This is a genomic window from Mucilaginibacter sp. GW821-FHT07G05 (assembly GCF_059418565.1).
Map to the genome: position 1 here is coordinate 171,906 of NZ_JBWKQC010000004.1, position 57,671 is coordinate 229,576.

Sequence of the window (57,671 nt, forward strand, 5' to 3'; positions counted from 1 at the left end):
ACTTTCCTTCAACAGACAAACCAGAATATAACATCAATCTCATGAGTAACATATCAGATCTCCTTTATACTGTACTCATATATTCTGTTTTTCCGGGTCAAGATTCCCAATGTTTATGCAATAATCCATTACGTTCAGCGCTTTATCCATTTCATAATTTGCCCGGCAGGCATACTTTTGAAAGCATAAATCCAATTATATAACTCTGAAAATGAAAACCAAATCAACTGCAAAGCAGCTGCTTGCTGTATGTTTATTTTTTGCCTGCGCACTGGTAAGTAACCGGTTGCTTGCGCAGGATAAAAATGGCCATCAGCTACCAACAGCCAAAGGTAAACCAACAAAGGTACCGTACGCCCATATGGCTTTAACTGCAAAATATATTGGCCCGGCAGTAGCCGATTCAAATTGGTATAACTGGTGCGTATCGCCGATACAGGGAAAAGATGGCAAAATTCACATCTTCGGTGCCCGCTGGCCTGCGGCAGAAGGTATGGAAGGCTGGACCGGGCCTAATGCCGAGATAGCACATTTTGTTAGCGACCGCCCGGAGGGGCCTTTTAAATATGTGACCACCGTACTGAAATCGTCTATGTTTACCGACCAAAAAACAATGTGGGGGCCGCATAATCCCCGCCTCGAATATGTAGATGGCAAATACATGCTGCTCTACATTTGTCAAAATCCGTCAAAAGAAACAAAGCAGAGGATCGGGATGATGGTTGCCGATAAGCTGGAAGGCCCCTGGAAATTTGTAGGCGACAAAGGTGGTATTATTATTCAAACTTCCGACGACTCAAAACATTGGACCTATCAAGGCGCTATCGGTGCCGATAACCCGGCATTTGTGAAGATAGGGAAAAGGTATTATGTATATTTCAAATCGGGCACACCGGGACAAATGGAATCGAAATATGGTTACGCGGTGGCCGATAAATTAGAAGGGCCATACATGCTGAGCGACCATCCGATAACTGACAATGTATCATACCTCGAAGACGCGCAGGCATTTAAATGGGGAAACAAATACTATCTGTTAACTACCGATAATCTTGGCGGCAATACGGGCATCTATGGTGATATTACCCTTTGGGAGTCAAAGACTGGGTTAGATTTTAAACTGGCTGATTCAAAAATAGCCATGGGAAATATTTTAGATTATTGGGGAACGGCAGAGGATCATAAAAAGCTGCTTTCCAAACCGGGTGTTTTTAACCGGGACGGATCGGGCAAACTTGAACGCCCCGCGATTTTGATGCTGAATGGCAAGCCAGCCTATTTCTATAGCTCAGCGGATTTGAACGTTAACGGTGAAAAGGTTTCAGAATCATATGTATTTAAAATTGATTGGCATGATGGAAAATAAGTAGACTTCCTGGTGTCAAATATCATATTGGGTTCTTAAGTAATGAGTGCAATTAGTTTGCACTCATTACTTAATTAATATCTCATATAAAGATTAAAACCAATCAGGCATCAGCTTATCATCAAGTATTCCCGGCGGTGTCAATGCCAAAAAGTCCCATCAAAAACTGCAAATTATCTTCTGTGTGGAAATATTCGGTATTTCTTACGCTTTCGTCGGTTATGAGCGCGGAGCGTTTAAACATCTTTTGTTCATAGGAAGCGATGGCTTGCTCTATGGTTTCAGATTGGCTAAGGCATAAGGCCTCGTACAGGTCCAGCGCGTCGGCCAATGCCTGGTTGGCACCCTCACCGGCATAGGGCGGTACACGGTGTGCCGCATCGCCTATCATGGTAAGGTTGGGCAAAGCTTTCCAGTATTGATTTGCCGGGAAATGATACCATACACGGGGTGCAAACGTTATCGCGTCGGTAGCGAATAGCTCGTCCCAGTCACGGCTCCAATCAGCAAATTCATCTTTAAACCAGGCACCTACAGAAATTCTGTCGGTTAAATCAATGCCTGAGTTTGCCAGCCATTCTTCGGGTTTCTTTACCCCGATCATAACGGTTAGCGTACCATCACCTTTGGTTATAAATTTAATGCTTTTACCCTTTTCAAGCGCAAATAGGCTTCCGCTTTTTACTAATTGCCATATCTTTGGCGTATTTGCCGCCGCATTGTAAATAGTCCCTTCAATATCTGTTACGCCCGAATATACTGGCGCTATATCAGTAATATATTTCCTTAGCCTGGAGTTGGCCCCGTCGGCCGCGATAACCAGGTCGGCATAGGCGTTTGTACCATTCTCAAATTCTATGTTCCAGCCTGCGCCCAACGGGCTCATTGCCGTAAAGCGGGCATCCCAAACAATGTTGTCTTCTTTGATGGAGCCTATAAGCATATCGCGCAAGCGAATGCGGTCTATCTCGGGGCGAAAAAGTTCATCGCCGAACCCGCCATCGGGCTTTTGGTTATGCTCATCATATATAATGTCCATTTGGCTGTCAACAATTACGGCCTTATCAGCTCCGGGGCGATACAATGTTTTAAATTCATCCATCAGTCCGGCCGCCTCAATGGCTTTCAAACCGGTATCATAATGCATATCTAATGTAGACCCTTGCTGACGGATATTTCGGTTAGCATCGCGCTCATAAACTTTTACATTTACGCCCTGTTGCTGTAAAAGCCTGCCAAGCATTAAGCCCCCCGGACCACCGCCAATAATGGCTACCTGTTTACCATCTAACAACATATCTTTTATGATCAATTAAATTCCTTTTTTTAACGTTTACAAAATTCTATATACATTTATAATTAAAATAGCCACAAATGCTTTTAAAATAGTCGCGAATGAAAATTTCTGTTTTAGATAAGCACGACACGGGCATAGTAGCAGAGTTTGCGCGGGCCATTGGCGCTGATGTTCGCGGCCGTTATGTGTATATCCCCGAAAGCAAAGGGGCGGGCTATATTACAGGCTTTTCTTGGGGAAATGATCTGCGTATGATGATCAGGAATTATCATTTGAAAGAGGATGTTTCTATAGAATGGACCAATGAGGGGATGGCCGGGCAAGAGAATGTAGTATTCCTGCTGAGTGGGATCTTTCCGCCGCTGGTACAACCTCACGGGCAATTATTACCCGAGCAAGCGAATATATTGATATGCAAACAGGGTGTTTCATCGGTTATTAAAATGCCGTCGAATACAATTTTCGGGAGTGTAACGATTCGGGTATCGCGGCAGTATCTGCACCAGCTTTTCGGGCAAACAGATAACCCCGTTGTGGCAAGTGTTTTAGAGGCAGCTAATAACTTTATTTTTGAAACCGGTGTTTCTGCCGAAATAATAAAGACCGCCGGAGATTTTCTGCATCAGGCTGTACCCGAAAGCATTGAAAGCCATTATTACAGGTTGAAATGCGAAGAGCTGCTCTGCCACATATTTACAATATTAATGCAGCGGGAAGCTATACCGGCAAGCGCTATACATATTGAAGATATAAAAGCAATTTATGCCATTAAGGCACATTTGCAATTGCATATAAATGAACCGCCAAACATAGCCATACTGGCAAAAGAGGCGGGTATGAGCGAGCCCAAACTACGAAAGCTTTTCAGGCAAACCTTTGGGAAAGGCGTTTTTGAATATTACCAAACCGTAAGAATGCAGAAAGCGGCTCAATTACTGCGTGAAAAACGACTGACCGTATCTGAAGTTGGCTATCAGCTGGGTTTTACCAACCTGAGTCATTTCGCCCGGGTTTTTGAGGAACACATCGGCATGAAACCGAAAAAATATTCGGCAAGTATGAAATGACAATACTTATTATAATTAGAAAGGGAGGTGGCTTACGCTCCATCTCCCTTTCTAATTACCAGCCATCTTCAATAATTAAAACAATAGCGGCGTAGTTAAAATCACCTCACGTGCCTCAAGCAGCGGAACAATTTTACCGATAACTATGGTTTGAAAATGTTCCGAGTTACGGTGTCGCTCTACCGCGGCTTCATCTACATATCCTTCAAATAATACCAATATGTTTTCATTTGAATTGTCCTGATGTATTTTGTAGAAGAGGTTGCCTTCTTCTGAAGTGCTCTTCGCGACTACCTCGGGGATTAAGTTTAATACGGTATTTAAATGGCCTTCTTTAACCTGCCATTTGGCAAATACATGAATGGGTTGTTTGTTCATCTTTTTATAATTTTTATGCAGTGCATATGGTGTTCAATATGATGTTATTTAAGCGATACTTAAATCACTTAGGCGTTAGCAGCAGCTAACAGCGCTACTACCTTTTCGCCTACGCCTTTAGCAGAGGCGGGGTTTTGGCCTGTTACCAGGTTACCATCCTGAATGCTATTATCAGACCATGGCGCGGCAACGTGGTATATAGCACCTTGCGCGGCCAAGGCGGTTTGCAGGTCGAAAGGCACATCGGCCCTGGCGTAATTATCTTCCTCTTCGGTAGTAAAAGAAGCTATATTTTTACCATTCACCAGGTAAGTGCCATCGCTCAGCTTTACATTAAGCAACGATACCGGACCATGACAAACAGCGCTTACAACGGCACCGCGTTCGTAAGTTTCTTTGATCACCTGTTTAAGCAGCGGCGCTTCGGGCATATCTACCATAGGCGCAAGTCCGCCGGGTATAAATATAGCATCATAAGCGCTTACATCTACAGTATCTAATTTTACGGCTTTCTGCATATCTGCCCATCCGTTACCTGTTAAAAATTTCAGGTTGGCCGGGTCATCTGCCAGGTTAAGCGCGTCTAAATAAGGGGTATCGCCGGTTAAGCTGGCGAAATCTATTTGATAATCGGCTTTTTCAAACTCATAGTAGGGGTGAGCTACTTCGGGTAAAAAGTTACCTGTTCTTCTGTTGTGCGGGCCAATAACATTAGCGTTTGAAACGATAATTAAAATTTTCTTTTTCATGGTTTTAAGCTTTAATATGATTGTTAATAAATACTGTTTAATTGCTTGATTTACATTACAAATTTGCATTGTTTACTACCCCCGATACAAGGAGGCAAGTCACAGAAAAAGTGTGACCGAAATCACACTGATTGTTTATCGCTAAAAATTTGGAGATATAAATTGCCGGGAGCCGGCCATAGTATTTACAGGGCAAAAGCATTTAAGGCTGCTCTTTTAAGAAAGAAATATGCAGCAAAAGAAGGTATAAGAATGATTACCGGCTTACCGCGAGTAGAGCCTGCTCAACGTTTCGCGGCTAACGCCAAGATATTCGGCGATATACTTTTTGGGGATCTTTTGCATCATACGCGGATACAACTGGCCAAACTCCTCGTAACGTTGCTGGGGCGTGCTCGATAATAATGAAATGATCCTGCGCTGCTGGGCTACATAACCCTTGGTGAGTTTAACCCTAAAAAGGTGTTCCATTTTATGCAGATCGGAAGAAAGGGTTTCCCGGCCGTGAAGCGTTGTGCACAATACCTCGGCATCTTCCATACATACTATATGTAAAGTAGCCTGTTTTTGATTAAAGTAAGCCTGGTAGTCGGCCATCCACCAGTTTTCACCGGCAAATTGTACAATATATTCCTTGCCCTCGCTATCCAGGTAAAACATCCTAAACATGCCCGATAAGATGAGGTACTCATGAGTGGCCTGATCGCCCTCCTGAACTAAATACTGATGCTTTTTAACCCGCTTTAACGTGAAGAAGGCTTTAATATGCTCAAACTCTTCATCGTTTACGGGGGTGATCTCTTCAATATGTTTTCTTAACCTGTCCATCAGTATCGCCCCTGTTTTGCGGGCACTTAAAAGTAGATAAAAGTATATTTACAGAAAACACCGTAACGGTAATAATTAAGCCGACCACTTACATAAAAGTCAACCCTAAACCATTCTCTGATTATCAGCGAAATAAACACTTGTTATCTAACTTAATCCTGTACGGGGAGCACACTGGCAAGATGTTTCTTTTTTATCAAAAAGTGCAAATAATAGCCGTTTTACTACAAGGGTAGTTTAAATTGCACGGGGTAACTTAGTATTATAACCTATATTATAATAACCGGTTCAAATTCCTTCTTTATGGTTTATTTTACACGTGCCTTTGCCTGCCCGAAAGTTTATTTTGTTATCGTTTTTTTTGCATGTTTAACAGGGTACAGCAACTCTACTCACGCGCAATTCAACGGTTATCCGCCGATCTCCGCGAGTAAAAACGGCATTGTCAACAAGCTGTCACCCGATCCTACCATCGGTTACACCTGGGCCAACCCAAAGGCAAACGATGGGTTGGAAAGTTATATCCTTCAGCCCCTTAGGTGGTCGGTTTCAAACGCGCAAAGTTTCAACATGGCCGGTTACAAAAAAGACAAAACTATCGCGGTGAATGGTGAAGGCAGTATCCGCTTTGATTTTGGACAGGAAAATGCCGCCTGGCTCGAATTTGACAGTCCCGACCTGAACGGCAAAGTAGAAATGAGCATAAGTGAATTTAACGAACCACCTGTTAATGCATCCAGTTACCCGGTAAAAACCTTATCACCAAAAAAATACGGAAACACCTACCGCCTTGAGCTCAACCCCGAACTATATGAAGGTGTTCGTTTTGGGTGGATACATGTACGATCGTTCTCTAAAACCTGGCATATTACGGGCGTACGTTTAGTTTGCCAGATAAAACCAACCAATTACAACGGAAGCTTTTCGTGCAGCGATACCATGCTTACGCGCATTTGGTATACCGGGGCTTATACGGTGAAGTTGAACCTGCTTAAAGATTATTTAGGCGCGATACTCATGAACCGGGGCGATAGGTTTTCGTGGACCGGAGACGCGCATCCCGCGCAGGCAGCTTCCATGGTAGCATTCGGTAACTATGATTTTGTAAAGCAAAATATAGCTTATACGTCTACGCAAAGTAACGGCATCCGCAGCTACGCGCTTTATTGGGTTTTGAGCCTTATAGACTATTATAAATATACCGGCGATACCGAGACGTTGAAGACCTATATAGACAATGCCTGCAATAAACTGGATGACGCTTACAAGGTTTACGGCACCAATCCTAACCTTGAATATTATGGCTGGGACGAACGCCTCGGCGCAGGCTTTGAACACCCCAATATCGCCGAACCGCAAAACGCTTACAAAATGCTCTCCATACGGGTATGGAATGAGTTTTCAGCAGCGATGGGCATTTATGGCCGCAAGGACCTTCAGGACAAATACCGCGACTATGCGACAGAAAAGATGAACGCACTGAAAAAGGACGCGGCCTGGTACCGCAATTTTGGCCTGCATGCCGGCACAGATGCCGTTACTACCGGCTTATTGAATAACGGCGAGAAAAAGGCCATTTATGAAAAAAGCTTTACCGATAGGGTAAACCGTGTTTCGTATTCTCCCTTTAACCAGTATTTTGTAATACAGGCATTTGCCTTGTTGAATAAATACGACGATGCCCTAAGTTCCATCCGCGACCTTTGGGGCGGGCAGATAAAATATGGCGGCACTACTTTTTTTGAAGACTACCGCCCATCATGGAACACCGTTACCGGCATTAACGGCGCGGTGCCTAATAATCAATGCGGGTTCACCAGTTTATGCCACCCATGGGGCGCCGGTGTTACCAAATGGCTAAGCGAAGAGGTACTCGGCATAAAACCGACTTCGCCCGGCTTTGCCACATTTGAAATACTACCGCACCTTGGTCGCTCACTTACTAACGTATCCGGAACAACACCAACACCACATGGCAGCATAAGCGCGGGTTTTAATGTCACAACCGGGCTATGTGAGTTTACAATACCACCCGGTACAATTGGCCGCATCGGGATGCCCAGGGTTGAAAAAAACATTAGGAGCATAAAGGTAAATGGCAAACCGGTATGGAATGGCGTTTATCATTCAGTTACAGGCATTAGCGGTGCAAATACCGATGAGCAATTTGTTTATCTTACAGGTGTGCAGCCCGGCAAATATTCGGTAGTTGTTGAATATAGCGGCTCTACGCCCAAATATGTTGAACCACGCGAATCCTATGCCGCTAAATACATCGGAGCAGATTCCCTTACGGGCGGCAATTGGGGCAAGATCTACGGAAAAGATGGCTATGTTTTATGCAATTATAATGGCAACGGGACCGACAAAAAAAACTTACCTGCTTATGTTACCGCTGTTGATTATTACAAGATTAAGGGCAACGGCCAACCCAATAACGTTGTATGGGCGGCAAACACAACTGATAGCAGGGCGCTATCATCAAACACGGCGAACTCCGGCGACCGAACCGCAGCCTGTTTATACGCCATGGATGGCGACCAGGTGGGATATACCTTTACCTCCACCATTACCATAAAAGGCACGCACGATTATAAAGTATCGCTCTATTTTTTAGATTGGGACCGTAAAGGCCGAAAGATAGCGGTTGAAATGTTTGACGCGGAAACATCAAACCTGGTAGCACCGGTAAAAATTGTTGAAGATTCTTCGGGCGGTGCTTACCTCACTTATTCCTATAACAAATCAGCCAAATTCAGGATCAACCTCGTGCGCGGCGACAATGCGGTATTAAGCGGGATTTTTTTTGACCCGGTAAAATAATCTGAGAAGAAAAATAGTTTTGCCTCCTTAGGATATCCTCATTCGTCGATACATTCGCACCATATGACGATTATGCGAAAGATTTGATGCCCTGGTTGTTACCTTTAAACACTGAGTAACCCTTGGTACAGCAAACTGTACACGGGCATTAACTATTAATCACTATGAAAAATCATTCCACATGGTCGCGACGAGAGTTTCTTGCTGCTTTATCTGTTGCAGGGACAGGCACCGCAATCCTGGCGAACCCTTTTACAGCCTGGGCTATTGACGATATAGATCCCCACGTGGCCAAAATAGTAGCCGATACCATCGGCATTGATACCCATAACCACATTGATGTACCCCTTACTACCGCTGACGTTCCGGGGCCGGATATTGACCTGGCAGGTGAGATGAAGCGATCGGGACTGTCGGCCATCTGCATGACATTCGCTGTTGACTATCAGAAACTGCAAAACCCCGGAGATGCCTATGAGCGGTTCAAAAACGGACTGGATTCCATGGACAAGCAACTTGCCCGCAACGATATAAAACGCGCCCTTAATTTGGCCGACCTCCGCGCGGCACATAAAAGGCATAAACCAACCGTAATTCAATCAGTAGAAGGCGGGCACTTTTTAGACGGCCGCCTGGAACGCCTCACGGAAGCTTACGCCCGTGGGCTACGACACTTAACGCTGCTGCATGATAATGATGCATCAGTACCATTAGGTGATGTATTTACAAACCCTGCACGTTTTGGCGGATTAACCCCTTTTGGTGCCGAGGTAATTAAGGAGTGTAACCGTTTGGGAATTCTTGTCGATCTGTCGCACGCCAATACGGAAACAGTAGCTGCCGCGCTTAAGCTGGCGAGCCATCCGGTGATCATTTCACACACCGGCCTCGATACGCAACTGGGCCAAAACGCCAATATGGCCCGCATGATGCGGCCCAGGCTTATCAGTAAAGAGCAAGCTAAAATAGTAGCAGATACCGGCGGCGTGATCGGGGTATGGACACACCTTGCCGACACGCCATTAGCGTATGCCCAAAATATAAGAGCACTGGTAGATGTTGCCGGGATAGACCATGTTTGCATCGGCACCGATACTAAATTAACGCCTGCATACAGGCCTGCCGGTGGCTTCGGCCCTAAACCGGGCGGGCAGGGGCCACCTCCGGGTGCTGAACCGCGTGATCGTAAAGATGCACCACAAGGGAATAGGCCACCGGATGGACCGGGCGACGGTGAGAATCGTGGCCGGGTAGGGGAGCGAACCAATCAGGTTTGGCAAGATCAAAAATCAGGGTTTTATTACGCCGTTATTGATGCGATGCTGAAAACGGGCTTTAATGCTGATGAAATTGGCAAGGTTGGCGGCGGCAACTTCTGCCGTGTTTTTGACGCGGCTACGGCGGGGCATCATTAATGTGAATGACAGTTTACCACTATAAATAAACTAACACTTTTTAAACACGAAGCCCGCTCTATCATGATAAAGCGGGTTTCGTGTTTAATAGTAAGGTAATGTTTAAAAACCTAAACCCACTGTAAATCCGCGGATGTTATTGAGCGGAAAATCACGACCGGCGGTTGTAGCACCGGTGGATAGGTTTACATTATAAAATTTTGTTTTACCATCTGATGTGGTAAATATGCCATAGGCTAAATTACTGGTACCACCTATATCAAAGCCGCCGGTGGCAGTAATGTCAATATTTAACTGACCTACAGGCACAAGCTTACCGTCATTCGGCGGATCTTGCTTGTACAGCATATCGGTTTGGCTGTCAATATCGTACAAGGTAGAGTTTAACGCGCCCGCATAATTGTTATGGTAAGCTATTGATACTATAGAGGGTATGCCGGGGTTTAATGCCGCGTCAACCGAGGTAAGGTCGGCCGTTGTTGGGTTTATACGCAGATTTTGCCCGGTATTGCTCACCACGCGTATCATATCAACCGTCGGGTTAAAATCAAACCCGAAACTTGTACCTGATAATGGGGTAGACAACGCAATGCCGCCATTAACAGCAGTAGCCGCGCCCGATGCCGCATTAAGCGTATATAAACGGCTGGTGCTGCCCAGCGCGTAAATTTGTCCGTTTAACGGGCGCATATCAATGCCTAATATATTTTCGCCGGGCTGCAGGCCAGCTACCGCGAAGGTAGTTGTTGAGCCTGTATTAGGGTTATAAATAACAAACTGGTTATCAGGGCCAATTACATAGCTAACCGGATCTGTCGGGATAGCTATATCTGCCAGTTTTGTACTAAAGCTGCCTATTTTGGTAGTTTTTCCGGTATTGCCATTAATAGTAACAAGGGTTGATTTGCCTGCAATATTTATCGCCGCAAGCGCGGTGCCATCAGGGCCAACATCAAAGCCGCCGCCTTCTTCAGCATCAACACCCAAATCGCCTACTGCAACCAATGTGCCGCTATTAGCGGGTTCCTGACGGTATAGCTTATCAGTAGCGGCATCAATATCATATAATATGGAAGCTACTACTCCCGCTTTGTTATCACTGTATGCGATGGAAGCTATTTTATTAGTCGCGGCTATACTCGGGTCAACACTGGCTACTTCTCCTGTTTCGGGATTTATACGCAGGTTTTGCCCTGTATTGGTTACTACGCGGATACGATCAACCACCGGGTTAAAATCCAAATTTGCCAGGGTGCCGCTAAGTGCAGGTGTAAAAGGCGTGCTGTTAATAGCCCTTGCCACACCTGTATTAAAATTAATAATGTAAATACGGCTGGTGCTGCCTAAGCCATAAAGCTGGCCGGTAGCCGGCCTGAAATCAATACTTAATATTTTTTCACCGGTTTGCAGTCCGGTAATAGCCAATTGCCCATCAACCGGCCCGGTTTGCGCATTAATTAAGGATAGTCTATTATCCTCAGTTAAAGCGAAGAAATTAATATTTGGCCCAACCGTAAAATCGGGGTTGGGTTTATTCTCCTTGGCACAGGATGCCAGGCCTAACACGAAAGCGCCAATAACAGCGTATTTCGTTATCGATAAAAGTTTGTTTGTTCTCATAATTTATATTTAAAAGTAATAATAAATAGCTGATAGCAGCAAATGTAATTTGGTTCAGTATGGCTTATTAAATCGGTAAAGCAAATTGCGCAGGTTTAAACGGGTGGCATCCGCAAAAAAGTATGCCATACCCTTTTTTATATACGTTGATAATATTGAAAACGTAACAATAGCTTGTTGCATTTTATGTATATTGCTATACCCCTAAAAAATAATTAATTTAGCCATGGCTGCAAGTAGCTAAACCTTTTACTATTAACTTGTTAATTCAATTTACGTGAGTAGCCCGAACGCCGATAAGCCGTACAACCTGGATCTTTTTTTTGAACTGTCTGCTGATCTGCTGTGCATTGCCGGATACGATGGCTATTTTAAAAAGATCAACCCTGCGGTTTCAAAATTACTGGGGTATACCCCGGAGGAATTGCTGGCACGCCCTATCCACGAGTTTATTTTTACCGGCGATAAAGATGTTACGGCACGCAACCGCGAATCGCTGCTGAACGATACCCCGTTGCTCAACTTCGAGAACCGCTATGTGACCAAAAGCGGCGAGATAGTCTGGCTATCGTGGACATCGATGCCCGTTGCAGATCAGCAGGTGGTTTTCGCGATAGCGAAGAACATCACCCATAAAAAGAAGCTTGAAGAGGAACGCGACCAATTGATCAACGACCTCGCGCAAACCAATAACGATTTGAAGCATTTGGCCTACATGACATCGCACGATTTGCGTACGCCCGTAAGCAACCTGCTGCTGGGGTTCGATTTGATGGATCTATCTAAAATAAAGGACGACGATACACTGATGTTTATAGACGTATTAAAATCGGCGGCCGAAAGTCTTAAAACCACGCTTAATAATTATGTTGATGTGCTGATACAAAAGAGCACGCAAAACATCATCACCGAAGAACTGAATGTAAACGATTCCCTGGGTATTGTACTGCGATCGTTAAACTCGTTACTGTTCAGCTCCAAGGTAACCATCAATACCGATTTTTCGGCTGCCGAAACAGTGCTGTTCAACAGGGCTTATCTCGAAAGCGTTTTTTTAAACCTCATATCTAACGCCATAAAATATGCCCGGCCCGAGGTTGGTCCGCAGATAAATATTTACACCGAGAGGGAGAACGGTAAAACCAAACTGATAGTGGCCGATAACGGACTCGGTTTCGATATGATAAAGGTGAAGGACCGTCTCTTCGGTTTTAACCAAAAGTTTGGCAATAATGGAGATAGCAAGGGTATAGGATTGTACCTCGTGTATCACCATATTACCAGCCTTGGCGGCGAAATAACGGTAGAAAGTAAACTAAACGCGGGTGCAAGGTTCATAATAACCTTTAAATAGCGTTTTATTTAAGCTTTTTGCCCACTAAACAGATAGAATATATTTCATATCATTATATTTGTATCATAAGGTTACCGTTGATAGTTTCTTAATTATACCAATGGATTTAGAGAGAGGGAGCCTTATTATAACCAATATATGTTATGAGAGAGAGCAAACTTTCGGGGGCGGATTGCCCCATGACCCGTACCATGGCCACTTTAGGTACCAAATGGAAACCCATCATTATTTTCAGCATTAATACCGGCAGGCTGCGTTTTGGTCAGCTGGATACCAACATACCACTCATTACCCGCAAAGTACTTACCGAGCAATTGAAAGAACTGGAAGAAGACGGCCTGGTACTGCGCGAATCTTTTATTGAACTGCCCCCACGTGTAGAATATTCACTAACCGAACAGGGACTGGCGTTGCTACCCATTTTACGCTCGATGTGCGATTGGGTAGTTAATTTTGAACAGTCGCAAGGCATCCAGATTAAAAAGCGGGCACAACCTGTGGTGGCTTAATTTATCGCGCCAAAATAAATGCTGACCTTGTCACGTTTTAGGGCTCATCATATACAGAATTATGCAGATAAGCCTTTTTACTTACCTTTGATGCACAAGCGTAAACAGAAATGAGCAATAACGATATAATGAAGAAGCTGCGGGTAGCTTTAAAGTTTACTGATGATGATATTATAAAGGTGCTGGAACTGGTAAATTTCCGCATTACCAAAACCGAGATCGGCGCGATATTCCGTAATGACGACCACCCTAACTTTAAACCTTGTGGCGACCAGATATTACGCAATTTTTTGAACGGACTGATCATTTACAAACGCGGCCCGAGAGAGAAAGCTCCTGCAAAACCTTCTGATAGCAATTAAGTTATTCGCTGATAGGCTGCTTTACCTGCATAAAATCAATCACCTCATCTTCGGTGCCTACAAACGGGCCCGATGCCGCGATCTTTATACTGGCCATGGCCGCAGCAAATTCACCGGCCTGTTGTATATCGGCACCCTTTGTGCGCTGGTATAAATAGCCGGCCATATAGGTATCGCCGCATCCTGTAGCATCAATAACGGCAGTAGGCTTAAATGCTGGAATGGTGTAAAACACGTTATCAGCATAAATTACCGAGCCCATACTCCCCAAGGTGATCACGACTTCTTTAACGCCCCAACCCGCCAGTATTTTAGCACCTTCGTGGATGTTCTTGCTGCCGGTAAGCACTTCGGTTTCGTGTTCGTTGGCTTTAAGGGTGTGGATATATTGCAATGCCTCCTTTTTAACAGGCCAGTCAATGGCATGTACCTGTTGGTCGCGTACCTCACGCAAATAACCTTGTACATCTAAGCTCACCTTCGCCCTGCCGGCTAATGATCTGATCAGCGTTAAATCCATATCATCTGCCAGTAAAGGGCCTAAGTGAAATACTTTCGCTTCGGTTCCGGTCAACTGTTCGGGGGTAAAAGGATCTGCCTTTTGCGCCACGCGCTGAGTGCGGTGGTCCTGGTTTTCGGAGTAAATGTTTTCAAAATTTACGGTGTGCGTACTTGGCAAGGCATCAACCTTTATACCTTTGGCCCGCAGGTCGTCAACAAAACGCATTTCGGTTTCGGCCAGCGCGGTTATCAGCATGTAGTTTACGCCCATATTGCGTATAGCGTTCGAAAAATAAAAGGACGTGCCCCCGGCCATGTGTTTAACGGCTTGGGTGGTAACTACTTTATCTAAGGTGATATGTCCTACACAGCAAATATCGTACATCGCGATCAATTTTTGAATTAAACCGGCGCTTACATCACCGGCGAACCACAAATGTAAATTTTATAATAATATATGTTTAAAAAAATGTAACGCTTTTAGCTATACCGTGCTGATAATTACCTTACTGTGGCTTTTGCAGTTTACTTACGGGTTGCTACTCACCATAATAATACTCATATTGCATTTGTATGGCAGCACGAAAACAAACGCTTTCATACCGCCTTTTCTGTAATATACAGGTGGGGCATCTGCATAAATGATAAAACAAATTACAATGAGTACTCCTGAAGAAAACTTTAAAGCACTGGGCCTTAACCTGCCGCCCGCGCCTGCGCCATTGGGTGTTTACAAACCTTATTTAATTGATGGTAAATACCTGTATGTATCGGGCCATGGCACGGTGCAGGATGATAAAACGCTGATCATTGGCCGCATTGGCGAAACCATTAATATGGAAGATGGCAAACTTGCCGCTCGTCAGGTTGGTTTGGCCATCCTATCAACCATTAAAACAAACCTGGGCAGTTTAGATAATGTAAAACGGGTGATAAAAGTATTGGGTATGGTGAATTGCGTGCCCGAGTTTGAAAAACATCCTTACATCATCAATGGTTGTAGCGAGCTTTTCGCACAGGTATGGGGACCGGAGAATGGCATTGGCGTGCGCAGCGCCGTAGGCTTTGGTTCACTGCCCGATAATATCCCTGTAGAAATTGAAGCCCTTTTTGAGTTAGTATAATTATCGCTATGGCTGCTGCACAAAACTGGTTTGAGATAGCCGATATAGATAAGCTGGATACCCCGGCATTGGTGATCTACCCAGAACGGGTTAAGCATAACCTTGCCTTGCTCACGGATATGATTGATGACGTAAGCCGGTTACGGCCGCACATCAAATCGCACAAGAACGGGGAGGTACTCAAACTGAATATGGCGGCGGGCATTAGCAAGTTTAAATGTGCCACCATCGCAGAAGCCGAATTAGGCGGAATTTGCAAGGCGCCTGATGTGCTGCTGGCCTATCAGCCCACCGGGCCAAAACTACAGCGGTTTATCAACCTCGTAAAAAACTATTCCGATACCCGGTATTCATGTTTGGTTGATAATATTGATACGGCAAAAGCCTTCGCTGCCGCTGCCGCTGAGAACAGCATCACCATTCCTGTTTACATTGATTTAAATGTGGGGATGAATCGCACCGGGATAATACCCGGCGATGAGGCATTGCAATTATATGCCGAAGTTGACCAGTTTGCAGGGCTTAACCTGATCGGCCTGCACGCTTACGACGGCCATATACACGATGCCGATATAGAAGTCAGGAAAGCCCGTTGTGCCGAAGCCTTTGATCCCGTAAGGGAATTGTTGCAGCAATTAAAAGCTAAAGGCTATTCGCCGAAGGTGATAGCTGGCGGAACACCGACCTTCCCGATACATGCTTTATGGAATGATGTGGAGTGCAGTCCCGGAACATTTATTTACTGGGATGCAAATTACGAAGCACTGTTTGAAGAGCAGCCTTTTTTACCGGCAGCTTTACTGGTAAGCCGCATTGTTTCGCTGCCTGCGGATGGGGTGACTTGTACAGACCTCGGCCATAAATCGGTAGCATCTGAAAGTGAGTTGAGTAAGCGTGTGGTGTTTTTAAATGCTCCCGAACTAAAACCGATAAGTCATAGTGAGGAACACTTAGTATTACAAGCAACTGAAAATCAATGTTATAAAGTTGGCGATGTGTTTTATGGCTTGCCTTTTCACGTATGTCCTTCCGTGGCCCTATATGAGCGAGTTGTTGTTATAGATAAAAACTATATCGCCGGTGAATGGTATAATAACGCCCGCGACCGTAAAATAAATTATTGATATTAAGCCTATGTTTATTGTAGATGCCCACCTCGACCTAAGTATGAACGCGCTGGAATGGAACCGCGACCTTACCCTGCCGGTGGCTCATATCAACGCGAGGGAGAAAGGCCTTACGGATAAACCCGACCGTGAAAAAGCCGTAGTATCACTACCCGAATTGCGCAAAGGGAACATTGGCCTGGTAGTAGCTACCCAGATAGCGCGCTATGTAGCGCCGGATAATGCTTTGCCCGGCTGGCATTCGCCCGAACAGGCCTGGGCACAAACGCAGGGACAGCTGGCCTGGTATAAAGCCATGGAAGAGGCAGGCGAAATGGTGCAGATCAATAACCTGCAAACACTGGAAAATCATTTGGCTTTATGGCATAATGGTGAAGACAATACTCAAAAACCTGTAGGTTATATTTTAAGTTTAGAGGGAGCCGATTCTATTGTTACCGTTGAACATTTAGAACGGGCTTATGCCTATGGCCTCCGTGCTGTAGGACCTGCGCATTATGGCCCGGGCCGGTACGCGCAGGGGACTGATGCCACGGGGCACATGGGGCCCAAAGGTCATGAGCTATTGAAGAAGATGGAACAACTGAACATCATCCTTGATGCTACGCACCTGTGCGACGATAGCTTTTGGGAAGCGCTCGATCATTTCAACGGCCACATTTGGGCCAGTCATAATAATTGCCGTGCATTGGTAAACCACAACCGCCAATACAGCGATGAACAGATAAAAGTATTAATTGAACGGGGCGCTGTAATTGGTGCCGCGCTCGATGCCTGGATGATGGTACCCAACTGGGTGCGCGGACAATCGACACCCGAAGGGATGCACTGTAACCTCGAAGTGATGATAGATCATATCGATCATATCTGCCAGATAGCGGGTAATGCGCTGCACGTAGGTATTGGCTCTGATCTGGATGGCGCGTTCGGCCGAGAGCAGTGCCCTTATGATCTGGTTACCATTGCCGATCTGCAAAAGGTTACCGGCCTGTTAGCAGCACGTGGTTATAATGATAAGGATATTGAAAATATGATGCATGGTAATTGGCTAAGGTTTTTGCGGAAAGCGTGGAGCCCCCCAGCCCCCTGAAGGGGGAGTTTTATATGCGAGGTGGACTTTCTTCCGACTTTTCAAAGTGCACAGGCGTTAGGTAACACCCGAACCTCAAACCCGGAACCTCGCCCCTTCACTCCACTTTCAACTCATCAATCACCGCTTCTACTGTTTTTAATATTTTATCCATCGCTCCAAGGTCGTTGGTTACTCGGGAGATCATTACCGCGCCTTCTATGAGGGCGATGATGGATAGGGCGGTGCGGGGGATCTCGATGTCTTGCTTAAATTCTCCTGCGCTGATACCGCCTTCTATCAGGTCGGTGATGCTTTTCTTCCACTTTATTACGGCTTTGGCGGCGCGGTCTTTCAGCAGGTTATGGGTATCATCGGCTTCAATGGCGGTATTTAGTATCGGGCAACCGCCTTGTGTAATAAACCCTTTAGTTACGTTTTTATACACTTTGGCATAAACCATCAGCTTATCATGGTATGATGCGGCACGGCTAATTTGCTCGCTGATCAGGTTTTTCACCTTTTCGCTGTTGTAATCAAATACCGCCAGGGCAACCTCTTCCTTGTTCTCGAAATTACCGTATATGCTGCCTTTGGTAAGCCCGGTCGCTTCGGTAAGGTCTGACATGGAAGTGCCGGCGTAACCTTTTTTGTTAAAGATCTCGGCAGTACTTTCAATAATGAACTTACGGGTACGTTCGGCTTTTGATAATGACCTGTCCATATACAAATATACCAAAAGGTATTTATGCGACAGGTCATTAACGGTAATATTACACCAGGTTTACTTATAAATGCTCGGGCAGTACCTCGTCTATGCTATCGTAATTTTCGGCAGCAGCTACATTAACTACTTCGCGCTGTTTGTTTTGCACCATTACACTTACACGGTATACAAAGAAGATACAGGCGGTAATTACAACTGCAACCACAATACCTAAAGTGCTGTAATGCTGCAATGGAGCACCCTTGCCTGATTGCGATACTATCAAGCCAGCAATTACAGCACCAATACCACCGGCCACCTGTTGTAACGACGAACTGATACTCATGTAAGCACCGCGATCGGCCATTTCGGGGATACCGGTATTAAGCGTAGTGGCCGGAATCATGCGGCTCATGATGCCCATAAACATGATCATGTTAACCACTACCACCAGCCACAGCGGCACAGGCGGCAGGTTGGTGTAGATCAATATCATAATGATAGCCAGTATTGAACCGCCGGTAAAGAGGTGAAACTTGTTCAGCTTATCGCTCAGCTTACCAATGAGGGGCATAATCACTATAGATGATATACCGGTGCACAAAAACACCATAGGCAGCGAATGTTGCGAAATATGGATATTATTGATCAGGTACGCGCTGCCAAAAGGCATCAGCATAAACCCACCAACCGACAGGAAAGCTGTAGCTAAAAAGCCGGTTTGATAGCGGCTGTTAGATACCGTATGCCCAAGGTGCAAAAACGCGTTCTTTTCCGACTGTAGTGCCAAATGCTTATTAACCGGCTGCATTTTAAACACCATTACCAGCATTAACAATACGGCCAGACCAACTATCATTAAAAACGGCGCGTGCCATCCCCATAAGTTAGCAAAGTACAAACCGATAGGGATACCCAGCACCTGGCTGCCTGCAAAACCCATTTGCAATACGCCCATTACACGGCCGCGCTGGTTAAGTTCAAAAATATCGGTAACTACGGCCATTGATATAGCACCTATAACACCACCGAAAAGGCCGGTAACAACGCGGGCTGCCAGTAACAAATGGTAGCTTGTGGCCATAGCGCAACCGAAGGTGCCTAATATAAAACCGGCATAAAAGAACACCAGCAGTTTCTTCCTGTCGAATTTATCAGCGAAACCGGCGGCAAGCAGGCCGGAGCCACCCGCGCTGAACGCGTATACTGATACCACCCAGCCAAATTGCGCAGGAGTGACGTTTAACGATTTCATGAGGATATCGCTCAATGGCGATAGCACCATAAAATCTAATATTACGGTGAACTGCAACAAGGCCAGTATGCCTATCAGCAGCTTTTGGTATGCGGTAAACGGTGTTGCCGCGGTTGATTGTGGTTGTTTCATTTTGTGGGGATAATTGTTTAGTCAAGTTCTATACACAGATAGCCCTTTTGATTAATTAATTCAATAATGCTTAAGGCATCAAGCGTGGCAGTTACAACGCGCAGTACCCGGTCGCAATCGTCGAGGTCAACGTTCCAATCGGCTACGCCCTCTGTAGCGTTGAGCAGCGAACAGATGTTTTGCCTGTCGCGCTCGGTTTTGATGCTGGTTTTAAATACAAATATTTGCTCTTCCATAACATTCATAAATGTTGCCGGTAAACCATTTAATTTTTTAGCGCCTTTATCACCAGGGCAAATGCCTGCCATATCATATCATCGGTAAGTATAAATGCCCTGCCACCTATACTACGGCCTTCCTGGTGAAAACGCAACAAGTTATACAACGGGCCAAACGCTATAGCCCAGTACACCTCCAAAGGCATGGCGTTAATTTCGCCGCGCTTGATGGCATTGTGCATAAACCGGCCCATTGTTTCTTTAAACTCATCTACAAACACTTCGTAAATCTCTTGTTGGTAGGTTGATGAACGTAATTGCTCAAAAAACGCGCCCAAAACAGGACTGCGCAACGCGTGCTTTACCCGGTTTTTCCATTGGTGCCGTAAGCCTTCCTCAAAACCTACTTCAGGATTAAAGTTCTCCAAAATCTGCTCGCACATTAACCGGTATTCTTCGGTACCTATTTTAATGATCAGGTCGTCCTTATCCTTATAATAGATATACAGCGTAGCAACAGATATTCCGCAGGCCTTTGCCAGCTTGTTCATGCTAAAGCCCTCAAAGCCATCATTCACCAAAAGCTCAATAGCTGTTTGTTTTACCAGTTGCTCCTTATCCGTATTTCGTGTGCGCATTAATAGTTAAATAGTTACGGCACAAATATAAGTGAACGTTCGTTCATTTATAAAATTTATTTTTATTTTTTTATGATGCTATGGAAATGAATTGTCCTTCCGTCTTGTTTGAAAGAAGGTAGAATATACTTTTATTGATAGTACAACCCCATTTAATTTACGCGTGCGCCAAACAATCCACATTGTTAATACATTAGTGTTTAGATGCGCAAATTTCTTCAGCAATTATTACGTAAGCCAGTGAGTAAACTGGCCGACAAATATTCGTCGCGGCCGGATAAAAGGCGGGTGAATTACGCGCTGAATAAACTACTGAAAAAAATACGGGAGGGTAAAGGAGATCGGGGACCGGTTATTCAGTTTAACCCGCATACAGATAAGTTTATCATCCTGTCCGATCAGCATAAGGGGGCGCGTGATGACGCGGATATCTTCGCCCTTGCCGAGAAGAACTACTTAGCCGCGCTGGCGCATTATAATAAGGCAGGATACGCCTATATCAATCTTGGTGATAGCGAAGAGCTTTGGGCGAACTTGTTTATTACTGTAAAGCGCCATAATAAGGCCACCTTTGAAGCCGAGAAGGAATTTTTGAACCGTGATGCTTTCATCAAAATATTTGGCAATCATGACTTGTATTGGGATAACGATCCGCTGGCACAGGTGAGCCTGATGCAACTCTACGGTAAAGCCATAAAGGTTTATGAAGGCGCAATACTGCAAACCAGTATTAATTGCAAACCGCTCGAAATATTTATGACGCATGGCCACCAGGGTGATTTGCAAAGCGACGGTAATTGGTTCAGTAAATGGTTCGTATCAAATATATGGGCGCCGCTGCAATCGTACCTGCACCTCAATATTAACACCCCGGCCACTAACGACTTGATGAAGACCGATCATAACCGCATCATGTACGAGTGGAGCGCGAAGCAACAAAACATGCTTTTTATCACCGGGCATACGCATCAGCCGGTTTTCGCGTCATTTACGCATATCGAGAAGTTGTATGCCGATCTTGGCCGTGCCCGGCTGGCTAAGAACGAAGCCTTGATCGTCTCCCTGCAAAAACAAATAACCGACCGCAATTATAAAGGCGACGACTCCTTCGATTTTTCAACCTATAAACCCACCTATTTTAACAGCGGCTGCTGCTGTTTCGACGATGGCGACATCACCGGCATTGAAATAGCCGATGGTTACATCCGCCTCATCAAATGGGAATACAATGGCAACAGCCCAAGTGAAAGAGTGGTATTGGAGGAAGCGATGTTGGAGTCCTTCTTACCATGACCATGATTTTGACCATGATTTGAAGGATTGATTGGATTACCTTGATTGGATTTTTTGCTCTGACTAAGGGTCACATCTACCCACCCACAACTTACAACACACAACCTACAACTCAATCACCCATCCAGCAGAAACACGAACAGCTCCTTGGGGCCGTGGGCACCTAACACCAGTGTTTTTTCTATGTCGGCTGTGCGGCTTGGGCCGGTGATGTTGGTGATCATGGAGGGCAGGTTTGTACCGTATTTCTTCTTTAGCAGTTTCAGGCCGTCCTTAACTTCTAAAACTAATTGAGAGGTGTAGGCCAGTACAATATGTACCGGTGGATAAATGCTCAACCTGCGGCCTGCCATGCCCGCGTTTGAGAGCATGATGCTTCCGTTACGGGCTATCAGCGCTTCGCAAAGGGTAAAACCCACCTGTGCCTGGTCAAAATCTTTATCGGTTTCAAAATAAGGGTATTCATACTGGGTAAGGATGTTTTGCAGTTCGGGCTCCCAGCAGTAAATTTTGTGCCACTTGCGCTCTTCGGCAAGGGTAAGCAGGTTTTCAATAAACTGGATATCATCCTCACAAAAAACAAACTGACCGGCCGCTTCAGTAAACTGCTCGGCGAAAAGTACCTCCAGCATTTCTTCGTTAGCGGGATACAATGGCAGATCTTCAAGGTTTGGATAAGGATTGTCCCTTTTTTCCAGCAACGCCTTGCGGATCTTTTTCAGCAGTTTCTCTTTCGGTGTAGTAATATCCCTCATTATAAAACAGTAAAGCCATTCGCCTAACCGCGAATGGCTTTATATCATTAATTGTTTTTACTTCGTATCTGTACCGTTAGCTTCTTTCTCTTCAGGGTTACGGTTAAACGTACCTGAATGGTCGCTAATGCCTTCGTGCACTAAGTTTTGTGCAACAGGATCCTGGTTTGATTCGGTCGCGCCGTTCACAAATTCATCATAAGTAGTACGATGATCAAACGGACGTTTACCCAATATCTCTTCCAGATCAGATTGGAACAGGATCTCTTTTTCCAATAGTTTGTTAGCCAGTTTCTCTAAACCATCGCGTTTATCCAGCAGCAATTGTTTGGTACGCTCGTAAACGGTATTGATCTGGTTACGAACTTCCTGATCTATTAATTCCGATGTTTTTTCTGAATATGGCTTGTTGAACTGGTATTCGCCTTGTGTATCATTGAACGATACGTTACCTACCTTATCATTCATACCATAAATGGTAACCATAGCGTAGGCAAGTTTGGTAATGCGCTCCAAATCGTTTTGGGCACCGGTTGATATTTTACCAAAGGTGATATCCTCCGCCACACGACCGCCAAGCGTCATACTCATACCATCAAGCAATTGCTCGGTAGTGTATAAGAATTGCTCTTTCGGCAGGTATTGCGCGTAACCTAAAGCGGCAACACCACGCGGAACAATTGATACCTTAACCAACGGATCGGCATGCTCCAGGAACCAGCCTGCAATAGCGTGACCAGCCTCGTGATAAGCCACAATGCGTTTCTCTTCCGGAGAGATGATCTTGTTCTTTTTCTCTAAACCACCAATTACGCGGTCAATAGCATCCTGAAAATCTTGCATATCAACCGCCTCTTTGTTTTTACGGGCAGCAATAAGAGCCGCTTCGTTACAAACGTTGGCAATTTCGGCACCGGCAAAACCAGGGGTTTGAGCCGATAGTTTTTTAGCATCAACACCTTCGGCCAGTTTAACCGGTTTTAAGTGTACTTTAAAGATCTGCTCGCGGCCAACCAAATCCGGTTTGTCGATAGATACCTGTCTGTCAAAACGTCCGGGACGTAATAGCGCAGAGTCAAGTACATCGGGGCGGTTGGTAGCTGCCAGTATGATGATACCAGAATCGGTACCGAAACCATCCATCTCCACCAATAACTGGTTCAGGGTGTTTTCGCGTTCATCGTTACCGCCTACAATATTGTTTTTGCCACGGGCACGGCCGATAGCATCAATCTCATCAATAAAGATGATACATGGCGCCTTATCTTTAGCCTGGCGGAACAAATCACGTACACGTGAAGCACCCACACCCACAAACATCTCCACAAAGTCAGAGCCTGAAAGTGAGAAGAAAGGCACCTGCGCCTCGCCTGCAACGGCTTTGGCCAACAATGTTTTACCTGTACCCGGCGAACCTACCAGCAATGCGCCTTTAGGAATTTTACCACCCAGGTTGGTATATTTTTTAGGGTTTTTAAGGAAATCTACAATTTCCATTACCTCTTGCTTGGCTTCTTCCAAACCGGCAACATCATTAAAGGTTACCGATACCTGGGCTTCTTTATCAAACAGGGTAGCTTTTGATTTACCGATGTTGAAGATTTGACCACCCGGGCCACCGCCTGAACCGCCCGACATGCGACGCATGATGAACAGCCAAACAACTACCAGCAATACGCCCATAATAATAAACTGGAACAGCGAGTTGGTTAACCAATTCTCATGTTGTTCGTATACTATCGGGGTTTTTTCGCTATCAGGTATGTTTTTTTCTGAATTGGCTATGGAGTTTTTAAGGCTTTCGTAGGTTGCATCAGTAAAGTTATACTGTGGTCCGCTCGATGGGTTCATGGTGAACGAGCGCTGATCTGTCTTTACATCTTTATATTGCGGCTTGGCAAGGCTGTTCTTTTTAATGTAAACCTCGGCTACTACAAGCTCGCCGTTTTTATATACCACGATCTTCTCCACATCGCGCTGGCTCAGCATTTCACTTTCAAAACGCTGAAAACTGATGGTTCGGCCGTTGCTGCCGCCAATAATGGTTGGCACAACCAGTAATGCAACTATCAGTATGCCGTAAAGCCACATAATATTAAACTTAGGTGGCTTAGGAGTTATCTTCTTATTCGAAATTTTCCGAATTGGTTTTGGTTTTTCCAAGTTATTATCTTTCATGTTAATACAGGCTCAAACATACAATCAATATTTCAAAATAAACAGGGGTTGTATGATGTACGTAGGTTTAAGCGCTTTTATAATTTTTTATCTCTGCATCCCCCCACAGATCTTCCATTCCGTAGAATTCTCTTTTGTCGGTCCTGAAAATGTGGATCACCACATCTATATAGTCCAGCAATATCCATTCGCTGTATTCCAAGCCCTCTTTTCTCCAGGGTTCTTGCTGCGTTGCCTTAAAAATTTCATCCTCAACACTGTTGGCAATGGCGCGCACCTGTGTTGACGAATCGGCATGGCATATCACGAAATAATCAGATACTGAACTGAATATGTTCCGAAGGTCTAACCTCACTATATCATTCCCTTTTTTTTCCTGAATGCCGTGAATGGCGAGTTCGGAAATATAAGCGGACTCTTTTAACGCTTTGTTTTTTACCATCAAAAAGACTTAGTTTTGAACGATTTTAAGTTTTAGATATTATACTTTGCAAAATAACATATTTTCGGGATTATTTGTTGGACAAAATTTAGTAACAATTAAACAAATTGACTCCACCAACACATTCCTCAAGAATTTACTGTCAAATTCCAAGCCAGTACCTGAGGGAACGGTCATTATGGCAGAAGAGCAGTATGCCGGCCGTGGCCAGCAACAAAACGGATGGCATGCCGAACCTGGTAAAAACCTTACTTTCAGCCTGCTGCTTAACCCTTCCTTTTTACCTGTAAATCAGCAGTTTGATTTGGTTCGAGTTGTAAGCTTAGGTGTGCATAACGCACTTAAGCAGCATTTAGGCAGCTTATTAAAAATAAAATGGCCGAATGATGTATATTACGCCGACAAAAAGCTGGGCGGCATACTCATTGAAAACATAGTGCAGGGCAGCACTATTAAACATGCCGTGGTTGGCATAGGTATCAATGTAAATCAGGATGTATTTCCGGCGCATGTGCCTAATCCTGCGTCAGTTAAGCAAATCTTACAAAGGGATTACGATTTACGGCTTTTATTGTCAGAAATTTGCAGCCATATTGAAGCTGCCTATCTGCGCTTAAAGGCAGGCAAGGTGGCTGAGATACGCGAGGAGTATTTAGCCGCTTTATACTGGTTAAACGAAGAGAGAGAATATAAGTCAAACAATTCCGTTTTCACAGGTAATATTACCGGCGTTAAAGAGAACGGGCTGTTGGTTGTAAACAGCGACAACCGTGAATTGATGTTCGACTTAAAACAAATTGAATTTTTAAACAAAACAATATAATGAAGAAGTTACTGACCTTGTTAACTGTTATTTTATTTAGCACCGGAGCTTTCGCGCAAATTGAAGCGCATGTAAAGTGGTCGTACGCGGCCAAAAAGGTGAATGCTAAAGAGGCCATCGTATTTTTAAAAGCCACTATTGACGAAGGCTGGCACGTTTACTCGCAAAATGTAAAAGAGGGCGGCCCGGTTAAAACATCGTTTGTATTTACCCCTTCAAAAGAATATACGCTTGTTGGCAAACCAAGCGAACCAAAAGGCATTACCCGTAACGAAAAAGTATTTGGCATGGATGTTACCTTTTTTGAAACATCTGCCATTTTTCAGCAAAAAATAAAATTGAACGGCAAAGCCGCCACTGTAAAAGGCAGCTTAGAGTTTATGACCTGTAACGATACCAAATGCTTACCACCGGAACAAGTATCGTTTAGTATTCCAGTTAAATAATCCCGGTAAGCATCATGATTTTTTTAAAGAACCTTAAACGATTTTCGTTTCTCCTGTTTGTATTCGCCCTGTTATTAACGGCAGGCACTCCTGCTAAGGCGCAAACAGATACCACATCATCGGCAGATATTGAATTTACCGATATTCCATCGGCGGCCGATAGTATAGCCGCCGCGAAAAAGGCCCGTGAAGCAAAAAAGGCCATCGCAAAACCCGCTACAGAAGTTAAAGCAACAACTTTAGCAAAACCCGCAGCGCCATCACAATCGTTATGGACGTTATTCATTACCGGTTTTATACAAGGTTTGCTGGCGGTTACCATGCCATGCATCTATCCATTACTACCCTTAACGGTTAGCTTTTTTACCAAAAAAGCAGGCTCAAGGCAAAAGGGGATACTGCATTCTATTATTTATGGTATATCTATCATTGTAATATATGTGCTTTTAGGCTTCGCTGTTACGCTGGCCTTTGGTCCGGGCGCGCTGAACGCGCTGGCCACAAACGGTATATTTAATTTACTATTCTTTATATTACTGGTGGTTTTCGGGGTGTCGTTTTTGGGCGCTTTCGAAATTACGCTGCCAAGCTCGCTGGCCAATAAGCTGGATGCCAATTCGGATAAAGGCGGCCTTGCCGGTATCTTCTTTATGGCGGCTACGTTGGTGGTGGTATCATTCTCATGTACAGGTCCGCTCATTGGTAATATGCTGGTATTGGCAGCTACAAACGGCGAAAGACTTGCTCCTGCTGTGGGCATGTTCGGCTTTTCATTAGCGCTGGCATTACCATTTACTTTATTCGCGTTGTTCCCTTCGGCATTAAAGAGCCTGCCAAAATCGGGCGGATGGCTGAACAGCATTAAGGTAGTATTGGGCTTTTTAGAGATAGCGCTGGCACTTAAGTTTTTATCGAATGTTGATTTAGCCTACCACTGGAACTGGTTTAACCGCGATATTTACCTGGCGCTGTGGATAGCGATCTTCTTCCTGATGGGATTATACCTTATAGGCAAGATCAAGTTCTCGCACGATAGCGATCTGCAATTCGTATCTGTACCACGCATCTTTTTGGCTGTTATCGTTTTCGCCTTTGTAATTTACCTGGTACCCGGTTTATGGGGTGCGCCGCTGAAACCACTGAGCGCTTTATTGCCGCCACCAGCCACGCAGGATTTTTACCTTTCAGAAAACGGAGGCGGATCAGCAGCTCCTGCTTTGGCGCAATCATCTGTTAAAGAAAAAAAATACGCCGAAATATTTAGCCGAGCCAAGGTAAAAGGACTTGATGCCTGGTACGATTATGAGCAGGCTTTGCAGGTTTCCAAAGAGCTGCACAAACCCATAATGATTGATTTTACCGGTTGGAACTGTGTGAATTGCCGCCAAATGGAGAACGATGTGTGGGAAGACCCGCAGGTGTTTAAACGCATACGAGACGATTATGTGTTGTTACAGCTATATACCGACGATAAAACAGAATTAAAACCCGAAGAGCAATATACTTCGGCCTTTAGTGGCAAAAAAATTACTAATTTAGGCGCCAAATGGCAGGATATGCAGGCCGAGCGTTTTAACGCTAATGCACAGCCATTTTATGTGCTGCTTGATAGCGATGGTAATTTAATGACTGACCCTAATAACAAAACCATCGAACCATCAGGCGCGAACTTTAATATTAGCAGTTATTTAAAATTTTTGGACAGCGGAATAGCTGCCTACAAGAATAAAAAATGAGCCAAATCAAAAACATAGGAGTATATACTTCCGGAGGTGACTCGCCGGGCATGAATGCTGCCATCAGGGCAGTGGTACGTACAGCATTGTATCATGATATACAGGTAACAGGCATCCGCCGCGGTTACGAAGGCATGATCAACGGCGAATACGAGCCAATGAACCGTAAATCTGTTTCAAACATTATACAACGCGGCGGAACCATACTAAAATCGGCCCGCAGCGATGAATTCAGAACTCCTGAAGGCCGTAAACTTGCCTATTTCCAGTTAAAAAAGAATAAGGTAGATGCCCTTGTTGCCATTGGCGGCGAAGGTACTTTTACCGGCGCTAAGTTACTGGGCGAGGAGTACGATATTCCTATCATCGGCCTACCCGGCACTATTGATAACGATTTGGTTGGTACCGATTTTACCATAGGTTACGATACCGCCATTAATACCGTTATTAACGCGGTTGATAAAATTCGCGATACGGCAGAATCACACGACCGTTTATTTATTGTTGAAGTGATGGGCCGCGATTCGGGATTGATCGCCTTGCGTTCGGGTATTGCATCGGGTGCCGAAGCCGTATTGATACCGGAAAGTACCGGCGACTTGAACGCTTTGTTCCACCGTTTAGAGCATGGCCGTAAAGATAAATCATCGCGTATTGTAATAGTTGCCGAAGGCGACCAGGAAGGTGGTGCTTTTGAAGTTGGTCGTTTAGTGAAAGAAAAATTCCCTAACTACGATACCCGCGTATCAATACTGGGCCACATACAACGCGGCGGCAGGCCAACCTGTATGGACCGTGTACTGGCAAGCCGTGTAGGTTATGCCGCAGTGGAAGCTCTTAAAGACGGCCACCGTGCCGAAATGATAGGCGTAATACACGGCGAAATTTCATACACCCCGTTTGAACAAGCCATTAAAAAGAACTTACAACTAAACAGCAATATGCTGAAGATAGTAGAGATACTGTCTTTATAAGACAATGCTTTTTAATAACATCTAAGCCCTTTCTGCACACCAGAAAGGGCTTTTTTATTGCCAATCATTTTTAAACCAATCAAAGAAATCCCCAACTCGATGTTTTTTTCCAAAATCAAGGCAATCCCAAAAATCCCATAAAATCATGGTCAAAATAAGGTCGTTTGCTTGCCATTTTTAGGCGTAAACAACGACAGATCATACGCAGGCATATCGCGCCCGGCCATAAAGCGGTTACACGACATACGGAACAACTGGTGAATGGAATTAGCGACATGCCCGTCGCCGCTCATACGGCGACCGAACTCGCTGTCGTTAAGGTTACCGTTGTGGCAGGCACGTATCATATTCAATATCTTATCGGCACGGTCGGGGAAGGCTTTATGTACCCAATCGGTAAAAATTTCGGCGATACTGCCATTCAGCCTCACTATGGTAAACCCGGCCGAAAGCGCGCCGCGATCTGCCGCGGCCTTTATAATATTGGGGATCTCGTTACTGTTTAAGCCGGGAATAATTGGCGCGGCCATTACCCTTACCGGGATGTTATTTTCCGAGAGTTTTTGAATAACCGCCAGTCGCCCTGTTGCGGTAACCGTACGTGGTTCCAGCTTTTGCCGCAACTGCTCATCAAGCGATGTGATGGATACATTTACATGAACGAGGTTCATCTTCGCCATTTCGGTAAGAATATCCAAATCGCGCAGAATGAGGTTATTCTTGGTGATAAAACTTACCGGGTTGCGGTAGCGCAAAAACACCTCTAATAACGAACGGGTAATTTTCAGCTTGCGCTCAATCGGCTGGTAGCAGTCGGTATTGCCGGATAGTACAATGGGGACGGGTTCGTAATTCTTTTTATTGAAATATTTTTCGAGCAGTTCGGCGGCATTGCGTTTTACGATGATCTTTCGTTCAAAATCGAGCCCGGCGCTGAAACCATAATATTCGTGACTGTTGCGGGCGTAACAGTAAATGCAGCCATGTTCGCATCCCTGGTAAGGGTTAATAGAGTACATGTGGCTCAGATCCGGACTGTTCGACTCGCTTACTATCTTCTTCGCGTTCTCTTCAAATAATTGCGTAGCGGTGTTTTCAAGTAGCGGTTCATCCAGCCCCTCAATATGCTCTAACACATATTTGTTCTTTAAAAACTTATTGTGGGTATTAACCTGCGCGCCTCTTCCCTTAAAATACTCCGGATTATCCTCATGTGCCATAAGAACAAATTTGCTAATTATTTTAGCAAATTACAATTCTATCAGCTTATTTTTTATGGCGTAAAGTACCAGGCCTACACGGCTTTTTATTTGCAGTTTTTCGAAAAGCTGATCGCGGTAACCATCAACCGTGCGTACGCTAACGCACATTTGGTCGGCAATTTCTTTGTAGGTAAGTTCGGTACCCGCAAGTTTTAAAAACTCCAACTCGCGGCTGTTCAGCTTAATATCTTCAACCTTGTTGTTAAAGCTGTTGATCAGGTGGCGGGTAACAAACTCCGGATAATATACTTCGCCTTGCGATACCTTGGTTAAGGCTTGTTCAAATTCGCCGGGTTCCGAGTCTTTCAGCAGGTAGCCCTTTACACCCATTTTCACCATGGTGAGCACCTTTTCGGCATCCTCAAACATGGATAGTACAATGATGCAGATCTCCGGGTAATTCTCCTTTAACCATTGCGCGGTGCTGATGCCATCCATAACGGGCATGTTGATATCCAGCAATATGATATTAGGCTTGTTTTTGGGCGAAATTTTACGGCCCAGCTCTTCTCCGTTACCGGCTTCAAACAGAATATTAAATCCGTTGAGGTTATTTATAAGGGATACAATGCCGCTTCTGAAGAGGCGGTGATCATCAACCAGCGCTATTTGGATAGTGTCCGTCGGCATAATTTTGTTTAACAAGTGGGTCAAGAGAAATTTTTATACTGCAGCCCCCGCCCGGTTCGCTGCTTATTGTAGCCGTTCCACCGATCAGGGTTGCCCTGTTTTCCATGTTTTTCAAGCCCGAACCACTGTTTTCTTTCAGTTTATCGGTAATTGAAAAACCCGCGCCATCATCTTCAATCTCCAAAGTAAACAAATCGGCAGTGTAATTCAAACAGATTTTTAAATTGGCGGCAAAAGCGTATTTCAATGTGTTGTTAAACGCCTCCTGAAATATGCGGAATAATACCAGTTCGCGCTGTGCGCCAAGCTCATACTCGTCGCCCTTCACCTCCAATCCGGCCTTAATAAGCTCGCTTTTGTTAATGCGGTCAACCTCGCGCATAATAGCACTTTTAAGGCCCACAACCTTTATACGTTCAAAGCTTAAACTTTTTGACAGATCGCGCAGGTCATTAATAGCCTGGGCAATCAGTTCGCGGTTCTCATCTATTTTTTGATGCTGCTGCCCGGTATCCATATTTTTTACCGTGGCTAATGAGAGCTTTACGAAGGAGAGTACCTGTCCAATGTTATCATGAATCTCCCGGCTGATGTGGTTGAGGGTTTGTTCCTGCACCTCTATCTGCGTTTTTAAAAGTTCCTGGTGAAATTTTGATTGCAGCTGCGTTTTTTCGCTGAGGTGGTTATTGTGCTTGCGCTGATAAAAGAATAAAAAGCTGATAATGAACATGCCCAGCAAGAGCAACATAATGGTTCCTGCAATTATCAGGGTGATAACTTCTTCGTCTTGCTGAAGCATAAGAATGATATGGATAAACAAGAATACAAAATTAAATTGGCCATATTAGCTATCACCAGCGATAATAAGTAATAGTGATAGTTATTACGCGATGCCATATAGGCAAACGCCGCGAAAAACAGGAACTCGGCCAAACAAAAGAAAAGCAACCCGGTATTCACCCAAAAATGCGGGAGGCTCAATAACGACATGGATTGCCCGCTGCTATTCATCAGCTGGTAAAAGAAACAGCATACCAAAACGATAAGCATTACGTACTGTACCAATATGGCAATGGTACACAAGTTCCAAAAGCCTTGTAAAAAAAACACATCCACCACGGTAAACAGCAGGCAAACTATTACCAATGCTGTTAAAAGCCGTTTCAGTTTGCGCGAAATAAGGGAGATAAGGAAGAAACTGTAGAATGCAAACTCGATAGTAATTACAATATTGGTGATGTAAGCGTTACTACCGTGTACGTTGAAAAGATTGAAAACCGACGCGCATTCATATATTACGATGAATAGCAGGTAGGGGAGGAAATAGATATAAACTGATTTTTCAAGCTTCTTATATTGAATGATCAATATAAGAAGCGCTATGGTTTCGAATGCTAAGTATAAAAATGTGGGCATTAAAATTATTATGTTAACGGGCATTGCGCCGGCGGGCAGATCTTTCCATGATCTAAACCTGTACCGGCCTCAAGCTTTTGCTTTGAACCTGTTGCTGCAACGGTCATCATTTTGGGCGCCAGGGCAATAGGCTCAACCAGTTCGTGCTTATCATTATCATAAAGCTGGTCAACCTGTTTACCTGAGTGGGCATCAAAACGGGTGGCTACTAAAACAACCATTAATTTATCGTCAAACTCCGTTTGCATCACGTCTTTATCGTGAACGCCAAAGTAAATACGCAGGCCACCATTATCGTCAACACGGTTAGCGTCAAATAATTTTTCAATGTCAGCTTTTGAAAACCAAATGCTCGATGAATCATTTTTCAGGTCATGTGCCATCGGCGAATCGGCGTTCTTGTGTAAATAGAGTACCCGTTTCCGGAAATTGTTGGTTAATCTTTTTAACACGCTTTTTGTAACACCAATTGGCTGCAGCCTACGTTCTTCTATCATGACAGTTGTTTAAGGGTTTAAAAAAAATAGAGTTTAAGCCACTAAATTAATAAGTTAATCTTTTTTATCAACCCCGTGTTTTCACGGTATTTACAGGGTGTTTGCGCACCAAAAATACCGTGATTTGGGTATTTTTTGGTAAGCAGGCATAGCGGATATTTGTATCAAGGCAGAAGTAGGATATGAAACAGCATGCCGGTACATATCCTATATAAATAGGGGTATTTTTTCTGCTTAATATAAAGATCGGTTCCCTGCACCTAACAGTGCAGGGACTTCTTTTTTTAACCCTGATTTGACCTTGATCTAACCTTGATTTATGGGATTAGGGGATTGCCTTGATTAGGGGGAGCAACTATAAGTTGATGAATGTCTGTCAGTTCAGTCCATTAGGTCGCCTACTTCTTCCGTACCAACCGCACATCGATCAAAATGCCTGTAACTACGCCAACTGTATAACACAACAGATCGCTCCATAAGAATCCTGCGCCGAGTACTAATCTGCCGAATAGTGTGTGCCTGATATCGTTTATCCATTCAGCCTGATAAAGCTGGCTGAACTCAATGGCATAGCAAAACACCAGTGCTGTTATCGCAACATATTTTACGGGCGCGTTAAGAAACAGAAAGCGTACAATAAAGTAAACCATCAAAGCGTACAAAATATCGCCTACAAACAAAGGAAAAGCGGTGTAATGCCGGGAGAGCAAGCCAATAATTATGGTGGCCATAGTAAGCGCTAAAAAGATGAGCCTTTGTTTAAGCATGTGGGCTAAAGTAATAGATTTAGATTGATTGTTAGCGGTCATTACATACAGTGCATATAATGATTGTATATTAGTGATATGCCTTTTACCTTTTGTCACCCGGCTATTGTTTTGCCTTTGGGCTATTTACCTAAACGCGTGGTGTCTGTATCGGCACTGGTTATTGGCAGTATGGCGCCCGATTTTGAGTATTTCATCAGGATGCGCATCTTCAGTATCTACAGCCATACCTGGGCAGGCTTAATATGGTTTGATCTGCCGGTTGGTCTCATCGTGCTGCTAATCTATCTGACATTAGTCAAGAACGTATTGATTGACCACCTACCCGGATTTCTTAACAAGCGTTTTTCTTTATTGAAAAATACCACACCCTTTAGCCTTTCAAATGTAATCATCGCAGCATTCTGTATTTTGCTGGGCGCGATAAGCCATATTTTATGGGATGGCTTTACTCATGAATCCGGATATTTTGTGGCGCATATTCCGGCGCTTTCTATTCCGCTTACTATAATAAACCATACCACTTTGTATATGTATAACGTAGTGCAGCATGTAAGTTCTTTATTAGGACTGCTCATCATTCTATATGCTATATGGAAACTGCCTGTTGGGTTACTCACCATCAAAAGGCCGATCTTTGGGTATTGGTTATCCGTGATAGCTATCACCCTGTTTATTCTTGTTGCGCGTTTCGCAATCTCCCATACTATGCTGTTGGCCGGAAATGTCATCGTATCCGCCATCTCCGCTTTTTTTATCGCGCTTGTAATAACTTCTGCTTACTACCGTCTAAAAAACAAACACAACACAATAATTTAAACCCACATGATCCATTTAAAAAAGCACTCACTAAACCTTATCCTGTTTCTTATTCCCTGCGTATTGTACTCAGGTTGCGCCCTGTTTACCGAAAGCAAAGAGAAACTGGCCAAATATTGCCCGGGACTGAAGGTAAATTTGAACAACGTTAATATTAAAAGCAATGCCAATAATAACGAAAGCAGGGTAAGCTACATATTGGGCTACAATGCCGATAACGAACAAGCGGTTGAAGATTATTTTATGAACGGCAACCACGGTTATACCACTCTAAGAGATAATGCCTTCTTTATACGTGAAGGCCAGGAAAAGGAAGCCCTTAGCGATGTGGATATTGCCGTAGGCAAAACCATCGACCATCAAAAAACCCACACCATTGTGGTATTTAATAAAAGCAAAAGCCGTATTATCATTATAGAGACAACGAAAGGATAGTAAAAGCTCAATTACCGATTGGTTAAAAACAAAAAAGCGCCTTTAGGGCGCTTTTGGTATATTATATGGGTGTTGCAATTAGGCTGTTTCTTCAGCTTCCAAAGCCATTTGCTCATCAACCAGGATACGGCCGCAATGCTCGCAAACAATAATTTTTTTGCGCTGACGGATGTCTGACTGGCGCTGAGGCGGGATCTGGTTAAAGCAACCTGAGCATGAATCACGCTGAATAGTTACTACTGCCAAACCGTTCTTCGCATTTTGACGCAGACGTTTGTAAGCGATCAATAAACGCTCTTCAATGTTTGGAAGCGCTTTTTCAGCCTGGTCTACTAATTCTGCTTCTTCTTTTTCAGTTTCGGCAGTAATAGTACCCAATTCAGATTTTTTACCATCAAGGTCGCTTTTGCGAACGTCAAGGTCGGCAAGGGCTTTTTCGTAAACCTGGGTTTTGGTAGCTATTTCGTAGCCATACTCCCTGATTTTCTTTTCGCTTACCTGTATATCTAACCCTTGTATTTCTATCTCTTTAGAAATAGCATCATACTCGCGGTTATTTTTTACCTCATTAAGCTGGGTTTCGTATTTTTTGATGTTGGCCTGCGCATCCTTAATCAGGTTTTTGCGGGTTACAATATCATCTTCTACATCATCAAGCTCGCTTTTTAATTTTTGTATACGGGTTTCAAGGCCTGCAACATCATCTTCAAGATCAGCAACTTCTACAGGCAGTTCACCCCTCACCTGACGTATTCTGTCAATCTTGGTGTGGATAGTCTGGAGTTCATATAAAGCCTTAAGCTTTTGTTCAACGGTTTGTTCCATTAAATAAAATATTTGACGGGGTTCGTATTTATCGTTGTTAAACGGAGGGCAAAGGTAGCAAATTTTTTCCGAATAATATCAAACAATAATTGTTGTGTAAATTGCTCACTTTCAAAATGTCCGATATCGGCAATCACTATTTTTCCTTCGGCATCAAAAAACTCATGATATTTGTAATCGGCTGTTACAAAAACATCGGCTCCGGCGGCAATGGCCTGCTTTAAAAGAAAGCCTCCGGCACCTCCGCAAACAGCTACTTTTTTTACGGGCTTGCCCCGTAATTCGGTATACTTTATAACACCGGTTTGCATCTTTTCTTTTATCTGCCTCAAAAAATATTCTTCGCTCACGCTGTCATCCAGTTCACCAACCATACCTGAGCCTACCTGCACATGCCTGTTAGTTAGGTTGTAGAGATCGTAAGCCACCTCCTCGTATGGGTGAGATAATATCAGCGCCATGATGACCTTGCTTTCTATAGCGGCCGGGTAAATGGTTTCTATACGCACTTCACTTTCGTGATGCCTTGTACCGGGTTCGCCCACGCAGGGGTTGGTATCTTCGTTGCCCTTAAATGTGCCGGTGCCTTCTACATTAAAACTGCACTCACTGTAGTTACTGATATCGCCTGCGCCAGCGGCGAACAGCGCGTCTTTTACTTCCTCTGCCGCGGCAAGGGGCACGTAAGTAACCAGCTTTTTGAGCAAGCCGCTTTTAGGCGCGAGGATGTGCAGGTTTTTTAAACCCAGGGTTTCACAGATGCGCGTGTTTACCCCGCCTATCACATTATCCAAATTGGTATGGATGGCATACAGGGCAATATCATGCTTAATGGCTTTTTCAACAACGCGCTCCACGTACGTACGCCCGTTAAATTTTTTCAACCCGCGAAAAACGATAGGATGGTGAGAAATGATCACTTCGCAGCCGGTAGCTATGGCCTCATCAACCACGGCCTCGGTACAATCCAAAGAGATGAGCGCCTGGGTAATTTCCTTACCGGCATTCCCCACAATAAGTCCGGCATTGTCATAATCTTCCTGGTAGGCCAGCGGCGCAAAGCTTTCCAGGTAGTTGATCAGTTCGGCTAATTTCATTCAACTAAATTAGTATAAAAGGGAATGTATCGTTTGTAGGATGTGAAATTATTTATGTATTTGCTTTAATCATGCGAGGAAACTATTGTAGTTAGAAGCAGCGGGTCAATTCTATTCGTCATTTGTTTGGCTTGTACTTAATATTCAAGGAAGCCTACTCTTGGGCGCAGTGCACCATTACTTTTGAGCCGAAAAGTAACAAAAGGCTTGTCCAGCAAAAGGCTTCTTTGCCGCACAGGGCCTTCCCTGCAAAACGTACAGAACTTAGGGCTGGAACTTTTGCCCCGCCACTCATTTCCACCCCACATGCAACAAGTTCCTACGCCCCGCCTTTGCGCTCCTGGCCAACAAAGTTCTGCCCGCTTTCGCCCAAAGCTGTTTGCTGACGAAGGATCTACTCGGCATTACACATTCCGAATCATACACTTCAACCAACGATAATGAAACACCTGTGACAATAAAAATTTAAAGCTCACGTATATTTGTAAGGTAAACTTATAAGTTTTCTTTACAATATTGCATAATGAACGAACAGGAAAGCCATCAACTGGCATCGCAAATAAGAACCACCACTACGAGGCTGATTAAAAAGCTGCGTAAAAAGTCGGAAACAGGCTCTTCGCTATCGCTTACCGAGCGGTCGGTTATTGCCTTGCTCGATCAGCACAAGCAAATGCTGCCGAGCGAGCTGGCCGCTTCGGAAAAGATCACCACGCAATCCATGTCGCAAATACTAAACCACCTGCTTGAGCTGGGTTGCATTATCCGCGAAGCATCAACAACCGATAAGCGTAAGGTATACATTTCGCTATCGCCATTGGGGCAGGACATGCTGTACCGTGTAAGGCATGAACGTGAAGAATGGCTTTTCAAGGCTATTACGGAAGTATGTACCGATGAAGAGCGGGAATTGCTTAGCCGGGCAATGGCACCATTAACAAAAATTATTGACTATGAATAATTGGGGAAAGGCCCAATTACCGAGAGAGGGAATTGAGACACAATGAGCAACATTAACACATTCAACGCATTTAAAAGTTACAATTACAGGTTATATTTCTTCGGGCAGTCGGTATCGCTTATTGGTACGTGGATGCAAAAAACAGCGGTTAGCTGGGTGGTTTACGCCCTAACCGGTTCAAAATTTATGCTGGGGCTAACCTTGTTTGCCAGCCTTTTCCCTTCTTTCGTTTTCTCGTTTCTGGGCGGTGTAGTGGCCGACAGGTACAACCGCTACAAGCTGCTCATGATAACACAAATTGCCTCTATGGTGCAGGCATTGCTGTTAACCGGGCTTATCTTTTTTAAACATTATAGTGTTTGGGAAATCATAGCGCTGAGCGTAGTGCTGGGTATTATCAATGCCTTTGATGTGCCGGCAAGGCAATCGCTTGTGTACGAAATGATTGATGATAAAGCGCACTTGCCTAATGCCCTTGCACTCAACTCATCTATGGTTAACCTATCCCGACTTATAGGACCGGGCATTGCCGGTTTGGTATTAGAAAAATGGGGCGACGATGTTTGTTTCGGATTGAATACCGTGAGTTTTATAGCCGTTATAGGTTCATTGATGATGATGCGTTTGCCAAAATACGTAGCCGTGCCGCACACTAAAAAAGTATTTGAAGAACTGAAGGAAGGGTTTACCTATATAAAGAACACGCCATCTATCAGCTACCTACTATTGATGCTCGGGCTGATCAGCTTGTTCGTATTGCCTTATGGTACATTGATACCCGTGTATGCCCGCGATATTTTTAAGGGTACTGCATCTACCTTCGGAGTGATTGATAGCCTGATCGGATTAGGCGCGTTTTCGGGTGCAATTTTCCTCGCTTCGCTAAAGCCCGGCCGCAACCTGAAACTGATATTGGCCATCAATACGCTCATCTTCGGCACAGGGTTGGTGCTGTTCTCGCACGAAAGCAACTATCCGCTGGCATTGTTATTCTCGGCAATTGGAGGGTTCGGTATGATGTCGCAGATCACCATTAGCAATACGCTGATACAAACCACCGTTGCGCCTGAAATGCGCGGACGGGTGATCAGTTTTTACGCTATGGCCTTCTTCGGGATGCAGCCATTGGGCGGGCTTATTATCGGCGCGGCATCACAAAAGATCGGGGCTCAAAACACCATATTGGCCGAAGGTATTATAGCCCTGCTGATAGGCGCAGCTCACTTGTACTTTATCAAAAAAGAAAAATCAAACAAACCGGCGGCAGGTATACCCATAGTTGAACCGGAGATACAAGCTGCCGTACCCGCATAACACTACAAATAGAAAAACAACATGATTACTGCAATTGATAAAAACACCGCCTTGGTACTGATAGACCTGCAAAATAACATTGTAGCCTATCCTACAGTACACCCAATTGACGACATTATTAAAAGATCGGCCGAGTTAATGCACGCCTTTCATACTGCGGCTTTGCCGGTAGTAATTGTAACCGTTGATACCTATGGTGCGCCATGGACGCATGCCCGCAAGGATGCAAAACAAAATACTGCCCCGGCACCCGATGGCGCTTTGGATATAGCACCCGGCATAAAGCCCCGCGAAACCGATATTTTTATAGTAAAGAAAACCTGGAGCGCATTCCACGAAACCGGCCTGCATGAGATACTGCAAGAGCGCAGCATCACCAACATCGTATTAGGCGGCGTAGCAACCAGTTTAGGGGTTGAAGGCACCGCACATTCGGCCAGCGCATTGGGTTATAACGTAACCTTCGCTACCGATGCCATGACAGATATCGCCATCGAAGCACACGACCGCAGCCTGAAATACATTTTCCCGCGAATAGGGGAAAGCGGAACAGCAGCAGAAATTATCGAGCAGATACCGGGAGCTTAATTCGCTTTTATCTTAAAAACAAAAAATGCGGGCAGTATCGTTATACTGCCCGCATCATATATATGATAGATTGCCTTTCGGCTACGGTTAAAATTTAGGCGCGTTATTGCCGTACATCTGGGTGATCTGGAAGCTTTCGTAAGCCATTTGTTTGTTGTAATCGTTAGTAAGGCTTTTGTGATTCACCAAATCAACAATGGTACCTATAAAGCACAAACCGCCGGTGAAAAGGTATAACAAGCCCATTCCTATCTGGCCAAGCATAAAGCGTTGCACGCCTGATATCCAGATAAAGCCAAGTAATGTTACCAACATCACATCCTGCGGACTTTTTCTTTTAGTAGCATACACATTAAAGAAATAAGCTTTTTGCTCTTCATTAAATTCAGCTACTGCTTGTTGCAAAAACATTCCCTCTTCTGGGGTAATGCCTGGTAATGCATAGTATGGGTTTTGGTACATGTTCATCGTTTTCAGTTTTAGTGGTGTTGTTTAATGATATAAAGGTACATCAGCCCACTAAATTAGCCAACCTAAAGTAGGCCAGCTATTTAAACAAATCGGTAAAAAAGGCAATTTTAGCGGTGAAATATTAACCGACGGGGTAATTAACGGTGAAACTGCGCTGAATAGGTTAATATGATTAGGCTTAAGGCTTGTTGTATAGGTTACTCATCCGGTCTTCGCTTCGCCCGACCACCTTCTCTGCTGCGCAAAGAAGGGTTTTTGTAAAGCCTTTGGCTTTTACCTTTCAGCTTTCACCTCTTTACCACCCTCTTTTTGCTTGCAAAGAGAGGGTCGACCAGCGCAGCGTAGTCGGGGTGAGTAAATTAAAAAGGAGGATTCTGCGAAAAACTTCCTTCACCCAATCCTATTGGCGCAAAGCGCAGTCTTATCAAAGTATAAATACGGTATACAATTATAACGAGTGCTGGTATACCCAGCCAGTGGGCATGCAGGGAGTTTTTAACATCGCCATGCAGCAAAAACGCGATGGAATGCCCAAGGCCGCAGCCCGGGCACCAGCCAATACCGGCCAGCTTAAGGGGGCATAAAACAAAATGGGCTTCAGCCTTCGGATCTGTTATGGCTAACGATACGATTGCTGCAACCCAAAATATCAGTTCGAAGTATTTTAAGAAAAATGTTCTAATCAACTTTGTTCGACTTGGTTGTATACAGTAAAGATACACCCAAAGCACTTAACAAACCAACTAATAATGCACCGAACATACGGCCCGAGAAATCCTGAAAGTTGGTTCCCTCTGCCACATAGTTAATATATACTATGGCCGCGAAGATGGCCACTATACCGCCAAACAGCAGTATTTTAAAGCCTTGCACCAGTCCTTCTAAAAAGCCCATGTTGCCGCCAAGATAGTTATCGCGGTAATCTTTAACGCCAATTAATAAACCAATAACGGGGATCAGCACAGATATGTATTCGTAAGGCGACACCTTTGAATCGTTAAGGTTATAGCCCATTTTATACATAATAAATAACCACAGGCCGCTAAATACGCCAATGATGAGTCCGGATAATAATGCGTTTTTCATGTTTATAAGTTTAATTCAGGTTAAATCAAATTGCCTCAATGCGTGTTTAATCATTTAATTATCATTAAAAGGAATTATGTTGCGGTTTTGTTTTATGCACATACTACAATTTGCCTTAAAATAGTTTAAAACGCCTTTAATGAGTATATTTGCACAGTTTTGAACATACGTGATATATTAGAGCGTTATAAAGCTGACGACAGGATAAAAGCATTGGCCTCAGCGCTTAATGCCTCAAAAAATCCAAGGATACAGCTTCGTGGTTTAGTCGGATCCAGTGATGCGGCTATGGCGGTAGCATTGTATTTTTTGCAGCACAAACACATGGTGTTCGTATTGCCCGAACGCGAAGAGGCCGCCTATTTTCAGGCCGACCTGGAGAACTTTACCGGTAAAGAGGTATTGCTTTTCCCGTCATCATACCGCAAACCGTTTGAATTTACCCAGCCCGATAGCAGCAATGTGCTTGCCCGTGCCGAGGTATTGAACGAGCTGAACCACTCATCAGAGTTTGGTCAGTTAGTGGTAACCTATCCCGAAGCACTTGCCGAAAAGGTGATCGACCGTTCATCCCTCGAAAAAAACACCCTCGAAATAGCGGTAAGCAATAACCTAAGCATCGAATTTATCAATGAGTTTTTGATAGAGTACGATTTTGAGCGGGTTGATTTTGTGTATGAACCGGGGCAATTTTCTGTAAGAGGTGGCATAGTTGATATCTTCTCTTTTTCGCATAACCTACCTTACCGGGTAGAGTTCTTCGGCGATTTTATCGAATCCATCCGCACCTTCGAAATCGAGAGCCAGCTTTCGGTTGAGCAGGTGAAGAGCATCACGATAGTACCCAACGTACAATCGAAGTTTTTAACGGAAAGCAATATTTCCCTGTTAGAATATGTAGAGCCCGGCACGCAAGTGTGGATAAAGGATGTTCAGTTTACGCTGGATATCATCCAAACCGGCTTTAAAAAAGCTACCCAATTATGGAAAGCCTTATCGGCAGATGAAAAAGCGCAAAACCCGGAATGGATAGACCCTAAGTTTGGTTTTACCGATGAAAAATTGATAGGCGATCAATTGCATGATTTCCCGGTAGTTGAGTTTGGCAAACAATTCTTTTATACGCCTACCGAAAGTATCAATTTCGAGATGCGTCCGCAGCCCTCTTTTAATAAAGATTTTAGTCTGCTGATACATAACTTTAAAAACAACGAGGCCGAAAAAATTGAGAACTACATCCTTACCGATTCGGCCAGGCAGATAGAACGTCTGTATGCCATATTGGAGGATCTCGACAAGACCGCCAAGTTTACGCCTATCACGGTATCCATCCGCGAAGGCTTTATTGATCACGAACAAAAGCTGGCCTGTTATACCGATCATCAGATCTTTGATCGTTATTATAAATACAAGCTTAAAAAAGGCTACCAGCGTTCGCAGGCCATCACCCTCAAAGAACTGCGTGAGCTTAAACCCGGCGATTACGTAACCCACATAGATCATGGCATAGGCAAATATGCCGGCCTGGAAAAGGTGGAGGTAAGCGGCAAGCAGCAGGAAATGATCCGCCTGATATATGCCGATAACGATTTGCTGTATGTGAACATCAACTCGCTGAACCGCATATCAAAATATAGCGGCAAAGAGGGTACCGTACCCAAAATGAATAAGCTGGGTACTGATACCTGGGAACGCCTCAAGAAAACCACAAAAAAAAAAGTTAAAGACATAGCCCGCGATCTCATCAAGCTTTACGCACTGCGCAAAGCCCAGCATGGCAATGCTTTTTCGCCCGATAGCTACCTGCAAACCGAACTGGAAGCATCCTTCCTTTACGAAGACACTCCCGACCAGGAAAAAGCCACCAACGATCTTAAAAAGGATATGGAATCGCCGCATCCTATGGACAGGTTGATTTGCGGCGACGTAGGCTTTGGTAAAACAGAGGTAGCCGTGCGCGCGGCATTTAAGGCCGTGGCCGATAGCAAGCAGGTGGCCATACTGGTGCCAACCACTATTTTAGCCGCACAGCACTACAAAACATTTTCGGACAGGTTGAAGGGTTTCCCTTGTAATATCGACTATGTAAACCGCTTTAAAACCAGCAAGCAGGTAAAAGATACCCTTGCCGCGCTTAAAGAAGGAAAGGTTGATATTATTATTGGCACGCACCGCTTGGTAAGCAAGGATGTTAAGTTTAAGGACCTGGGACTGATGATCATTGATGAAGAGCAAAAATTCGGCGTATCTACCAAAGAGAAACTGAAGCAAATGCGCGCCAATGTAGATACCCTTACCTTAACGGCAACGCCGATACCGCGTACGCTGCATTTTTCGCTGATGGGTGCGCGCGATCTTTCCATTATATCAACCCCGCCGCCTAACCGCCAACCGGTAGTTACCGAACTGCATGTGTTTAACGATAAGCTGATAAAAGAAGCTGTTGAGTTTGAAATAGACCGTGGCGGCCAGGTTTTCTTTATCCATAACAGGGTGAGCGATTTGCCGCAACTGGGCGGCATGATCCATAAACTGGTGCCAAAGGCTCGTATCGGCATAGCCCACGGTCAGCTGGAGGGAGATGCGCTGGAGGATGTAATGCTGAAGTTTGTAAGCAACGAGTACGATGTGCTCATAGCTACCACCATTATTGAGGCCGGTTTGGATATCCCGAACGCGAACACCATTATTATTAATCACGCCCACATGTTCGGCCTCAGCGATCTGCACCAGATGCGCGGCCGTGTAGGGCGAAGCAATAAAAAGGCGTATTGTTACCTGCTTAGTCCGCCGCTTTCAACACTTACCAACGAGGCACGCAAACGCCTGAGCGCGATAGAAGAGTTCAGCGATTTGGGCAGTGGTTTTAACGTAGCCATGCGCGATCTGGACATCCGCGGCAGCGGTAACCTGCTGGGCGCCGAACAAAGCGGTTTTATTGCCGAGATCGGCTTTGAGATGTATCATAAAATTTTGGACGAAGCTATACAGGAACTAAAGGACGATGAATTTAAAGGTGTATTCCCTGATGATAAGCCACGTCCTTTTATTTCCTTTACCCAAATTGATACCGACCTGGAAATTCTGATCCCGAGCGATTACATCACCAATATATCCGAACGGTACAACTTGTATACCGAGCTTTCCAAACTTGAAAATGAAACCGAACTGGTAGCCTTTCAGCAACAATTACACGACAGGTTTGGCCCGATACCCGCACAAGTGAACGACCTGCTGAATACCATGCGCCTGCAATGGCTGGGCAAGGCTATCGGCTTCGAGAAGATCTCACTGAAGAAAAATATTCTTCGGGGTTATTTCATCACCAACCAGCAATCACCGTACTTTGAAACCGAAGCTTTTCGCCAGGTGCTCAACTTTGTACAGGCCAATCCTCGGCGCACTAATTTGAAAGAGGTAAAGAATACCTTACGCCTGAGCATCGATGCCGTAAACAGCATTGATGAAGCGGTGGGGTTATTGAGCGAAGTTGCAGTGGGTACGGGAGTGCTGTAGAGTTGTGAGTTGAAAGTTGTGGGTTGTGAGTAGCACGATTTATATTTCTTGCGAATAGCATACTCTATAATAACTGAATATGCAATAAAAAGTGCTATGTGGTATTTTAAGACCGTTGTGTTAGATAAGATAAATATAGAAAACGCAACAATGGAAGATGTAACGAAAAAAGTAACTGGAGCTACAAATAGTTTAGATAATAGAAAAGCAACCTTTAATAAAGCGATAGAAAATATTAACCTGTAACCCTTATTAGCTCTTAATGAAGTTATTATTCTTAACGATTGTTTTTTTTACAATCAATCTTCTTTTTGTCCATCAATTGCCTATAAAAGGCAAATGGTTAAATAACGGTGATTCCAAAAATATCATTATAATTACTAATGATAGATACATTGAAACTTATAACCGAGACACCATTTACACAGGAAAGTATTTTAGAGATGTTTATTCATGTGATACTTCCTATATTAAGAATACAGGAACTCAAAAACTTGATTTTATAAAAGTAGCGGACGGTAGATGTTTTGAAATTGTTGGAGTTACATCTAATACATTATCTCTTAGATATACAACATCTGGGAAGCTACATTTATTTCGCAAAATGAAATCTTTGTAACTCACCCTACTCTGGCGCAAGTCTGTAGCGTTGACTATAGCGAGGTTAAATATGTAAAAGAAGCAGGAGAGCATATTGAATTGTATAAAAGCTCACAAAATATAAGGTCATAAGAGATTGCAAGAATTAAAATTCTTTTTGGACTTTGGAGGTAAAATGACGATGGCTCACAACCCCTCTCCACTGTCATGCTGAGGAACGAAGCATCTATCGTAGACAAGCATAGCGAAGAAGATTCTTCAAACGTTCAGAATGACAGTTTTTCAACCTGTCATGTGAGGATCAAAGCAATGGCGCATTAGAGGTCATAGCGGATGAATAAACGCAGTAAGCGATCGTAGAGACTGCTTCGCCACGTTCGCAATGACGCAAATTGGGTTATTCAGATACTTTTCTGTAGATCTCTTTTAGGTTGCGGCCGAGTTCGTGGTAATCTAAGCCGTAGCCAATTACGTAGTCGTTATCAATTTCAAAGCCGGTGTATTTAAGTTCAACTATCGGGGTTTTAAGTTCCGATTTTTTTAGCAGCAGCGTACATACCGAAATAGATGCCGGTTTGCGCACTTCCAGTTTATCAATAAGATAGTTCAGGGTATTTCCGGTTTCAACAATATCCTCAATCAGGATGATGTGACGACCTTCAATGTTTACGTTCAAATCAAAATCATCGCGGATTTTGCCGGTACTTGATAGCCCGCCGTAATAGGAGGCCAGCTTGGTAAAAGTAATTTCGCATGGTATGGTAACATGCTTAACCAAATCTGCAATAAATATAAAGCTGCCGTTTAATACACCAATAAAAAGCGGGATAGTATGTTTATAATCAACATTAAGCTGTTCGCCAATAACCCTAACACGTTTTGCAATTTCATCCGAAGCTATAAATGGCTCAAACTCAAGGTCTGCTACTTGTATTTTCATATTGTGATTGTCAATTAGTTTAGTGCTGCGTTAAAGCAAGGTTAAGCTATAGCCAAAAGTTTTAATAGTGTATTGGCTACACAGCAAATTATACGCCTAAAATAGCATAAATCAACCGAAAACCAGTTAAATAATTGTAACATATATAAAAGCTATCTTTGCGCTTTCATTATGGAATACCAGCTTCATACTTTACCTAACGGCATACGCATCATTTTAAAACAGGCAGCCTCAACAATTACGCATTGCTGCTTTATTGTTAATGCCGGCTCGCGCGATGAAGGCGCTAACAAAGAAGGCCTCGCGCACTTTATTGAGCATTTGCTTTTTAAAGAAACCGAAAGGCGCAACACCAACCAGATCCTTAACCGGCTGGAGCTGGTAGGCGCCGATCTTAACGCTTATACCACTAAAGAATACACCTGCATACATGCCTCCCTGCTTAACCAGCATTTAGAGCGTACGATAGATCTTTTCGAGGATATCCTGTTTCATTCTACTTTTCCCGAAGATGAACTGGAAAAGGAGCGGGGCGTAATATTGGACGAAATTTCGTCCTATCTCGATCAGCCCGAAGAAGCCATACAGGATGATTTTGAAGAACTGCTTTTTAAAGATCACCCTATGGGCAAAAACATTTTGGGCACACCCGAAACCGTTGGCCGCTTAGGGGTAGCCGATATGCGCGAGTTTATGGCCGCCAATTACGCTACCAACGAAATGATCTTCGCCGTGTTTGGCGATTACGATATTAAAAAGGTGATCAAACTGGCCGAAAAATATTTCGGGCCAATACCTGCCAACTTGAATAAAAAGCAACGCGTACAGCCCTTTGTTAACGGCAACGGGTTATCGGTTTTGCAAAAGCCCATTTCGCAAACGCATTGCGTTATCGGCGGGCAGGCTTACCCATCGGCGCACCATCATAAAAGCGGGTTACTGCTGGTGAATAACCTTTTGGGTGGCATGGGCATGAGCAGCAGGCTTAACCTGGAGATTCGCGAGAAACATGGTATAGCGTACACTGTTGAATCAAACTATACCTCGTTAACCGATACAGGTATTTTCTCCATTTATTTTGGTACCGATAGCGAGAAGGCCGATAAGGCCACCCGGCTGGTGCATAAAGAGCTGCGTAAACTACGCGACCAAAAACTGGGCACCTTGCAACTGCACCAGGCCAAGCAAAAATTCATCGGGCAGATAGCACTGGCCGAAGAGAACCGCATGAGCCTGATCATATCTATGGCTAAAAGCCTGCTCGATTTTAATTATGTAGATACACTGGATGAGGTGTTTGCCAAAATAAATGCCGTAACAGCCGAGCAAGTGCTTGAAATAAGTAACGAAATTTTTGATGATAACAGGCTCATGACATTGGTATTTGAGCCTAAGGAATAAAACTTTTATTTTTGCAGAATGAAATATCCAATAATAGCGTACGGAGATCCTGTTTTAAGAAAAAAGGCCAGCCAGATTGAGCCCGATGAATACCCTCACATTAAGCAATTGGTTGCCGATATGTTCGAAACCATGTACAGTGCAAGGGGTGTAGGATTGGCCGCGCCGCAAATAGGTTTATCTATGCGTTTGTTTGTTATTGATGCTTCGGTATTTGATGATGAAGAGCCGCAGTTGAAAGATTTTAAAAAGGCTTTCATCAACGCGCAAATTATTGAAGAAACCGGCGAGGAGTGGGCCTTTAACGAAGGCTGCCTGAGCATCCCCGAAATAAGGGAAGATGTTTACCGCAAACCAACTGTTAAAATATCTTACTACGACGAAGACTGGAAACATCACGAAGATACCATTTCGGGCATGGCAGCACGCGTTATACAGCACGAGTACGATCACATTGAAGGCAAGCTGTTCACTGATAAATTGAGTCCGCTGCGCAAGCGCCTTATCCAAAAAAGGCTTACAGATATTTCAAAAGGCGCGGTAAGTGTTGATTATAAGATGAAGTTTCCGGCGGCTAAAAAAGGCAGGTAATCAGCAATTAAAATTAATTGCTGCCACTGCGGCTTTTGTCGCCATCAGATATTTGCTTGATCAAGCTGCCCCATGCCAGCGGATTAAGCAGTGGGTTAGGCGTAAGCGAATTGGTGTTCACTATCCTGTTATGCATTGATTGCGCGTTTGATGTTTGTATTTCACGACCATCGCGCGCAAGCGTATTTTGCAATGCTACTATGGATGTTCGGCTAACGTTCTTACGCGCTATCTCCAGATCATCATCGGCCATTTTCATGGCTAAAAAATCTTTCTTAAACTCATCAGTAGTAGCCCAGGGGAACACGCGGAAAGCCGGCAGGTTAATAATTTGCGGCTTAAGGGCTATTTTAATGGTATAGCTTTTATTGCTATTATCGGGTATTACCACGGTAACCGGCATATAACCTACTGATGTAAAGCGAAGCGAATCGCGCTCGTGCGCTACAAAAGAGAAGTAACCTTTGTAGTTTGATACCTGCATTACCTTACTGGTGGTAACGTTGGTAATGTTTACATAAGGCACAATTACTTCGGCGCTATCAGCATTATTTGTTACCCCGCTAAATTGCACCAAAGGCCTTTCGGGCGTTTGGGCAAACGTAGCAACAGAACAAAATAACAACAATATGCCTATTAAATACTTCATCACAATTGTGCTTATCTCTCTTTTATTGTACCCGTTTGGGCAAAAAAGGTTTCAAATATTTTACCAAAAATATCCAAATAACCTATTCAGCTGTTTAATTTAACAATACTTAACAACTATCGCATGTTTTCCGGAAGCACCGCGTTGGGGTCGTCAATGTCGGTTAGGTTTACTGCCTCCACACCGGTAATTTCGGGCACGGCTTTTTTAATAGCCTGCTCAATACCGGCCTTAAGCGTCATGATGCTCATTGGGCACGATCCGCATGAACCAAGCAACTTAAGCTTTACCACATTATCCGGGGTAATCTCTTCAATCGACACGTTTCCGCCATCAGCCTCCAAATATGGGCGAATGGAATCTAATGCCACTTCCACCTGATCTATTAAACTCATTTTTATACTATTTAACTGTAAAGTTATTAATTATTTACAACATTCGTGTCAACTATCGCGCGGGCATTGTAAATGGAAACCTGCTGTGCAACTAGCTTGGCCATTTCAATAAAGGCGGCAGCCATAGGGTTGCCATCCTGCAATACCACCGGCTTACCGGCATCGCCCGATTCACTGATGCTTCTTACCAGCGGAATTTCTCCTAAAAACGGCACTTCCAGCTGTTCGGCCAGCTTTTTACCGCCATCCTGTCCAAAAATATGGTATTTATTTTCAGGCAGCTCGGCAGGGGTAAAGTAGGCCATGTTTTCAACAATGCCCAATATCGGCACATTAATGGCATTCATCATAAACATGCCAATCCCTTTTTTAGCATCGGCAAGCGCCACATTTTGTGGTGTGGTAACAATAACCGCGCCCGTTATCGGGAAGGTTTGCGTAACCGTAATATGGATATCCCCGGTACCCGGCGGCAAATCCACCACCAAATAATCCAGATCGCCCCAGTCGGCATCGTTAAACAGCTGCTTTACCGCGGTTGATACCATTGGTCCGCGCCATGGCACCGGTTGGTTAGGATCGGTAAAGAAACCTATCGACAATAGTTTGATGCCATATTTTTCAATCGGCTCAATGCGTGTTTTGCCATTCTCCTGGGTCGCCATTGGCCTCGCGCCTTCCAAATCAAACATGATAGGCACCGATGGACCGTAGATATCCGCATCTATTAAACCCACCTTGGCACCCAATTTTGATAAACCCAGTGCCAGGTTAGCTGCCACGGTTGATTTACCAACGCCACCTTTGCCCGATGCTACGGCAATTATATTTTTAACGCCCGGTACCCCGGTATTCTTTTGCGTTGTTACTCTTGAGGTCATATTTATATTTACTTCCACCTCTTTAGCTATAAAATAAGCTATGGCGTTGCGGCAGGCGTTTTCAATAAGCGCTTTTAAAGGACAAGCCGGTGTGGTTAACACCACCGAGAAACTCAGGCGGGTACCATCTATATGTATATCCTGTATCATATTAAGGGTAACCAGGTCCTTTTTCAGATCGGGTTCCTCAACATTACTCAGGGCTTGTAAAACTTGTTCTTTCGTTATGATCATTTATTGTTATAATTATCGCAAATTTATAAAAACAGCTTCGTGTTTACTTTTGTTACAGAAATAATTTGCTGCTAACAACGTTTGAAGCGGAAAGATTTCGATTAGTTTTGGTTAAAATTTTCAAATGCGCCGTATCCCCTCTAAGTATATCCGTATAGCTGGTATAGTTCTTCTCGTTATTGTTGTAGTTGCTTTAATAAGCGGATACATCGCCTATTCTAAACGGGAAGCCCTGCTTCAAAAAGTCATTTACAAAGCTAAGGCTAAAGCAAAAGATGATTATAATTTAGATGTCAAAATAGGTTCGGCCCACTTTATAGGGCTCAGCAAGGTGGCATTTACCGATATAACCATTGTACCGCAAGATCGCGATAGCCTGTTGAGCATCAAAAAATTAAACCTCGAAGTGAAGCTGCTGCCCTTGGTAGCGGGCAATATTCAGCTGGCCGATGTAACACTGGAGAACGGTTTTTTACAGCTCACCAGCATTAAGGGCGTTAAAAACTTCGACTTTCTGTTCAAAAAGAAAAAGGATGCCGATACCACATCTACCTCAAAGGTTAACCTGGCCGATCTGTCGTACAAGCTCATCAACGAGGTATTGTATAAAGTTCCGGAGGATCTCGACCTTAAAAATTTCAGCATATCTTACAGGGAAGATAGCACACAGGTAAAGCTGTTCGCTAAAACAGCGCTGATAAAAGACGGCAACCTTACCTCAACCATTGATGTAAATAACGGCGAATCAACCTGGCATTTGGCGGGTAAAATGCACGCGTCTGACAAAGACATCGACGTACACTTGTATGCCGATGGCAAAAAGATAGAACTGCCGATCATCGAAAAGAAATTTAAGGTAAAGCTGAATGCCGATACCATTACCAGCCGTTTAACCAAGGTTGACCAGGAAGATGGCGAAACCCGTATTTACAGTTATTGGGGCGCAAGCAATTTGCTTATCAACCATCCGGGCTTGTCGGTAAAAGACATTGTGATCCCTAACGGGTCCATCAACGCCAATATTTTTGTGGGCGAAAATTATCTGTCGCTGGATAGCTCATCGGTTATCCACTTCAAAAAGCTAACCGCGCATCCGTTTATCAAATATACACTGAACCCTGTAAAAATATATGAGCTGAAAGTAAATACCGGCTGGCATAACGCGCAGGACTTGTTCGATTCGTTCCCGGTAGGGATGTTTGAATCGCTGGAAGGCATTAAGGTATCGGGCAAGCTGAACTACTCGCTCAACTTTTTTATGAACAGCAAACAGGTAGATAGCCTGAAGTTTGATTCGAGGCTGGATAAGCAGGATTTCAAAATTGAAAGCTACGGCAAAACCGATCTTACAAAACTCAACAGTAGTTTTGTTTACACGCCATACGAGCGCGGCAAGGCAATGAGCCCGCATACTATCGGCCCGTCAAACCCGGAATTTACGCCGCTCGATCAGATTTCGCCCGACCTGCGCAATGCGGTAATGACGGCCGAAGACCCCTCGTTCTATCGCCATAACGGCTTTGTTGAGCTGGCTATCCGCAATTCAATAGTTACCGATTTTAAAGAGAAGAAATTTAAACGCGGCGGCAGTACCATATCTATGCAACTGGTTAAAAACGCGTTTTTGAGCCGCAACAAAACATTGTCGCGCAAAATTGAGGAGATATTGATTGTTTGGCTGATAGAAAACAACCGCCTCATCAGCAAAAACCGCATGCTCGAAGTGTACTTCAACATTATTGAATGGGGAAACAACATTTACGGTATTAACGAGGCTGCCCGTTTTTACTTCGGCAAAAGCCCGTATGATCTTACCCTGGGTGAGAGTATCTTTTTGGCCAGTATAGTGCCTAATCCTAAAGCGGGGCTATATGCCTTTCAGCCGGATGGCACTTTAAGGCATGGGCTGCATGGTTATTTTAACCTTATTGGCCGCCTGATGGCCAGCAAGGGCTTAACCGCCCGCGATAGCAGTGCCTACGGTTTTTACAATGTGCGCCTGCGCGAAGGTTTGCGCCGCGAGATTACCCCGGTTGATACCGTTATGGCCGACAGCCTGTTGCAGCAAACCGATAACAATAACGATGCCCTGCCGGTTGAAGACCAGGAGAAGAAACTGAACTTCTTCCAGCGTTTATTTGGCAAGCGCGATACCAGCGACAAAAAAGACAACAAACCGGACAGTACCGAAATACGCAAACAGCAGGAAAAAGCGGCTAAAGAAGAAAAGAAAGAGAAAGAAAAGCAGCGCCGTAAAGAGCTGCGGGAGCGTGGTTTATATTAATTTAGTGTATCAGGATTGTAGAGCATTTGCTTATAAATACAGCAGCAGGTTCGCAATATTTCATCAAATTGATTTAAACTATAAGAAATTTACAAATTATTAAAACAACATAGCCAAGCCAAGCATTTACTTCTTATATTGAGGTATAATAGAAGGTAATATAAACACGATACTAAAACCGGCAAAATTCACTCAATAAGGCTGCTGAATAAGCCCTTAAAGATGGGTTTTAGGCTCAAAAAAGATAGAATTTAAGTTAGCGGCAGATAAAGTGCAATAAATTTGCATATATTAACACCGTTAAAGATATATTGATATATTTGATAATATTAAAAAATACAATCAGGCAAACTAAACTCTCATTTTACAAACTCAACTTTATTAATGAACATTTTCGTAGGAAGCCTTCCTTACCAGTTACAGGAAGCAGATTTAAGAGCACTTTTTGAACCTTTTGGTGAGGTTAGCTCTGCTAAATTAATTATTGACAGGGAAACCGGCAGAAGCAAGGGCTTTGGTTTTGTTGAAATGCCTGATAATGAACAAGCTCAATCAGCTATTGATGCTTTAAACAAAAGCGAAATTAAAGGCAGATCAATTGCGGTTAGCCAAGCTGAAGATAAAAAAGGTGGCGGCGGCGAACGCAGAGGCGGTGGCGGCGGTGGTTTCCGTGGCGGCTCAGGCGGTGGCGGTGGTTACAACCGTGGCGGCTCAGGTGGTGGCGGTGGTTACAACCGCGACAACAACCGTGGCGGCGGCGATCGTTGGCAATAATATAAAAAAGGCTTTGGTAAATTAGTTACCAAAGCCTTTTTACGTTTTTATACGATGCTTTTATTACTTAGCATCCAGTTCTGGTATTGTCCAATTTTTATCTCTCCCTTTGGTCTGCTCCCTTACCTTTTTAACATCGGCAGGCTTTACCACTTTCGCTTTATTGCCCATATTATTACGTATGTAGCTCAATACTGATGCTATGTATGTATCGTCGTTACCTCCCAAGGCCGGCATTACATCGGGGTAGGTTTTACCATCTACCGGGCCTTTTAAGCCGTGCAGCAGTATTTTTATCAGGCGTTCCGGGTTTCCGTTCACATCCTTATTATCGGCCAATGGCGGCGCAGGCATACCCTTACCTCCGGCAACAATGCCTTTACCATCCTGGCCGTGGCAGGTTGCGCACAGTTGCTTAAATATTACGCTTCCGTCAGTTACCAGTTTGCCCTCTTCGGCAATCATGGCTTGTGCTTTTCTTACCGATTCTTCACGCTCATTCTTCACGTTGATGTATCTCCTTTGCGATTGCGCAAAGATGTTATCCTTTGTACCATTCTTCAGCAGGTAATCAATAATATCCTGTGCCTTTTGGCTTTTGTTAAACCGCAGCGACAGCCCTAACTGATAACGCACCTGCGCGTCCTTATCATCCTTTAAAGCGTCCAGATGCGTTAATATATCATCGTTATTCGCTTTCATTAAATCTTCACTTGCCCATACGGCGGTTTTACGCACTTTAGGGTCGGCATCATTAAACGCGGCAAACAATACCTCTTTGCTTAAGGCACCCAGTCCGTTCAATGTCCATAAGGCATGGATGCGGGTTAGGGGCAGGGTTGAGGTTTTAACCAAGGCCTCTAAAGCAGGCACTACAGATTTATCTTTGCGCAACACCAACAGCTTTTGGGCATTATCCCTCCACCAGCCATTCGGCGATGACAGGTAGGTTACCAGTTTGGCCGATGATTCGTCGAGCATTTTAGGCTGTACCTTTGACGGCTTAATACCATCGTATACCAAACGGTAAATGCGGCCGCAGCCGATGTTCTTATCCAGCCCTTTGCTTACAATTTGCGGGCGCAGGTAGCTTCCTTTTTGTGTCCAGTTACCTTCCTGAATAATACCGTGGTACATATCCACAATGTATTGGGTACCATCCGGGCCTGTCACAGAATTCACCGGCCTGAAGTTCATATCGGTAGAAGCGATGAATTCTTCCTTGTTGTAAGCATTCACCAATGACAACTTTCCGTCGTTATCCTGCACCTTGGCACGGCGAATCAAACGCCCTACCGGTTCGCAAATAAACAGGTCGCCTTTTATATCCGCAGGCAGCCTATCACCTCTTGCAATCGATTGCCCTGTACAAGCCGTAAAATGATTCAGTGTACTGTCGGGACGCAAACGCTCCGGACCGCCCTGCACATCCGGCGTAGCTATGATAGGCCATACCGCCTGAAACTCCTCATTAAACTGGTCGTTACTGTTGAAATAGCCATAGTATGGGTTTTGCTGAAAGCCCAAAGCTGGGTTTTCGCCACCGGCAGCAGAAAAGTACATGCGCCCATAATCGTCATTACCCAAGCCCCATTGCCCGCCCGGTGATTCGATGAGTGTATCGGGCACCAGTTTTTCGCCGTTAAAGGTATAACGCACGGCATCAACGGTTACATAAATGCGGTTATCCAGGTTCCAGATCAGGCCGCTTTTTTGGTGCTCCAGGTTACGGTTATCCTTGGTATCGTTTTTATATACCAGTTTCTTTACATCGGCCTTGCCATCGCCGTTGGTATCTTCATAGCTGTAAATGTTGTTAGAGTAAGTTTCGTTCACCAATATGCGGTTATCCAACGGCAATATCATCCGCGGCAGCAACAGGCTATCCTTGTATATGGTCACCTTGTCCATTTTACCATCACCATTGGTATCTTCCAGGCGTTTAATGCGGCAAAGCGGCACATTTTCGTTGGTGCCGTCCACATCCTGCATGTAGGTGTTCAATTCGGCAACGTACATGCGGCCATTTCCGTCCCAGGCTATGGCTACTGGTTCGCTCACCATGGGCTCGCTGGCCACTAACTCTAAGTGGTAGCCTTTGGGCAGGTGAATGGTTTTTAAACTTTCTTCGGGCGACAGCACCTTACGGCTCGGATTGGGGTTTACCACAATCTTTCCGTCGGCATCCCGCTTCAGGGTATTTTGCGATACCTTACAGGTATACACGGTTACAGAAAGGCATACGATTCCTATAACCCACTTTTTTCTGTTCATGAGGATTGTTATGGTTTTTTTGAGTGGAGTTGAAAATTATTTCTTTTTACCGATAGCGTATTTTATACCGCCCAGCAGGTGCTGTAAATACAGCGGATCGGCGTAAGATTCGTCGGTATGGCCTAATTCGGTATAAAAAGCCCTGCCGCCATCATAGTCGTGGTACCAGGCCATTGGGTGGTTAGCGCCGTTTTCGCCGCCGGTATAGCTGGTTTCATCAATTTTTATCAGTACGTGCAGGTTATCGGCAATCCATTTGTAGTTGTACCATTCATCTTTGCGTTTCCATTGAGCCGGCAAATGCTTGGTGGAAATGTTGTTGGCATCAACGATGTTTAAAGTGGCTTCCTGCTGTGCCGGGTGGCTTTTAAAGTAAGCGCCTACCAGGTTACCATACCAGGCCCAATCGTACTCGGTATCGGTAGCGGCATGTACGCCCACAAAGCCGCCGCCGCCTTTAATGTATTTTTCAAACGCGGTTTGCTCATCGGCATTCTATACATCGCCGGTGGTGTTTAAAAATATTACCGCCGCGTATTGCTTCAGGTTATCGCCCGTAAATTTTTGCGCATCGGTAGTGGTATCTACATCAAACTTATTTTCGGCACCCAGCTTTTGGATGGCCACCTTACCAACAGCAATAGAGCCATGGTGAAAGCCTGCCGTTTTACAAAAAACCAACACCTTAGGGTTAGGTTTCGCATGCGCGGATGCATTAATACTTGTAAAAAACAGCAAGGCAATAAACGCCGCTATCGCGTTTAGCCGGGTAAAGTTTCTCTGGGTTCTCATTTTTTTATGTTGATTTTTTGGTTTAAAATTTACCGGCCACCGATACCCCGTATATTCTTGGTGTGCCCAGGTGCGATGCGCCGAAATCATACGCGTAATCAATGTACCGCTTGTTACCTATGTTTGATTCCCAAAAGAACACATCAAGCCTTTTGCTCGATATACCCGCACGTGTGTTGAACACGCTGAAGCCTTTCTGTTCTATTTGGTTAGCCAGATCATAATATTGCGAACCTAAATAACGCCACTCGCCACGGGCTACCAGCTTTATGTTTTGACTGCCGCCTATTTCGTAGCCATATTGCAGCGCCAGCATTGATGTTATTTTGGGGGTATATACCTGCCTGTTGCCGCTTAAGTTTACTTCGGTGCCATTACCGCCAACTACCAGGTTGGTGTATTTGGCATCGGTATAGCCAAAGTTATATTCGGCCTCCAAACCTTTTAGCGGGGCAAATGCCAGCTCGGCTTCTACACCTTTACTGCGCAGCTTACCGGCATTGCGGGTAACGGTCAGCAGTTCGGGGGTGATCAGCGTTGGCACCTGCGCGTCGGCCACCCTGATGTAGAACAGGGCCACATTAAAACGCAGGCGGTTATTTAAAAAGGTATTTTTTGACCCGATCTCGAAGTTGTTGCTGAACTCCGGCTTATAAGCATACAAAGCACCCTGGCTTGGGTCGGAAGCCAGCTGGCTGATCCCTCCCGCACGGAAGCCCCTGTTATAAGAGCCATAAATATCGCTCGTGGTATTTACGTGATATTGCAAACTCGCCTTTGGCGACAGGGCGGTAAAATGCGCCTTTGAAGAGGTATCCGACCGGATGATCATCGGTTCATCATTACCAATAATGAACTGGCCATTGATGAATTGTTTTTTATGCTCATAATCGTACCGTAAGCCAACGGTGGCATCCAGCTTTTCGCTAATGCTGTAAGTACCTTGGCCAAAGAAGGCTACGCCGTAGCTTTTTAGCGTGTTAATAT

General features: G+C 44.4%; 56 protein-coding genes and 1 pseudogene (1 of these 57 only partly in view). 26 read left to right on the plus strand and 31 right to left on the minus strand.

Translation table 11 applies throughout. The features are described 5' to 3' along the window. Positions 1–211: 211 nt before the first annotated feature. Complete coding sequence (locus AC07NA_RS12100; protein WP_494897818.1) at positions 212–1,366, plus strand: glycoside hydrolase family protein; 1,155 nt, start codon at positions 212–214, stop codon at positions 1,364–1,366. 121 nt (positions 1,367–1,487) lie between these two features. Here AC07NA_RS12100 and AC07NA_RS12105 read toward each other — a convergent pair whose 3' ends face one another. Then, entirely contained in the window at positions 1,488–2,678 is a 1,191-nt protein-coding gene (locus AC07NA_RS12105) for an FAD-dependent oxidoreductase (protein ID WP_494897819.1), read from the minus strand. Positions 2,679–2,761: 83 nt separating this feature from the next. On the opposite strand from AC07NA_RS12105, the gene AC07NA_RS12110 reads away from it, so the two are divergent. Further along, positions 2,762–3,730, plus strand: coding sequence for a helix-turn-helix transcriptional regulator (locus AC07NA_RS12110; RefSeq protein WP_494897820.1), 969 nt, complete (start codon positions 2,762–2,764; stop codon positions 3,728–3,730). Positions 3,731–3,805: 75 nt separating this feature from the next. Here AC07NA_RS12110 and AC07NA_RS12115 read toward each other — a convergent pair whose 3' ends face one another. The 3 genes from AC07NA_RS12115 to AC07NA_RS12125 form a co-directional block, all read right to left on the minus strand. After that, positions 3,806–4,108: a putative quinol monooxygenase gene (locus AC07NA_RS12115; protein WP_494897821.1), complete on the minus strand. Its 303-nt coding sequence runs from the start codon at positions 4,106–4,108 to the stop codon at positions 3,806–3,808. Between the two features lie 68 nt (positions 4,109–4,176). Then, positions 4,177–4,857 carry a type 1 glutamine amidotransferase domain-containing protein gene (locus tag AC07NA_RS12120; RefSeq protein ID WP_494897823.1) on the minus strand — a complete coding sequence of 227 codons (681 nt, stop codon included), beginning with the start codon at positions 4,855–4,857 and terminating at the stop codon, positions 4,177–4,179. Positions 4,858–5,121: 264 nt separating this feature from the next. Then, on the minus strand, positions 5,122–5,685 hold the full coding sequence (locus AC07NA_RS12125; protein WP_494897825.1) for a Crp/Fnr family transcriptional regulator: 564 nt from the start codon (positions 5,683–5,685) through the stop codon (positions 5,122–5,124). Between the two features lie 303 nt (positions 5,686–5,988). On the opposite strand from AC07NA_RS12125, the gene AC07NA_RS12130 reads away from it, so the two are divergent. After that, positions 5,989–8,508 (plus strand): alpha-L-rhamnosidase C-terminal domain-containing protein, encoded by a 2,520-nt coding sequence (locus tag AC07NA_RS12130; RefSeq protein ID WP_494897826.1) that lies wholly within the window; start codon positions 5,989–5,991, stop codon positions 8,506–8,508. 164 nt (positions 8,509–8,672) lie between these two features. Beyond that, positions 8,673–9,923 carry a dipeptidase gene (locus AC07NA_RS12135; RefSeq protein WP_494897828.1) on the plus strand — a complete coding sequence of 417 codons (1,251 nt, stop codon included), beginning with the start codon at positions 8,673–8,675 and terminating at the stop codon, positions 9,921–9,923. A 102-nt stretch (positions 9,924–10,025) separates the two neighbouring features. On the opposite strand, the gene AC07NA_RS12140 is transcribed toward AC07NA_RS12135, so the two are convergent. Next, positions 10,026–11,543 (minus strand): DUF4394 domain-containing protein, encoded by a 1,518-nt coding sequence (locus AC07NA_RS12140; RefSeq protein WP_494897830.1) that lies wholly within the window; start codon positions 11,541–11,543, stop codon positions 10,026–10,028. Positions 11,544–11,820: 277 nt separating this feature from the next. Here AC07NA_RS12140 and AC07NA_RS12145 point away from each other — a divergent pair, with 277 nt between their 5' ends. The 3 genes from AC07NA_RS12145 (at position 11,821) to AC07NA_RS12155 (ending at position 13,768) form a co-directional block, all read left to right on the plus strand. Beyond that, a complete protein-coding gene (locus AC07NA_RS12145) occupies positions 11,821–12,897 on the plus strand; it encodes a PAS domain-containing sensor histidine kinase (RefSeq protein ID WP_494897831.1) in 1,077 nt (358 codons plus the stop codon). 143 nt (positions 12,898–13,040) lie between these two features. Continuing rightward, on the plus strand, positions 13,041–13,406 hold the full coding sequence (locus tag AC07NA_RS12150; RefSeq protein ID WP_494897833.1) for a winged helix-turn-helix transcriptional regulator: 366 nt from the start codon (positions 13,041–13,043) through the stop codon (positions 13,404–13,406). A 110-nt stretch (positions 13,407–13,516) separates the two neighbouring features. After that, complete coding sequence (locus tag AC07NA_RS12155; protein ID WP_345213429.1) at positions 13,517–13,768, plus strand: DUF1456 family protein; 252 nt, start codon at positions 13,517–13,519, stop codon at positions 13,766–13,768. A gap of 1 nt (position 13,769) precedes the next feature. Here AC07NA_RS12155 and AC07NA_RS12160 read toward each other — a convergent pair whose 3' ends face one another. Further along, positions 13,770–14,654 carry a PfkB family carbohydrate kinase gene (locus AC07NA_RS12160; protein ID WP_494897834.1) on the minus strand — a complete coding sequence of 295 codons (885 nt, stop codon included), beginning with the start codon at positions 14,652–14,654 and terminating at the stop codon, positions 13,770–13,772. 274 nt (positions 14,655–14,928) lie between these two features. On the opposite strand from AC07NA_RS12160, the gene AC07NA_RS12165 reads away from it, so the two are divergent. From AC07NA_RS12165 to AC07NA_RS12175, 3 genes are read left to right on the plus strand one after another with little or no spacing between them, the layout of a single operon-like run. Next, complete coding sequence (locus AC07NA_RS12165) at positions 14,929–15,393, plus strand: RidA family protein (protein WP_345213787.1); 465 nt, start codon at positions 14,929–14,931, stop codon at positions 15,391–15,393. An 8-nt stretch (positions 15,394–15,401) separates the two neighbouring features. Further along, positions 15,402–16,517, plus strand: a complete 1,116-nt coding sequence (locus AC07NA_RS12170; RefSeq protein ID WP_494897835.1) for a D-TA family PLP-dependent enzyme — start codon at positions 15,402–15,404, stop codon at positions 16,515–16,517. Positions 16,518–16,527: 10 nt separating this feature from the next. Continuing rightward, positions 16,528–17,610, plus strand: a complete 1,083-nt coding sequence (locus tag AC07NA_RS12175) for a dipeptidase (protein WP_494897836.1) — start codon at positions 16,528–16,530, stop codon at positions 17,608–17,610. Positions 17,611–17,707: 97 nt separating this feature from the next. Here the strand turns inward: AC07NA_RS12175 and AC07NA_RS12180 are convergent, their stop codons facing one another. The 4 genes from AC07NA_RS12180 to AC07NA_RS12195 form a co-directional block, all read right to left on the minus strand. Then, a complete protein-coding gene (locus AC07NA_RS12180; RefSeq protein ID WP_494897837.1) occupies positions 17,708–18,313 on the minus strand; it encodes a TetR/AcrR family transcriptional regulator in 606 nt (201 codons plus the stop codon). A gap of 64 nt (positions 18,314–18,377) precedes the next feature. Then, on the minus strand, positions 18,378–19,682 hold the full coding sequence (locus AC07NA_RS12185) for an MFS transporter (RefSeq protein ID WP_494897838.1): 1,305 nt from the start codon (positions 19,680–19,682) through the stop codon (positions 18,378–18,380). A gap of 17 nt (positions 19,683–19,699) precedes the next feature. Then, the gene (locus AC07NA_RS12190) at positions 19,700–19,990 is read right to left on the minus strand and encodes a hypothetical protein (RefSeq protein WP_494898160.1); all 291 of its coding nucleotides are present in this window, start codon (positions 19,988–19,990) and stop codon (positions 19,700–19,702) included. Next, positions 19,948–20,538: a TetR/AcrR family transcriptional regulator gene (locus AC07NA_RS12195; protein WP_494897839.1), complete on the minus strand. Its 591-nt coding sequence runs from the start codon at positions 20,536–20,538 to the stop codon at positions 19,948–19,950. Before AC07NA_RS12195 ends, AC07NA_RS12190 begins: the two co-directional genes overlap by 43 nt. Positions 20,539–20,742: 204 nt before the next feature. On the opposite strand from AC07NA_RS12195, the gene AC07NA_RS12200 reads away from it, so the two are divergent. Continuing rightward, on the plus strand, positions 20,743–21,831 hold the full coding sequence (locus AC07NA_RS12200) for a metallophosphoesterase (RefSeq protein WP_494897840.1): 1,089 nt from the start codon (positions 20,743–20,745) through the stop codon (positions 21,829–21,831). Positions 21,832–21,947: 116 nt separating this feature from the next. Here the strand turns inward: AC07NA_RS12200 and AC07NA_RS12205 are convergent, their stop codons facing one another. From AC07NA_RS12205 to rsfS, 3 genes are all read right to left on the minus strand, one after another. Next, positions 21,948–22,586 carry a LutC/YkgG family protein gene (locus AC07NA_RS12205; protein ID WP_345213435.1) on the minus strand — a complete coding sequence of 213 codons (639 nt, stop codon included), beginning with the start codon at positions 22,584–22,586 and terminating at the stop codon, positions 21,948–21,950. A gap of 57 nt (positions 22,587–22,643) precedes the next feature. Then, positions 22,644–24,764: an ATP-dependent zinc metalloprotease FtsH gene (gene ftsH, locus AC07NA_RS12210; RefSeq protein ID WP_345213436.1), complete on the minus strand. Its 2,121-nt coding sequence runs from the start codon at positions 24,762–24,764 to the stop codon at positions 22,644–22,646. A gap of 67 nt (positions 24,765–24,831) precedes the next feature. Beyond that, positions 24,832–25,206, minus strand: coding sequence for a ribosome silencing factor (gene rsfS / locus AC07NA_RS12215; protein ID WP_345213437.1), 375 nt, complete (start codon positions 25,204–25,206; stop codon positions 24,832–24,834). 46 nt (positions 25,207–25,252) lie between these two features. On the opposite strand from rsfS, the gene AC07NA_RS12220 reads away from it, so the two are divergent. From AC07NA_RS12220 to pfkA, 4 genes are read left to right on the plus strand one after another with little or no spacing between them, the layout of a single operon-like run. Next, positions 25,253–26,029 carry a biotin--[acetyl-CoA-carboxylase] ligase gene (locus tag AC07NA_RS12220; protein WP_494897841.1) on the plus strand — a complete coding sequence of 259 codons (777 nt, stop codon included), beginning with the start codon at positions 25,253–25,255 and terminating at the stop codon, positions 26,027–26,029. After that, entirely contained in the window at positions 26,029–26,475 is a 447-nt protein-coding gene (locus AC07NA_RS12225; RefSeq protein WP_345213439.1) for a protein-disulfide reductase DsbD domain-containing protein, read from the plus strand. The genes AC07NA_RS12220 and AC07NA_RS12225 overlap by 1 nt, the downstream gene beginning before the upstream one ends. A 14-nt stretch (positions 26,476–26,489) precedes the next feature. After that, positions 26,490–28,211: a protein-disulfide reductase DsbD family protein gene (locus AC07NA_RS12230; RefSeq protein WP_494897842.1), complete on the plus strand. Its 1,722-nt coding sequence runs from the start codon at positions 26,490–26,492 to the stop codon at positions 28,209–28,211. Next, the gene (pfkA, locus tag AC07NA_RS12235) at positions 28,208–29,185 is read left to right on the plus strand and encodes a 6-phosphofructokinase (protein WP_345213441.1); all 978 of its coding nucleotides are present in this window, start codon (positions 28,208–28,210) and stop codon (positions 29,183–29,185) included. Before AC07NA_RS12230 ends, pfkA begins: the two co-directional genes overlap by 4 nt. A 149-nt stretch (positions 29,186–29,334) precedes the next feature. Here the strand turns inward: pfkA and AC07NA_RS12240 are convergent, their stop codons facing one another. The 6 genes from AC07NA_RS12240 to AC07NA_RS12265 form a co-directional block, all read right to left on the minus strand. Further along, the gene (locus tag AC07NA_RS12240; RefSeq protein ID WP_494897844.1) at positions 29,335–30,405 is read right to left on the minus strand and encodes a PA0069 family radical SAM protein; all 1,071 of its coding nucleotides are present in this window, start codon (positions 30,403–30,405) and stop codon (positions 29,335–29,337) included. 30 nt (positions 30,406–30,435) lie between these two features. Beyond that, on the minus strand, positions 30,436–31,077 hold the full coding sequence (locus tag AC07NA_RS12245) for a response regulator (RefSeq protein WP_494897845.1): 642 nt from the start codon (positions 31,075–31,077) through the stop codon (positions 30,436–30,438). Beyond that, positions 31,043–31,876: a sensor histidine kinase gene (locus tag AC07NA_RS12250; protein ID WP_494897846.1), complete on the minus strand. Its 834-nt coding sequence runs from the start codon at positions 31,874–31,876 to the stop codon at positions 31,043–31,045. Before AC07NA_RS12250 ends, AC07NA_RS12245 begins: the two co-directional genes overlap by 35 nt. After that, positions 31,843–32,493: a hypothetical protein gene (locus AC07NA_RS12255; protein WP_494897848.1), complete on the minus strand. Its 651-nt coding sequence runs from the start codon at positions 32,491–32,493 to the stop codon at positions 31,843–31,845. Before AC07NA_RS12255 ends, AC07NA_RS12250 begins: the two co-directional genes overlap by 34 nt. An 8-nt stretch (positions 32,494–32,501) precedes the next feature. Beyond that, positions 32,502–32,990 (minus strand): hypothetical protein, encoded by a 489-nt coding sequence (locus tag AC07NA_RS12260; RefSeq protein WP_494897849.1) that lies wholly within the window; start codon positions 32,988–32,990, stop codon positions 32,502–32,504. 398 nt (positions 32,991–33,388) lie between these two features. Next, the gene (locus tag AC07NA_RS12265) at positions 33,389–33,757 is read right to left on the minus strand and encodes a ribosomal maturation YjgA family protein (RefSeq protein WP_494897850.1); all 369 of its coding nucleotides are present in this window, start codon (positions 33,755–33,757) and stop codon (positions 33,389–33,391) included. Positions 33,758–33,835: 78 nt separating this feature from the next. On the opposite strand from AC07NA_RS12265, the gene AC07NA_RS12270 reads away from it, so the two are divergent. After that, complete coding sequence (locus tag AC07NA_RS12270) at positions 33,836–34,576, plus strand: DUF4184 family protein (RefSeq protein WP_494897851.1); 741 nt, start codon at positions 33,836–33,838, stop codon at positions 34,574–34,576. A 6-nt stretch (positions 34,577–34,582) separates the two neighbouring features. After that, a complete protein-coding gene (locus tag AC07NA_RS12275) occupies positions 34,583–35,011 on the plus strand; it encodes a hypothetical protein (protein WP_494897852.1) in 429 nt (142 codons plus the stop codon). Between the two features lie 78 nt (positions 35,012–35,089). Here the strand turns inward: AC07NA_RS12275 and AC07NA_RS12280 are convergent, their stop codons facing one another. Together AC07NA_RS12280 and AC07NA_RS12285 are read right to left on the minus strand one after the other, a co-directional pair. Then, positions 35,090–35,836: a zinc ribbon domain-containing protein gene (locus tag AC07NA_RS12280; RefSeq protein WP_345213533.1), complete on the minus strand. Its 747-nt coding sequence runs from the start codon at positions 35,834–35,836 to the stop codon at positions 35,090–35,092. Continuing rightward, entirely contained in the window at positions 35,836–36,933 is a 1,098-nt protein-coding gene (locus tag AC07NA_RS12285) for a Nif3-like dinuclear metal center hexameric protein (RefSeq protein WP_494897853.1), read from the minus strand. Before AC07NA_RS12285 ends, AC07NA_RS12280 begins: the two co-directional genes overlap by 1 nt. 523 nt (positions 36,934–37,456) lie before the next feature. Between AC07NA_RS12285 and AC07NA_RS12290 the strand changes: the two genes are divergently transcribed. From AC07NA_RS12290 to AC07NA_RS12300, 3 genes are read left to right on the plus strand one after another with little or no spacing between them, the layout of a single operon-like run. Next, positions 37,457–37,894 carry a MarR family winged helix-turn-helix transcriptional regulator gene (locus AC07NA_RS12290; protein WP_494897854.1) on the plus strand — a complete coding sequence of 146 codons (438 nt, stop codon included), beginning with the start codon at positions 37,457–37,459 and terminating at the stop codon, positions 37,892–37,894. Positions 37,895–37,936: 42 nt separating this feature from the next. Next, positions 37,937–39,208 (plus strand): MFS transporter, encoded by a 1,272-nt coding sequence (locus AC07NA_RS12295; protein ID WP_494897855.1) that lies wholly within the window; start codon positions 37,937–37,939, stop codon positions 39,206–39,208. A 21-nt stretch (positions 39,209–39,229) separates the two neighbouring features. Then, positions 39,230–39,796, plus strand: coding sequence for an isochorismatase family protein (locus AC07NA_RS12300; RefSeq protein ID WP_494897856.1), 567 nt, complete (start codon positions 39,230–39,232; stop codon positions 39,794–39,796). 87 nt (positions 39,797–39,883) lie between these two features. Here AC07NA_RS12300 and AC07NA_RS12305 read toward each other — a convergent pair whose 3' ends face one another. The 3 genes from AC07NA_RS12305 to AC07NA_RS12315 all read right to left on the minus strand — a co-directional run bounded on the left by AC07NA_RS12305 (position 39,884) and on the right by AC07NA_RS12315 (position 41,353). After that, positions 39,884–40,264, minus strand: coding sequence for a TM2 domain-containing protein (locus tag AC07NA_RS12305; protein WP_345213538.1), 381 nt, complete (start codon positions 40,262–40,264; stop codon positions 39,884–39,886). A 362-nt stretch (positions 40,265–40,626) separates the two neighbouring features. After that, the gene (locus AC07NA_RS12310; protein WP_494897857.1) at positions 40,627–40,953 is read right to left on the minus strand and encodes a DUF2752 domain-containing protein; all 327 of its coding nucleotides are present in this window, start codon (positions 40,951–40,953) and stop codon (positions 40,627–40,629) included. Continuing rightward, on the minus strand, positions 40,946–41,353 hold the full coding sequence (locus tag AC07NA_RS12315) for a DUF4199 domain-containing protein (RefSeq protein WP_494897858.1): 408 nt from the start codon (positions 41,351–41,353) through the stop codon (positions 40,946–40,948). The genes AC07NA_RS12310 and AC07NA_RS12315 overlap by 8 nt, the downstream gene beginning before the upstream one ends. A 159-nt stretch (positions 41,354–41,512) precedes the next feature. Between AC07NA_RS12315 and mfd the strand changes: the two genes are divergently transcribed. Continuing rightward, positions 41,513–44,869, plus strand: a complete 3,357-nt coding sequence (gene mfd, locus AC07NA_RS12320; RefSeq protein WP_494897859.1) for a transcription-repair coupling factor — start codon at positions 41,513–41,515, stop codon at positions 44,867–44,869. Between the two features lie 262 nt (positions 44,870–45,131). Beyond that, the gene (locus AC07NA_RS12325) at positions 45,132–45,488 is read left to right on the plus strand and encodes a hypothetical protein (RefSeq protein WP_494897860.1); all 357 of its coding nucleotides are present in this window, start codon (positions 45,132–45,134) and stop codon (positions 45,486–45,488) included. A gap of 378 nt (positions 45,489–45,866) precedes the next feature. Here the strand turns inward: AC07NA_RS12325 and hpt are convergent, their stop codons facing one another. Next, positions 45,867–46,409: a hypoxanthine phosphoribosyltransferase gene (gene hpt / locus AC07NA_RS12330; RefSeq protein WP_345214297.1), complete on the minus strand. Its 543-nt coding sequence runs from the start codon at positions 46,407–46,409 to the stop codon at positions 45,867–45,869. A 171-nt stretch (positions 46,410–46,580) separates the two neighbouring features. Between hpt and AC07NA_RS12335 the strand changes: the two genes are divergently transcribed. Both AC07NA_RS12335 and def read left to right on the plus strand, forming a co-directional pair. Next, positions 46,581–47,810, plus strand: coding sequence for a M16 family metallopeptidase (locus AC07NA_RS12335; protein ID WP_494897861.1), 1,230 nt, complete (start codon positions 46,581–46,583; stop codon positions 47,808–47,810). An 18-nt stretch (positions 47,811–47,828) separates the two neighbouring features. Next, positions 47,829–48,401, plus strand: a complete 573-nt coding sequence (gene def / locus AC07NA_RS12340; RefSeq protein WP_345214295.1) for a peptide deformylase — start codon at positions 47,829–47,831, stop codon at positions 48,399–48,401. Positions 48,402–48,414: 13 nt separating this feature from the next. Here def and AC07NA_RS12345 read toward each other — a convergent pair whose 3' ends face one another. The 3 genes from AC07NA_RS12345 to AC07NA_RS12355 form a co-directional block, all read right to left on the minus strand. Continuing rightward, entirely contained in the window at positions 48,415–49,050 is a 636-nt protein-coding gene (locus tag AC07NA_RS12345) for a peptidase associated/transthyretin-like domain-containing protein (RefSeq protein WP_345214294.1), read from the minus strand. 116 nt (positions 49,051–49,166) lie between these two features. Further along, positions 49,167–49,445, minus strand: coding sequence for a NifU family protein (locus AC07NA_RS12350; RefSeq protein ID WP_345214293.1), 279 nt, complete (start codon positions 49,443–49,445; stop codon positions 49,167–49,169). 26 nt (positions 49,446–49,471) lie between these two features. Then, positions 49,472–50,560, minus strand: a complete 1,089-nt coding sequence (locus AC07NA_RS12355) for an Mrp/NBP35 family ATP-binding protein (RefSeq protein ID WP_494897862.1) — start codon at positions 50,558–50,560, stop codon at positions 49,472–49,474. 124 nt (positions 50,561–50,684) lie between these two features. On the opposite strand from AC07NA_RS12355, the gene AC07NA_RS12360 reads away from it, so the two are divergent. Then, a complete protein-coding gene (locus tag AC07NA_RS12360; protein ID WP_345214291.1) occupies positions 50,685–52,844 on the plus strand; it encodes a transglycosylase domain-containing protein in 2,160 nt (719 codons plus the stop codon). 384 nt (positions 52,845–53,228) lie between these two features. Beyond that, positions 53,229–53,618, plus strand: coding sequence for an RNA-binding regulator (gene rbp, locus AC07NA_RS12365; RefSeq protein ID WP_494897863.1), 390 nt, complete (start codon positions 53,229–53,231; stop codon positions 53,616–53,618). 63 nt (positions 53,619–53,681) lie between these two features. Here rbp and AC07NA_RS12370 read toward each other — a convergent pair whose 3' ends face one another. The 3 genes and pseudogenes from AC07NA_RS12370 to AC07NA_RS12380 form a co-directional block, all read right to left on the minus strand. Then, the gene (locus tag AC07NA_RS12370; protein ID WP_494897864.1) at positions 53,682–55,892 is read right to left on the minus strand and encodes a DUF7133 domain-containing protein; all 2,211 of its coding nucleotides are present in this window, start codon (positions 55,890–55,892) and stop codon (positions 53,682–53,684) included. A 36-nt stretch (positions 55,893–55,928) separates the two neighbouring features. Beyond that, a pseudogene (locus tag AC07NA_RS12375) lies at positions 55,929–56,774 on the minus strand (ThuA domain-containing protein). Beyond that, positions 56,707–57,671 carry the end of a TonB-dependent receptor gene (locus AC07NA_RS12380; protein WP_494897865.1) on the minus strand. It continues 1,402 nt past the right edge of the window, so 965 of the gene's 2,367 nt are visible here — the last part of the coding sequence; its start codon lies off the right edge, out of view; its stop codon occupies positions 56,707–56,709. Before AC07NA_RS12380 ends, AC07NA_RS12375 begins: the two are co-directional and overlap by 68 nt.

What these genes read in the sequence shown, in the direction of transcription:
- AC07NA_RS12100 (WP_494897818.1), top strand. Translation starts at nt 212, where the DNA reads ATGAAAACCAAATCAACTGCAAAGCAGCTGCTTGCTGTATGTTTATTT.
- AC07NA_RS12110 (WP_494897820.1), top strand. Translation starts at nt 2,762, where the DNA reads ATGAAAATTTCTGTTTTAGATAAGCACGACACGGGCATAGTAGCAGAG.
- AC07NA_RS12115 (WP_494897821.1), bottom strand. Translation starts at nt 4,108, where the DNA reads ATGAACAAACAACCCATTCATGTATTTGCCAAATGGCAGGTTAAAGAA.
- AC07NA_RS12120 (WP_494897823.1), bottom strand. Translation starts at nt 4,857, where the DNA reads ATGAAAAAGAAAATTTTAATTATCGTTTCAAACGCTAATGTTATTGGC.
- AC07NA_RS12125 (WP_494897825.1), bottom strand. Translation starts at nt 5,685, where the DNA reads ATGGACAGGTTAAGAAAACATATTGAAGAGATCACCCCCGTAAACGAT.
- AC07NA_RS12130 (WP_494897826.1), top strand. Translation starts at nt 5,989, where the DNA reads ATGGTTTATTTTACACGTGCCTTTGCCTGCCCGAAAGTTTATTTTGTT.
- AC07NA_RS12135 (WP_494897828.1), top strand. Translation starts at nt 8,673, where the DNA reads ATGAAAAATCATTCCACATGGTCGCGACGAGAGTTTCTTGCTGCTTTA.
- AC07NA_RS12140 (WP_494897830.1), bottom strand. Translation starts at nt 11,543, where the DNA reads ATGAGAACAAACAAACTTTTATCGATAACGAAATACGCTGTTATTGGC.
- AC07NA_RS12150 (WP_494897833.1), top strand. Translation starts at nt 13,041, where the DNA reads ATGAGAGAGAGCAAACTTTCGGGGGCGGATTGCCCCATGACCCGTACC.
- AC07NA_RS12155 (WP_345213429.1), top strand. Translation starts at nt 13,517, where the DNA reads ATGAGCAATAACGATATAATGAAGAAGCTGCGGGTAGCTTTAAAGTTT.
- AC07NA_RS12160 (WP_494897834.1), bottom strand. Translation starts at nt 14,654, where the DNA reads ATGTACGATATTTGCTGTGTAGGACATATCACCTTAGATAAAGTAGTT.
- AC07NA_RS12165 (WP_345213787.1), top strand. Translation starts at nt 14,929, where the DNA reads ATGAGTACTCCTGAAGAAAACTTTAAAGCACTGGGCCTTAACCTGCCG.
- AC07NA_RS12170 (WP_494897835.1), top strand. Translation starts at nt 15,402, where the DNA reads ATGGCTGCTGCACAAAACTGGTTTGAGATAGCCGATATAGATAAGCTG.
- AC07NA_RS12175 (WP_494897836.1), top strand. Translation starts at nt 16,528, where the DNA reads ATGTTTATTGTAGATGCCCACCTCGACCTAAGTATGAACGCGCTGGAA.
- AC07NA_RS12180 (WP_494897837.1), bottom strand. Translation starts at nt 18,313, where the DNA reads ATGGACAGGTCATTATCAAAAGCCGAACGTACCCGTAAGTTCATTATT.
- AC07NA_RS12185 (WP_494897838.1), bottom strand. Translation starts at nt 19,682, where the DNA reads ATGAAACAACCACAATCAACCGCGGCAACACCGTTTACCGCATACCAA.
- AC07NA_RS12190 (WP_494898160.1), bottom strand. Translation starts at nt 19,990, where the DNA reads ATGGCAGGCATTTGCCCTGGTGATAAAGGCGCTAAAAAATTAAATGGT.
- AC07NA_RS12195 (WP_494897839.1), bottom strand. Translation starts at nt 20,538, where the DNA reads ATGCGCACACGAAATACGGATAAGGAGCAACTGGTAAAACAAACAGCT.
- AC07NA_RS12200 (WP_494897840.1), top strand. Translation starts at nt 20,743, where the DNA reads ATGCGCAAATTTCTTCAGCAATTATTACGTAAGCCAGTGAGTAAACTG.
- AC07NA_RS12205 (WP_345213435.1), bottom strand. Translation starts at nt 22,586, where the DNA reads ATGAGGGATATTACTACACCGAAAGAGAAACTGCTGAAAAAGATCCGC.
- ftsH (WP_345213436.1), bottom strand. Translation starts at nt 24,764, where the DNA reads ATGAAAGATAATAACTTGGAAAAACCAAAACCAATTCGGAAAATTTCG.
- rsfS (WP_345213437.1), bottom strand. Translation starts at nt 25,206, where the DNA reads ATGGTAAAAAACAAAGCGTTAAAAGAGTCCGCTTATATTTCCGAACTC.
- AC07NA_RS12225 (WP_345213439.1), top strand. Translation starts at nt 26,029, where the DNA reads ATGAAGAAGTTACTGACCTTGTTAACTGTTATTTTATTTAGCACCGGA.
- AC07NA_RS12230 (WP_494897842.1), top strand. Translation starts at nt 26,490, where the DNA reads ATGATTTTTTTAAAGAACCTTAAACGATTTTCGTTTCTCCTGTTTGTA.
- pfkA (WP_345213441.1), top strand. Translation starts at nt 28,208, where the DNA reads ATGAGCCAAATCAAAAACATAGGAGTATATACTTCCGGAGGTGACTCG.
- AC07NA_RS12240 (WP_494897844.1), bottom strand. Translation starts at nt 30,405, where the DNA reads ATGGCACATGAGGATAATCCGGAGTATTTTAAGGGAAGAGGCGCGCAG.
- AC07NA_RS12245 (WP_494897845.1), bottom strand. Translation starts at nt 31,077, where the DNA reads ATGCCGACGGACACTATCCAAATAGCGCTGGTTGATGATCACCGCCTC.
- AC07NA_RS12250 (WP_494897846.1), bottom strand. Translation starts at nt 31,876, where the DNA reads ATGCTTCAGCAAGACGAAGAAGTTATCACCCTGATAATTGCAGGAACC.
- AC07NA_RS12255 (WP_494897848.1), bottom strand. Translation starts at nt 32,493, where the DNA reads ATGCCCACATTTTTATACTTAGCATTCGAAACCATAGCGCTTCTTATA.
- AC07NA_RS12260 (WP_494897849.1), bottom strand. Translation starts at nt 32,990, where the DNA reads ATGATAGAAGAACGTAGGCTGCAGCCAATTGGTGTTACAAAAAGCGTG.
- AC07NA_RS12265 (WP_494897850.1), bottom strand. Translation starts at nt 33,757, where the DNA reads ATGCTTAAACAAAGGCTCATCTTTTTAGCGCTTACTATGGCCACCATA.
- AC07NA_RS12270 (WP_494897851.1), top strand. Translation starts at nt 33,836, where the DNA reads ATGCCTTTTACCTTTTGTCACCCGGCTATTGTTTTGCCTTTGGGCTAT.
- AC07NA_RS12275 (WP_494897852.1), top strand. Translation starts at nt 34,583, where the DNA reads ATGATCCATTTAAAAAAGCACTCACTAAACCTTATCCTGTTTCTTATT.
- AC07NA_RS12280 (WP_345213533.1), bottom strand. Translation starts at nt 35,836, where the DNA reads ATGGAACAAACCGTTGAACAAAAGCTTAAGGCTTTATATGAACTCCAG.
- AC07NA_RS12285 (WP_494897853.1), bottom strand. Translation starts at nt 36,933, where the DNA reads ATGAAATTAGCCGAACTGATCAACTACCTGGAAAGCTTTGCGCCGCTG.
- AC07NA_RS12290 (WP_494897854.1), top strand. Translation starts at nt 37,457, where the DNA reads ATGAACGAACAGGAAAGCCATCAACTGGCATCGCAAATAAGAACCACC.
- AC07NA_RS12295 (WP_494897855.1), top strand. Translation starts at nt 37,937, where the DNA reads ATGAGCAACATTAACACATTCAACGCATTTAAAAGTTACAATTACAGG.
- AC07NA_RS12300 (WP_494897856.1), top strand. Translation starts at nt 39,230, where the DNA reads ATGATTACTGCAATTGATAAAAACACCGCCTTGGTACTGATAGACCTG.
- AC07NA_RS12305 (WP_345213538.1), bottom strand. Translation starts at nt 40,264, where the DNA reads ATGAACATGTACCAAAACCCATACTATGCATTACCAGGCATTACCCCA.
- AC07NA_RS12315 (WP_494897858.1), bottom strand. Translation starts at nt 41,353, where the DNA reads ATGAAAAACGCATTATTATCCGGACTCATCATTGGCGTATTTAGCGGC.
- AC07NA_RS12325 (WP_494897860.1), top strand. Translation starts at nt 45,132, where the DNA reads ATGAAGTTATTATTCTTAACGATTGTTTTTTTTACAATCAATCTTCTT.
- hpt (WP_345214297.1), bottom strand. Translation starts at nt 46,409, where the DNA reads ATGAAAATACAAGTAGCAGACCTTGAGTTTGAGCCATTTATAGCTTCG.
- AC07NA_RS12335 (WP_494897861.1), top strand. Translation starts at nt 46,581, where the DNA reads ATGGAATACCAGCTTCATACTTTACCTAACGGCATACGCATCATTTTA.
- def (WP_345214295.1), top strand. Translation starts at nt 47,829, where the DNA reads ATGAAATATCCAATAATAGCGTACGGAGATCCTGTTTTAAGAAAAAAG.
- AC07NA_RS12345 (WP_345214294.1), bottom strand. Translation starts at nt 49,050, where the DNA reads ATGAAGTATTTAATAGGCATATTGTTGTTATTTTGTTCTGTTGCTACG.
- AC07NA_RS12350 (WP_345214293.1), bottom strand. Translation starts at nt 49,445, where the DNA reads ATGAGTTTAATAGATCAGGTGGAAGTGGCATTAGATTCCATTCGCCCA.
- AC07NA_RS12355 (WP_494897862.1), bottom strand. Translation starts at nt 50,560, where the DNA reads ATGATCATAACGAAAGAACAAGTTTTACAAGCCCTGAGTAATGTTGAG.
- AC07NA_RS12360 (WP_345214291.1), top strand. Translation starts at nt 50,685, where the DNA reads ATGCGCCGTATCCCCTCTAAGTATATCCGTATAGCTGGTATAGTTCTT.
- rbp (WP_494897863.1), top strand. Translation starts at nt 53,229, where the DNA reads ATGAACATTTTCGTAGGAAGCCTTCCTTACCAGTTACAGGAAGCAGAT.
- AC07NA_RS12370 (WP_494897864.1), bottom strand. Translation starts at nt 55,892, where the DNA reads ATGAACAGAAAAAAGTGGGTTATAGGAATCGTATGCCTTTCTGTAACC.